This is a genomic window from Aggregatibacter segnis ATCC 33393 (assembly GCF_000185305.1).
GTDB lineage: Bacteria > Pseudomonadota > Gammaproteobacteria > Enterobacterales > Pasteurellaceae > Aggregatibacter > Aggregatibacter segnis.
In genome coordinates, this window is the sequence record NZ_GL622200.1 from 1104460 (window position 1) to 1157563 (window position 53104).

50 protein-coding genes and 1 tRNA gene (1 of these 51 cut by a window edge) are annotated in these 53104 nt (G+C 42.8%); 27 read left to right on the top strand and 24 right to left on the bottom strand.

Going from position 1 to position 53104, the window contains the following annotated elements; all coding sequences use genetic code 11:
• The 3 genes from metH to HMPREF9064_RS04305 all read left to right on the top strand — a co-directional run.
• Positions 1 to 725: the final stretch of a methionine synthase gene (gene metH, locus HMPREF9064_RS04315; protein ID WP_111704460.1), read on the top strand. Its footprint begins 2968 nt before the window's first position; only the last 725 of its 3693 coding nucleotides appear in the window; its start codon lies beyond the left edge, outside the window; it ends in the stop codon at positions 723 to 725.
• A 74-nt stretch (positions 726 to 799) separates the two neighbouring features.
• Positions 800 to 1159 (top strand): hypothetical protein, encoded by a 360-nt coding sequence (locus HMPREF9064_RS04310; protein ID WP_006718439.1) that lies wholly within the window; start codon positions 800 to 802, stop codon positions 1157 to 1159.
• Between the two features lie 82 nt (positions 1160 to 1241).
• Positions 1242 to 2066, top strand: a complete 825-nt coding sequence (locus HMPREF9064_RS04305) for a restriction endonuclease (RefSeq protein ID WP_006718441.1) — start codon at positions 1242 to 1244, stop codon at positions 2064 to 2066.
• Between the two features lie 222 nt (positions 2067 to 2288).
• On the opposite strand, the gene selD is transcribed toward HMPREF9064_RS04305, so the two are convergent.
• The 3 genes from selD to pntA form a co-directional block, all read right to left on the bottom strand.
• On the bottom strand, positions 2289 to 3329 hold the full coding sequence (gene selD / locus HMPREF9064_RS04300; RefSeq protein ID WP_111704468.1) for a selenide, water dikinase SelD: 1041 nt from the start codon (positions 3327 to 3329) through the stop codon (positions 2289 to 2291).
• A 185-nt stretch (positions 3330 to 3514) separates the two neighbouring features.
• On the bottom strand, positions 3515 to 4939 hold the full coding sequence (pntB, locus tag HMPREF9064_RS04295) for a Re/Si-specific NAD(P)(+) transhydrogenase subunit beta (protein WP_006718444.1): 1425 nt from the start codon (positions 4937 to 4939) through the stop codon (positions 3515 to 3517).
• A gap of 11 nt (positions 4940 to 4950) precedes the next feature.
• The gene (gene pntA, locus HMPREF9064_RS04290; RefSeq protein ID WP_006718446.1) at positions 4951 to 6486 is read right to left on the bottom strand and encodes a Re/Si-specific NAD(P)(+) transhydrogenase subunit alpha; all 1536 of its coding nucleotides are present in this window, start codon (positions 6484 to 6486) and stop codon (positions 4951 to 4953) included.
• Positions 6487 to 6785: 299 nt separating this feature from the next.
• On the opposite strand from pntA, the gene sfsA reads away from it, so the two are divergent.
• The 4 genes from sfsA to HMPREF9064_RS04270 all read left to right on the top strand — a co-directional run bounded on the left by sfsA (position 6786) and on the right by HMPREF9064_RS04270 (position 11483).
• On the top strand, positions 6786 to 7517 hold the full coding sequence (gene sfsA / locus HMPREF9064_RS04285; RefSeq protein WP_006718448.1) for a DNA/RNA nuclease SfsA: 732 nt from the start codon (positions 6786 to 6788) through the stop codon (positions 7515 to 7517).
• A gap of 235 nt (positions 7518 to 7752) precedes the next feature.
• The gene (gene tyrS / locus HMPREF9064_RS04280; RefSeq protein ID WP_006718449.1) at positions 7753 to 8940 is read left to right on the top strand and encodes a tyrosine--tRNA ligase; all 1188 of its coding nucleotides are present in this window, start codon (positions 7753 to 7755) and stop codon (positions 8938 to 8940) included.
• Positions 8941 to 9028: 88 nt separating this feature from the next.
• The gene (locus tag HMPREF9064_RS04275) at positions 9029 to 9955 is read left to right on the top strand and encodes an aminoimidazole riboside kinase (protein ID WP_006718451.1); all 927 of its coding nucleotides are present in this window, start codon (positions 9029 to 9031) and stop codon (positions 9953 to 9955) included.
• A gap of 73 nt (positions 9956 to 10028) precedes the next feature.
• Entirely contained in the window at positions 10029 to 11483 is a 1455-nt protein-coding gene (locus tag HMPREF9064_RS04270; RefSeq protein WP_006718453.1) for a glycoside hydrolase family 32 protein, read from the top strand.
• A gap of 55 nt (positions 11484 to 11538) precedes the next feature.
• On the opposite strand, the gene uvrD is transcribed toward HMPREF9064_RS04270, so the two are convergent.
• On the bottom strand, positions 11539 to 13713 hold the full coding sequence (gene uvrD / locus HMPREF9064_RS04265) for a DNA helicase II (protein WP_006718455.1): 2175 nt from the start codon (positions 13711 to 13713) through the stop codon (positions 11539 to 11541).
• A 112-nt stretch (positions 13714 to 13825) separates the two neighbouring features.
• Positions 13826 to 14650 (bottom strand): formate dehydrogenase accessory sulfurtransferase FdhD, encoded by an 825-nt coding sequence (gene fdhD, locus HMPREF9064_RS04260; protein WP_006718457.1) that lies wholly within the window; start codon positions 14648 to 14650, stop codon positions 13826 to 13828.
• A gap of 239 nt (positions 14651 to 14889) precedes the next feature.
• Here fdhD and fdnG point away from each other — a divergent pair, with 239 nt between their 5' ends.
• The 3 genes from fdnG to HMPREF9064_RS04240 are packed head-to-tail and all read left to right on the top strand — an operon-like array spanning position 14890 to position 19613.
• The gene (fdnG, locus tag HMPREF9064_RS04250; protein ID WP_155811788.1) at positions 14890 to 17973 is read left to right on the top strand and encodes a formate dehydrogenase-N subunit alpha; all 3084 of its coding nucleotides are present in this window, start codon (positions 14890 to 14892) and stop codon (positions 17971 to 17973) included.
• A gap of 1 nt (position 17974) precedes the next feature.
• Positions 17975 to 18907 (top strand): formate dehydrogenase subunit beta, encoded by a 933-nt coding sequence (fdxH, locus tag HMPREF9064_RS04245; RefSeq protein WP_006718461.1) that lies wholly within the window; start codon positions 17975 to 17977, stop codon positions 18905 to 18907.
• Positions 18900 to 19613: a formate dehydrogenase subunit gamma gene (locus HMPREF9064_RS04240; protein ID WP_006718463.1), complete on the top strand. Its 714-nt coding sequence runs from the start codon at positions 18900 to 18902 to the stop codon at positions 19611 to 19613. The genes fdxH and HMPREF9064_RS04240 overlap by 8 nt, the downstream gene beginning before the upstream one ends.
• Positions 19614 to 19729: 116 nt before the next feature.
• Here the strand turns inward: HMPREF9064_RS04240 and modC are convergent, their stop codons facing one another.
• The 3 genes from modC to modA form a co-directional block, all read right to left on the bottom strand.
• Positions 19730 to 20791 (bottom strand): molybdenum ABC transporter ATP-binding protein ModC, encoded by a 1062-nt coding sequence (gene modC / locus HMPREF9064_RS04235; RefSeq protein ID WP_006718465.1) that lies wholly within the window; start codon positions 20789 to 20791, stop codon positions 19730 to 19732.
• Entirely contained in the window at positions 20778 to 21506 is a 729-nt protein-coding gene (gene modB / locus HMPREF9064_RS04230; RefSeq protein WP_006718467.1) for a molybdate ABC transporter permease subunit, read from the bottom strand. The genes modC and modB overlap by 14 nt, the downstream gene beginning before the upstream one ends.
• Before the next feature lie 67 nt (positions 21507 to 21573).
• Complete coding sequence (gene modA, locus HMPREF9064_RS04225) at positions 21574 to 22338, bottom strand: molybdate ABC transporter substrate-binding protein (RefSeq protein WP_006718469.1); 765 nt, start codon at positions 22336 to 22338, stop codon at positions 21574 to 21576.
• 205 nt (positions 22339 to 22543) lie between these two features.
• Between modA and HMPREF9064_RS04220 the strand changes: the two genes are divergently transcribed.
• Complete coding sequence (locus HMPREF9064_RS04220) at positions 22544 to 23323, top strand: TOBE domain-containing protein (RefSeq protein ID WP_006718472.1); 780 nt, start codon at positions 22544 to 22546, stop codon at positions 23321 to 23323.
• 66 nt (positions 23324 to 23389) lie between these two features.
• On the opposite strand, the gene yfbR is transcribed toward HMPREF9064_RS04220, so the two are convergent.
• From yfbR to HMPREF9064_RS04190, 6 genes are all read right to left on the bottom strand, one after another.
• The gene (yfbR, locus tag HMPREF9064_RS04215; protein ID WP_032998154.1) at positions 23390 to 23986 is read right to left on the bottom strand and encodes a 5'-deoxynucleotidase; all 597 of its coding nucleotides are present in this window, start codon (positions 23984 to 23986) and stop codon (positions 23390 to 23392) included.
• Between the two features lie 11 nt (positions 23987 to 23997).
• Entirely contained in the window at positions 23998 to 25011 is a 1014-nt protein-coding gene (degS, locus tag HMPREF9064_RS04210) for an outer membrane-stress sensor serine endopeptidase DegS (RefSeq protein WP_006718476.1), read from the bottom strand.
• A 7-nt stretch (positions 25012 to 25018) separates the two neighbouring features.
• Positions 25019 to 26143 carry a bifunctional diaminohydroxyphosphoribosylaminopyrimidine deaminase/5-amino-6-(5-phosphoribosylamino)uracil reductase RibD gene (gene ribD, locus HMPREF9064_RS04205; protein WP_006718477.1) on the bottom strand — a complete coding sequence of 375 codons (1125 nt, stop codon included), beginning with the start codon at positions 26141 to 26143 and terminating at the stop codon, positions 25019 to 25021.
• On the bottom strand, positions 26143 to 26595 hold the full coding sequence (gene nrdR / locus HMPREF9064_RS04200) for a transcriptional regulator NrdR (RefSeq protein WP_006718479.1): 453 nt from the start codon (positions 26593 to 26595) through the stop codon (positions 26143 to 26145). The genes ribD and nrdR overlap by 1 nt, the downstream gene beginning before the upstream one ends.
• A gap of 133 nt (positions 26596 to 26728) precedes the next feature.
• Positions 26729 to 27817, bottom strand: a complete 1089-nt coding sequence (rlmM, locus tag HMPREF9064_RS04195) for a 23S rRNA (cytidine(2498)-2'-O)-methyltransferase RlmM (RefSeq protein ID WP_006718481.1) — start codon at positions 27815 to 27817, stop codon at positions 26729 to 26731.
• Positions 27810 to 28715, bottom strand: a complete 906-nt coding sequence (locus HMPREF9064_RS04190) for a transcriptional regulator GcvA (RefSeq protein ID WP_006718483.1) — start codon at positions 28713 to 28715, stop codon at positions 27810 to 27812. Before HMPREF9064_RS04190 ends, rlmM begins: the two co-directional genes overlap by 8 nt.
• Before the next feature lie 459 nt (positions 28716 to 29174).
• On the opposite strand from HMPREF9064_RS04190, the gene HMPREF9064_RS04185 reads away from it, so the two are divergent.
• On the top strand, positions 29175 to 30194 hold the full coding sequence (locus HMPREF9064_RS04185; protein ID WP_006718485.1) for a branched-chain amino acid aminotransferase: 1020 nt from the start codon (positions 29175 to 29177) through the stop codon (positions 30192 to 30194).
• A gap of 114 nt (positions 30195 to 30308) precedes the next feature.
• Here the strand turns inward: HMPREF9064_RS04185 and mdh are convergent, their stop codons facing one another.
• Complete coding sequence (gene mdh, locus HMPREF9064_RS04180) at positions 30309 to 31244, bottom strand: malate dehydrogenase (protein ID WP_006718486.1); 936 nt, start codon at positions 31242 to 31244, stop codon at positions 30309 to 30311.
• A gap of 255 nt (positions 31245 to 31499) precedes the next feature.
• Between mdh and argR the strand changes: the two genes are divergently transcribed.
• The 10 genes from argR (at position 31500) to HMPREF9064_RS04130 (ending at position 40771) form a co-directional block, all read left to right on the top strand.
• Positions 31500 to 31967 carry a transcriptional regulator ArgR gene (gene argR, locus HMPREF9064_RS04175; protein ID WP_006718490.1) on the top strand — a complete coding sequence of 156 codons (468 nt, stop codon included), beginning with the start codon at positions 31500 to 31502 and terminating at the stop codon, positions 31965 to 31967.
• A gap of 24 nt (positions 31968 to 31991) precedes the next feature.
• A complete protein-coding gene (locus tag HMPREF9064_RS04170; RefSeq protein WP_006718492.1) occupies positions 31992 to 32885 on the top strand; it encodes a TIGR01777 family oxidoreductase in 894 nt (297 codons plus the stop codon).
• A gap of 153 nt (positions 32886 to 33038) precedes the next feature.
• Positions 33039 to 33620 carry an electron transport complex subunit RsxA gene (gene rsxA / locus HMPREF9064_RS04165; RefSeq protein WP_006718494.1) on the top strand — a complete coding sequence of 194 codons (582 nt, stop codon included), beginning with the start codon at positions 33039 to 33041 and terminating at the stop codon, positions 33618 to 33620.
• The gene (gene rsxB / locus HMPREF9064_RS04160; protein ID WP_006718496.1) at positions 33620 to 34213 is read left to right on the top strand and encodes an electron transport complex subunit RsxB; all 594 of its coding nucleotides are present in this window, start codon (positions 33620 to 33622) and stop codon (positions 34211 to 34213) included. Before rsxA ends, rsxB begins: the two co-directional genes overlap by 1 nt.
• A complete protein-coding gene (gene rsxC / locus HMPREF9064_RS04155; RefSeq protein WP_006718499.1) occupies positions 34214 to 36319 on the top strand; it encodes an electron transport complex subunit RsxC in 2106 nt (701 codons plus the stop codon). It abuts the gene before it with no gap.
• A 9-nt stretch (positions 36320 to 36328) separates the two neighbouring features.
• Complete coding sequence (gene rsxD, locus HMPREF9064_RS04150) at positions 36329 to 37420, top strand: electron transport complex subunit RsxD (RefSeq protein ID WP_006718501.1); 1092 nt, start codon at positions 36329 to 36331, stop codon at positions 37418 to 37420.
• 10 nt (positions 37421 to 37430) lie between these two features.
• Positions 37431 to 38042 carry an electron transport complex subunit RsxG gene (rsxG, locus tag HMPREF9064_RS04145; protein ID WP_032997895.1) on the top strand — a complete coding sequence of 204 codons (612 nt, stop codon included), beginning with the start codon at positions 37431 to 37433 and terminating at the stop codon, positions 38040 to 38042.
• Entirely contained in the window at positions 38042 to 38749 is a 708-nt protein-coding gene (locus HMPREF9064_RS04140; protein WP_006718506.1) for an electron transport complex subunit E, read from the top strand. The genes rsxG and HMPREF9064_RS04140 overlap by 1 nt, the downstream gene beginning before the upstream one ends.
• Positions 38749 to 39384 (top strand): endonuclease III, encoded by a 636-nt coding sequence (nth, locus tag HMPREF9064_RS04135; protein ID WP_006718508.1) that lies wholly within the window; start codon positions 38749 to 38751, stop codon positions 39382 to 39384. Before HMPREF9064_RS04140 ends, nth begins: the two co-directional genes overlap by 1 nt.
• Positions 39385 to 39400: 16 nt before the next feature.
• On the top strand, positions 39401 to 40771 hold the full coding sequence (locus HMPREF9064_RS04130) for a sodium-dependent transporter (protein ID WP_032997896.1): 1371 nt from the start codon (positions 39401 to 39403) through the stop codon (positions 40769 to 40771).
• A 57-nt stretch (positions 40772 to 40828) separates the two neighbouring features.
• On the opposite strand, the gene HMPREF9064_RS04125 is transcribed toward HMPREF9064_RS04130, so the two are convergent.
• The 4 genes from HMPREF9064_RS04125 to HMPREF9064_RS04110 all read right to left on the bottom strand — a co-directional run bounded on the left by HMPREF9064_RS04125 (position 40829) and on the right by HMPREF9064_RS04110 (position 45329).
• Positions 40829 to 42772: an ABC transporter ATP-binding protein gene (locus HMPREF9064_RS04125; RefSeq protein ID WP_032997897.1), complete on the bottom strand. Its 1944-nt coding sequence runs from the start codon at positions 42770 to 42772 to the stop codon at positions 40829 to 40831.
• A 100-nt stretch (positions 42773 to 42872) separates the two neighbouring features.
• The gene (locus HMPREF9064_RS04120; RefSeq protein WP_006718514.1) at positions 42873 to 44225 is read right to left on the bottom strand and encodes an anti-phage deoxyguanosine triphosphatase; all 1353 of its coding nucleotides are present in this window, start codon (positions 44223 to 44225) and stop codon (positions 42873 to 42875) included.
• Position 44226: 1 nt separating this feature from the next.
• Positions 44227 to 44922: a CidB/LrgB family autolysis modulator gene (locus HMPREF9064_RS04115; RefSeq protein WP_006718516.1), complete on the bottom strand. Its 696-nt coding sequence runs from the start codon at positions 44920 to 44922 to the stop codon at positions 44227 to 44229.
• The gene (locus HMPREF9064_RS04110) at positions 44919 to 45329 is read right to left on the bottom strand and encodes a CidA/LrgA family protein (RefSeq protein WP_006718519.1); all 411 of its coding nucleotides are present in this window, start codon (positions 45327 to 45329) and stop codon (positions 44919 to 44921) included. The genes HMPREF9064_RS04115 and HMPREF9064_RS04110 overlap by 4 nt, the downstream gene beginning before the upstream one ends.
• A gap of 244 nt (positions 45330 to 45573) precedes the next feature.
• On the opposite strand from HMPREF9064_RS04110, the gene HMPREF9064_RS04105 reads away from it, so the two are divergent.
• The 4 genes from HMPREF9064_RS04105 (at position 45574) to HMPREF9064_RS04090 (ending at position 47831) form a co-directional block, all read left to right on the top strand.
• A tRNA-Leu gene (locus HMPREF9064_RS04105) sits at positions 45574 to 45659 on the top strand.
• A 113-nt stretch (positions 45660 to 45772) separates the two neighbouring features.
• The gene (locus tag HMPREF9064_RS04100) at positions 45773 to 46249 is read left to right on the top strand and encodes a thermonuclease family protein (RefSeq protein WP_006718521.1); all 477 of its coding nucleotides are present in this window, start codon (positions 45773 to 45775) and stop codon (positions 46247 to 46249) included.
• Positions 46250 to 46254: 5 nt separating this feature from the next.
• Entirely contained in the window at positions 46255 to 47454 is a 1200-nt protein-coding gene (locus HMPREF9064_RS04095) for an aminotransferase class V-fold PLP-dependent enzyme (protein WP_032997899.1), read from the top strand.
• On the top strand, positions 47451 to 47831 hold the full coding sequence (locus HMPREF9064_RS04090; protein WP_006718525.1) for a SufE family protein: 381 nt from the start codon (positions 47451 to 47453) through the stop codon (positions 47829 to 47831). The genes HMPREF9064_RS04095 and HMPREF9064_RS04090 overlap by 4 nt, the downstream gene beginning before the upstream one ends.
• A 38-nt stretch (positions 47832 to 47869) precedes the next feature.
• Here HMPREF9064_RS04090 and hldE read toward each other — a convergent pair whose 3' ends face one another.
• A complete protein-coding gene (gene hldE / locus HMPREF9064_RS04085; protein ID WP_006718527.1) occupies positions 47870 to 49300 on the bottom strand; it encodes a bifunctional D-glycero-beta-D-manno-heptose-7-phosphate kinase/D-glycero-beta-D-manno-heptose 1-phosphate adenylyltransferase HldE in 1431 nt (476 codons plus the stop codon).
• 117 nt (positions 49301 to 49417) lie between these two features.
• On the opposite strand from hldE, the gene HMPREF9064_RS04080 reads away from it, so the two are divergent.
• Positions 49418 to 50350, top strand: a complete 933-nt coding sequence (locus tag HMPREF9064_RS04080; protein WP_006718529.1) for a Kdo(2)-lipid IV(A) acyltransferase — start codon at positions 49418 to 49420, stop codon at positions 50348 to 50350.
• Positions 50351 to 50401: 51 nt separating this feature from the next.
• Here HMPREF9064_RS04080 and HMPREF9064_RS04075 read toward each other — a convergent pair whose 3' ends face one another.
• From HMPREF9064_RS04075 to HMPREF9064_RS04060, 4 genes are read right to left on the bottom strand one after another with little or no spacing between them, the layout of a single operon-like run.
• Positions 50402 to 50965, bottom strand: a complete 564-nt coding sequence (locus HMPREF9064_RS04075) for a TorD/DmsD family molecular chaperone (protein ID WP_006718531.1) — start codon at positions 50963 to 50965, stop codon at positions 50402 to 50404.
• The gene (locus HMPREF9064_RS04070) at positions 50965 to 51576 is read right to left on the bottom strand and encodes an NAD(P)H-dependent oxidoreductase (RefSeq protein WP_006718533.1); all 612 of its coding nucleotides are present in this window, start codon (positions 51574 to 51576) and stop codon (positions 50965 to 50967) included. Before HMPREF9064_RS04070 ends, HMPREF9064_RS04075 begins: the two co-directional genes overlap by 1 nt.
• 8 nt (positions 51577 to 51584) lie before the next feature.
• Positions 51585 to 52031 (bottom strand): NfeD family protein, encoded by a 447-nt coding sequence (locus tag HMPREF9064_RS04065; RefSeq protein ID WP_006718535.1) that lies wholly within the window; start codon positions 52029 to 52031, stop codon positions 51585 to 51587.
• Positions 52032 to 52050: 19 nt separating this feature from the next.
• A complete protein-coding gene (locus HMPREF9064_RS04060) occupies positions 52051 to 52977 on the bottom strand; it encodes an SPFH domain-containing protein (RefSeq protein WP_006718537.1) in 927 nt (308 codons plus the stop codon).
• Positions 52978 to 53104 lie beyond the last annotated feature (127 nt).

Below are 53104 nucleotides of genomic sequence, written 5' to 3' on the forward strand. Positions count from 1 at the left end.
CTTTCGAACAAAACCACAAACTTAACCCAAGTGGCGTGTTGGGTATTTTCCCTGCGGAACGTGTGGACGATGATGTGGTGTTATTCTCCGATGAAGACCGCACTCAATCTATCGGCACGGCTTACGGCTTACGCCAACAAACGGAACGTGGCAAAAACAGCAAAAGCCAATTTAACTTTGCCTTGAGCGACTTTATCGCTGATCGTGAAAGCGGCAAAAAAGACTGGATGGGGATGTTCGCCGTGTGCGCCGGCATTGAAGAAATGGAGCTAGTGGAAGGCTACAAAGCCGCCGGCGACGACTACAACGCCATCTTGCTACAAGCCGTCGGCGACCGCTTAGCCGAAGCGATGGCGGAATACTTGCACTTTGAGCTACGCACCCGCATTTGGGGCTACACGCAAGAGGAATTCGACAACCAAGGCTTAATCAATGAAAACTATGTCGGCATCCGCCCTGCGCCGGGTTATCCTAGCTGCCCGGAACATACCGAAAAAGCCCTGATCTGGGATTTATTGGAAGTGGAACAACGCATCGGCATGAAACTCACCGAAAGCTACGCCATGTGGCCTGCAGCCTCCGTCTGCGGTTGGTACTTCACCCACCCGGCAAGTAACTATTTCACCTTAGGCCGCATCGATGAAGACCAAGCTCAAGATTATGCCAAACGTAAAGGTTGGGATGAGAGAGAGATGATGAAGTGGTTGGGTGTGGCGATGAAGTAAGCCTAAAATTTACTTCTTAAGTGAATTATTAGCCTACTATAGGAATATTACTTGATCAAAAAAAGGAGAAAAAAATGTTTATTAACAACCAAGACAATCACAATATTAGAGATATTCGTATATTAAACCAAGAAGAGAAAGCCTTAGCAAAAGCTTTTATCCAAGGTGCTGTTTATGGATGGTTAAATTGCCACTCTAAAGGAGATGAATTTTCTGTTCGGATTTTATTTGGTGGTGATAATACAGACTGGGAAGGAACACCATTACAACCAATTTGGGATAACCATAAAGCAAATGGAAAAACAAATGATGAAGCTTATGAACAATCAGCTAAAGATGTAGGATGGCTGTTAAAATCTGTATTGGCTGGAGATAAGACACGTAAATTCAAGAAAATTGAAAGATTTACAAATACTTATTGCTGGATTGATTGAGTTCATTAATATTACTTGCTGAATTTATTCCCATTATCAATTCAAAAATTATAGTTATTTATTAATATGAGAAAACTGATAAATGAAAAATACTGGAAAAGAATATGAGTTATTTGTTAGAGATGTACAACAAATTTTATTAAATATTGAAGGTAGAGAAACTATAACCGTAGAACAAAATAAAGTTTTATATGATCGAATAGGTAACCCAAGACAATTTGATGTATATTGGGAGTTTAAAATTGGTGGGTATTTATACAAGACAGTTATTGAATGTAAAGATTATAGTTCCTCTATTTCTATTGAAAAAATAGATGCTTTTGTTAGTAAAATTTCTGACATCCCAGGTTTAAAAGGAATTTTCGCAACTAAAGTAGGATATCAGGAAGGTGCTCAAAATAAAGCAAAACATCATGGTATAGGTCTATTTATAATTAGAAAACCACAAAACAATGATTGGACTCTAGATGATGGAACTCCTTTAGTAAGAGAAATTCAAATTAAAGAAACCATTAAGTTACCTTGTAAAATAATTCAATTCATACCGATAACAACAAAACAGCTTCAAAACTCACATTTTAATGCAATGGAAGATGAGATTTTTATTATTGAAAATGATAAAAAAATTTCATTATATGATTTAAAAATGAACTTACCTACTGGATTAGACAAAATAGTTGAAGAAGATATATTCATTGAGAATGGTTTTCTAGAAATAAAAGGGAAGAAACTAAAAATCAAAGGGTATCGTATCCAATATCAATCATTCAAAGATCATGAACAACCACCTATAATTATTAACTCTCAAGACCATACAAAGGCTTATATTGAAGATCATATAGAAAAAACAAGAAAGTTATTAAAGAATGATGGGTCTATTGTACATTTGAGTAGTGAGAAAAAATAAAAATCGTTTTTATACCTTTGATAGGGGCACGCTTCCTAGCGTGTGCCTAATCTCACTAAAAACACTTCAAAAACTCACCGCACTTTAATTTCTACGGCACACGTTAGGAAACGCGCGCCAGCATAAATTTTCATGACTAAAAAAGTGCGGTCATTTCCTCAAACGTTTTTCATTTCAAAAAACACTTGGAAAAATGACCGCACTTTAATCAACAAATCAACGCTATTTCACCACAATAAATTCCGGTATAGCTTGTCGTTCAATGAGTTTGCCGACAGGATATAGCTCAACGCCGGCAGTTTCGGCGACAGCAAAAACCTCTTTTTCCGAATCTGGGTTAACGGCGATGAGCAAACCACCGGAGGTTTGCGGGTCGCATAGCACGGCTTTTTGTAAATCTGTCATCGGGGCGATTTTGTGTCCGTAGCTGTCGAAATTACGGTTCGTACCGCCCGGAATGCAGCCTTGCGCGATGTAATCATCAACGCCGTCTAGGGTTCTAATGTTGGCGAAATCCACTTCGGCATTGAGGTTGGAGCCTTCGCAGATTTCGGCTAAATGCCCTAACAAACCGAAACCGGTGACATCGGTCATGGCGGTAACGCCGTCAATGTTTGAAAGCTGACTGCCCAGTAAATTCATTTGGCACATCCATTTGGTCGCCAAACCTTTATGTTCTGCTTTTAATTTGCCTTGTTTTTCTGCCGTCGTTAATACGCCGATGCCCAATGGCTTGGTTAAATACAAGTTGCAACCGGCTTCAGCAGAGGCATTTCGTTTCACTTTTTCAGTGTCGATAATGCCGGTCACCGCCAAGCCGAAAATCGGTTCAGGCGAGTCAATAGAATGTCCGCCGGCAAGGGCAATGCCCGCTTCCTGACAAGCGAAACGACCGCCGTCAATAATGCGTTGCGCCACGCTTGCGGGCAATTTGTTAATCGGGAAGCCAAACACCGCAATCGCCATAATCGGCTTGCCGCCCATGGCGAAAATATCGCTCACAGCGTTGGTTGCCGCAATGCGTCCGAAATCAAAAGGATCATCGACAATCGGCATGAAAAAGTCCGTGGTACTGATAATCGACGTACCATTGCCTAAATCATACACCGCCGCGTCATCCTTGGTATCATTGCCGACAAGGAGATTCGGGTCAATAAACGGTGCCATTTCGGTATGCAAAATTTCCTCTAAAACCTTAGGCGATATTTTGCAGCCTCAACCGGCGCCGTGGCTATATTGCGTCAGCCGAATGTCGTTTGTTATGACACATTCATTCTGTTCCGCGTGCAAAGCCTGCTCTGTCATGCTTACTTCCTTTTTATTAAACGAATGGCGTAATTATAGCGTTATTGAACTAATGATTCATTAATTGAAATGCATTTCTCAGAAACAAAAATGCGGTGAAAATTCACCGCACTTTTATTTTTTAGTTTGTCATTCAAAGCAAATTACAATGCTTTTAAGATGTCATCCACACGTTCTTTCGCATCACCAAACAGCATTTGCGTGTTTTCTTTGAAGAACAATGGATTTTGTACGCCTGCGTAACCGGTATTCATAGAACGTTTGAATACCACTACATTAGCCGCTTTCCACACTTCCAATACCGGCATGCCGGCGATTGGGCTGTGCGGATCGTCCATCGCCGCAGGGTTGACGGTGTCGTTCGCGCCGATAACCAAGACGGTGTCGGTGTCAGCGAAATCATCGTTGATTTCATCCATTTCCAACACGATGTCGTAAGGTACTTTGGCTTCCGCCAATAACACGTTCATGTGGCCTGGCAAACGTCCGGCAACCGGATGGATACCGAAACGCACGTTCACGCCGCGTTCGCGTAATTTTTGAGTGATTTCCGCCACCGGATATTGCGCTTGTGCCACCGCCATGCCGTATCCCGGGGTGATGATCACAGAGCTGGAATTTTTCAATAATTCCGCCACTTCTTCCGCTGTGGTTTCGCGGTGTTCGCCTTGTTCCGTATCGGAAGACACTTGAACGTCATTACCGAAACCACCGGCGATAACGCTGATGAAAGAGCGATTCATGGCTTTACACATGATGTAAGACAAGATCGCACCGGAAGAACCTACAAGCGCACCGGTCACGATTAACAAGTCATTGCTAAGCATGAAACCTGCCGCAGCTGCTGCCCAACCGGAATAGGAGTTCAACATGGACACCACCACCGGCATGTCTGCACCACCGATAGAGGCCACTAAATGCCAACCGAATGCAAGGGCAATCACGGTCATGATTAATACCGGGAAGATATTTTCCGGTTCACTTAAGAACGCCACCATTAATAACGCGGAAACAATAAGCGCTGCCAAGTTTAATTTATGACGGTGTGGCAACATTAAGGCTTTGGAATTAATTTTTCCGCTTAATTTACCGAATGCCACCACAGAGCCGGTGAAGGTCACCGCACCGATGAAGATCCCCAAGAACACTTCCACGTTATGCACGCTGGCAAGTGCGGCTTGTTCTGCAAGGAATTTCGCTTGTTCTACGTCATTTAAACCGCTAGGCATGGTTGGGATATCATGCAAACCGTAGCTGTTATAGCCTACCAATACGGCAGCCAAACCCACGAAGCTGTGCAAGATTGCCACTAATTCCGGCATTTCCGTCATTTCAACTTTTAATGCACGCTGAATACCAATCGCCCCACCAATCACCATAGCAATGATGATCCATAATGTGCCTTCGGATTTTGGCCCGAAGATGGTGGCGATGAGGGCAATCCCCATCCCGATAATGCCATACCAGCACCCTGCTTTTGCCGTTTCATGTTTAGAAAGACCGGCTAAGCTCATAATGAAGAGCAACGCTGCCACAATATACGCAGCTTGTACAAAACCTTCTGACATGATTTTCTCCTTTAGCCTTTTCTAAACATGGAAAGCATACGTTGAGTGACGCGGAAGCCACCAAAAATGTTGATGCTTGCCACTAAAATCGCAATAAACGCCAACACACTAATGAAGAAATTACCTTGTGAGATTTGCAATAACGCCCCTACGATAATAATCCCTGAAATCGCATTGGTTACCGCCATCAATGGGGTGTGTAGCGCATGGCTCACATTCCAAACCACATAGTAACCCACGACACAAGCCAAGACGAACACGGTTAAGTGAGAAAGGAAAGCCGCTGGCGCAATAGACGTGAGCCATAAGAAAAGCACACCCACTGCCGCCATAATGCCGTATTTTTTACGCGGATCCGTTGGTTTTTCTTCCTCTTTTTTGACCGCACTTGCGGTTTTTGCTTGTTGTTGCGGTTGCGCAGACACTTGAATTGGTGGTGCCGGCCATGTGACTTCACCATCACGAATCACTGTCACGCCACGCAATACCACGTCGTCGAAATTGATGTCGATTTGACCGTCTTTGTTTTTGCAAAGCAATTTCAACAAGTTAACCAGGTTGGTACCGTAAAGTTGGGAAGATTGCGTTGGTAAACGGCTTGGTAAATCGGTGTAACCAATGATTTTCACTTGATTATCGGTGACCACCACTTCGCCGGCTTTACTCAATTCACAGTTACCGCCGGTCGCTGCGGCTAAATCCACAATCACGCTACCCGGCTTCATGGATTCCACCATTTCTTTGGTGATTAAGCGCGGTGCAGGTCTGCCCGGAATTAATGCGGTGGTAATGATAATGTCCACTTCTTTCGCTTGTTCTGCGTAAAGGGCAAGCGCGCGACGATTAAATTCCTCAGACATGACTTTAGCATAGCCATCGCCACTGCCGCCTTCTTCTTTAAAATCGATTTCAAGGAAGCTGGCGCCCATACTTTCTACTTGTTCTTTTACTTCCGGACGGGAGTCAAAAGCACGTACAATAGCACCTAGACTGTTTGCAGCCCCAATCGCGGCAAGACCGGCAACACCCGCACCAATCACCAACACTTTCGCCGGTGGCACTTTACCTGCTGCGGTAATTTGTCCGGTGAAGAAACTGCCAAATTCATGTGCGGCTTCCACCACGGCACGATAACCGGCAATATTTGCCATTGAACTTAATGCATCCAATGCTTGCGCACGAGAAATACGCGGCACGGCATCCATCGCCAACACATTGATTTTTTTCGCTGACAATTTTTCCATGAGCTGCGGATTTTGCGCAGGCCAGATGAAGCTGACTAAGGTTGCCCCTTCTTTAATTAAAGCGATTTCATCGTCGGTCGGCGCGTTGACTTTAAAAATAATGTCCGCTTGCCAAACCTGTGCGGCATCACCGACTTTCGCACCGGCAGCTACAAATGCCTGATCTTCAAAACTCGCTTTGAAACCCGCATCATGTTCAACAATCACATCGAAGCCAAGCTTCAAAATTTGCTGAACCGTTTTCGGCGTTGCCGCCACACGACTTTCATTATCAAGCAGTTCTCTAGGTACACCAATTAACATAATGATTCCCTTTGATAGATTAAGATGTAGGTAACAAATTTACCCGCCCGAAATGACACCTCTAGGCTGTCAAATTAGCCCTCACTCTATCATTGTTCCCCTAAAAACGAAAAAAAATTTTCGGCTTTTTATTCAATATGTGATCCCTATTACAATTTGTAGTAGCACATAAAAAAATTAGAAATCCCTCCCTCGCTTTGCTATCTTAGCGCGCGAATATTTTGGCTGCCGTTTCACATTCGGTCAGTTAAAAAACACTGAAAAACTTAACCGCACTTTGATGCTCAAGGTCAAACACAATGCAATTACCTCCTCTACAATCCGCCACCTTAATCCGTCGTTACAAACGTTTCTTAACCGATGTGCAACTGCCAAACGGCGATATCACCACGCTGCACTGCGCCAATACCGGTGCCATGATTGGCTGTGGTGCAGAAGGCGACATCGTTTGGTATTCCACCTCCGACAGTGCCACACGGAAATACCCAAGCTCATGGGAATTAACGCAATTAGCAAATGGCAATATGGTTTGCATTAACACCCACCGCTCTAATCAGCTCACCTTTGATGCCTTACAGAAAAAACAAATCCTTGAACTCGCCATGTATGATGAAATTCACCCGGAAGTGAAATACGGTGAGGAAAACAGCCGTATTGATTTCCTGCTAAAAGGTAAAGATCTGCCCGATTGTTATGTAGAAGTGAAATCCATCACGTATGTAGATAACGACAAAAAACTCGGCATGTTTCCCGATGCTGTCACGACACGCGGACAAAAACACTTGCGCGAATTGATCGCAATGAAAAAACAAGGCCATCGTGCCGTCATTTTCTTCTGTGGCTTACATGATGGTTTTGACCATTTCCAAATCGCGAAACATATTGATACCAAATACGATGCGCTTTTCCGGCAAGCTCTCAAAGAAGGTGTGGAAGCCTATGCGTATGCCGCTGAATTTGAAAAAACGCAGGGAATTCCAACCGCACTTCATCTCACAAAGGTCGTACCACTTAAGATAAACTCAATTTAAGCAAATTATTTGAGAATTATTTTCATTAAAGTGCTTGACATTATTTTTGAGAATAATTATCATTCAATTACCAAAACAAATTATAGATAATCACTCCAACTTCAACGCCTCATCCCCCACAAGAGGCGTTTTTTTTTCGCCTGAAATCCGGCCTTTTCCTTAAAAATAATTCAAATTTGTCGAATAACCTCTATAATGTAGCCTTTCGGTAAATTGAATAACATTAGGAAAAGACATGACTGATATGAATACCGTTCTCGCGGAACTAAAACGCGGCGTAGATGAAATTCTTTCTGAACAGGATTTAATTGAAAAACTTAAAGAAAATCGCCCATTGCGCGTGAAACTCGGCGCAGACCCAACCGCACCGGATATTCATTTAGGTCACACTGTGGTATTAAACAAATTACGTCAATTCCAACAATTAGGCCACGAAGTTTATTTCTTAATCGGTGACTTCACCGGCATGGTGGGCGATCCATCCGGTAAAAACACGACTCGTCCACCGCTTAGCCGCGAAGATGTGTTACGTAATGCGGAAACCTACAAACAACAAATTTACAAAATTCTCGATCCGCAAAAAACCCGCATCGTATTCAACTCTGAATGGTTGGGTAAATTAGGCACCGAAGGCATGATTCGTTTAGCAAGCAACTACACTGTTGCCCGAATGTTAGAACGTGATGATTTCAAAAAACGCTTCTCTAACAATCAACCGATTGCGATTCATGAATTTATTTACCCGCTCTTGCAAGGTCATGATTCTGTTGCGTTGGAAGCCGATGTTGAGTTAGGCGGAACCGACCAAAAATTCAATTTATTAGTGGGTCGCGAATTACAAAAATCTGCCGGTCAAAAACCACAAGTGGCGATTACCCTGCCGTTATTAGTGGGCTTGGATGGCGAGAAAAAAATGTCTAAATCCCTCGGCAACTATATCGGTGTCACCGAAGCACCAAGCGAAATGTTCGGCAAAATCATGTCCATTTCCGATGACTTAATGTGGGATTGGTATAACCTGCTTTCTTTCCGTCCATTAGCTGAAATCGCCCAATTAAAAGCAGATGTGGCAAATGGTAAAAATCCACGGGATGTAAAAATCTTATTAGCCAAAGAAATTATTGCCCGTTTCCATGATGACGCGGCGGCAGAGGCGGCTGAACAAGAATTTATCAACCGTTTCCAAAAAGGCGCGATGCCTGATGACATGCCTGAATTTACCTTTGAAAGTGAAATCGGCCTTGCCAACTTGTTAAAAGAAGCCGGCTTGGTCGCTTCAACTTCAGAAGCCAACCGCATGGTACAACAAGGTGGCGTGAAAATTGACGGTGAAAAAGTAGAAGACGCCAAACTTGTTATCAGCGCTTCGACTGCGGTTTACCAAGTAGGTAAACGTAAGTTCGCCAAAGTCACGGTGAAATAAAAACATCACAAAAACGAACCGCACTTATGTCATCATAAAGTGCGGTTATTTTTATCCGCGTTTTTAGGGCTAACACAAGGAGCAGAATATGCATCAAAAGATCTGGGTATTAGGTGACGCCGTAGTGGATTTAATCCCGGACGGAGAAAATCATTATTTGCGTTGTGCTGGCGGTGCACCGGCAAACGTGGCAGTAGGTATTGCCCGTTTAGGCGGTGAAAGTGCGTTTATCGGTCGCGTGGGCAAAGATCCATTGGGCGAATTTATGCTACAAACCCTGCAACAGGAAAACGTACAAACCAGCCACATGATTCTTGATCCGCAACAGCGTACCTCCACTGTCGTGGTCGGGTTAGATAACGGCGAACGGAGCTTTACCTTTATGGTGAATCCAAGTGCCGACCAATTTTTACAAGTGGCGGATTTACCGAATTTCCAAGCAAACGAATGGCTCCATTGTTGCTCCATTGCCTTAATTAACAATCCTTCCCGCGAAACCACCTTTGAAGCCATTCGCCGCATTAAAGCCGCGGGCGGATTCTTCTCTTTCGATCCGAATTTGCGCGAATCCCTGTGGGCAAGCTTTGAAGACATGAAAGAAACGGTGATGAAGGCGGTGGCATTCGCGGATGTGTTGAAGTTTTCAGAAGAAGAATTGACGCTCCTCACTGACACGCAAACCTTAGACGACGCATTTGAAAAAATCACCGCACTTTATCCGGAAAAATTGATTATCGTGACCTTGGGCAAAGACGGCGCACGCTATCATTTAGCCGGTAAAAAAGACATCGTTGCCGGCAAAGCCTTAAAACCGGTTGACACCACTGGCGCAGGTGATGCGTTCGTTGGTGGTCTTCTTTCCGCCCTTTCACAACATGTAAATTGGCAAGAAACCGCTGTGCTTGAGCAAATTCTCCGTCAAGCTAATGCCTGTGGCGCGTTAGCTACTACGGCAAAAGGTGCTATGTCTGCCCTGCCAAATAAAGCACAATTAGCGGAATTTTTGGCAAACTGATCCCATTGCTTCAATCCAATAGCACGCATCTTATGATGCGTGCCACCTGCCCCAACAGAGGGGGAGAAACCTTATGCCTATTTTCAACAATGGAAAATACAAAAGCATCCTTGCGGCAGCATCCGGTGAGCTTGCAGAAATTGCTCAAACCGTACAAAAAGACAAAGATTTTCGACCGCACTTTCATATTGCGCCACCAACAGGGCTGATGAACGATCCTAATGGTCTCATCTTTGATGGCGAGAAATATCACCTTTTTTATCAATGGTTTCCTTTTGATGCACTACACGGCATGAAACATTGGAAGCATTTAATCACCAAAGATTTCCAACATTATCAATCCGCTGACGATCTCATTCCTTGTGAGCTTTTTGAATCTCACGGCTGTTATTCGGGTGGCGCATTAAAAGTCGGTGATAAATTAGCCATGTTCTACACCGGCAACACCCGTCGCCCAAGTGACAATCAACGCGTGCCTTACCAAAATTTAGCGATTTTCGATCTTAATGGGAAATTGTTAAGCAAACGTCCGTTAATTGAAAATGCGCCTGAAGGCTATACGGAACACGTTCGTGACCCCAAACCTTATTTTGCCGAAAACGGAAAAATCCGTTTTATCTGCGGTGCACAACGGGAAAATCTCACCGGTACGGCGATTATTTTTGAAATGGACAATCTTGAGGATACACCGCGTTTACTCGGCGAACTTTCCTTGACTGCCTTTGATAATAACAAGGTGTTTATGTGGGAATGTCCTGATTTATTGAAACTCGGCGATAAAGATGTGTTTATTTGGTCGCCACAAGGCAAATCGCGTGAGCCTCATCAATTTCAAAATAACTACCACGCCGTGTATGCTGTTGGCAAACTAGACGGCTTAACCTTTCACGCCGAACACATCGCCGAACTGGATCAAGGCTTTGATTTCTACGCACCACAAACTTTTGCAGGTCTTAGCAAGACAGAAAATGCCATCCTGTTCGGTTGGATCGGATTGCCGGACTTAACCTATCCGACAGACAAATTCAAATGGCATTCGGCTTTAACGCTGCCGAGAGAATTACGCTTAGAAGGCAACAAAATCCACCAACGCCCTATCACCAAAACGTATAAAAATCTGACCGCACTTTCTACATTTCATCTTGATGGCAAAGCCGAAATTGTAGATTTAGATCGTGCTTATGTGAAATTTGAAGCGAATAATCAAGCCTTTGATTTAACCTTCTTCCAAAATGAACAAGGACAATCCTTACGTCTTTCTTATGAAAACGGATTAGTTTGTTTAGAGCGTAGCCAAAGTGAACAAACCGCGTTGATGGAAAAATTCGGTAGTAAACGTTTCTGCGAAATTGAGAAACTACAAACGGTGGAAATTTTCTTTGATCGTTCTATCGTAGAAATTTTTCTCAATCACGGTGAAAAAGCCATGACCTCTCGTTTTTTTATTCAAGCACGGAAAAATGTTGTGGAAAGCAATCAAAAATTAACGTTACAGATTGGTTACCCAAAAGCCATTCAGTATCGATAAAAAAAGTGCGGTGAAATTTCACCGCACTCTTTTTGCATTAATGACAAAACGAAACTTAAACTTTCTCCAACTTCGCCAAATGGGCGATCAGCCATTTAATTCCTTGATTCTGGAACGCAATTTGTAGGCGCAAATTATTGTCCGCCCCTTCTACATTAATCACCGTACCAAAACCGAATTTTTCATGTTTCACTTTTTGTCCCATTTTCCATTCGCTTTCGTTGGCAATCGGCGAAACACTGCCTACTTTAGATTGATTCAAGGCGCGTGTAACGGTGCCGCGTAAACGGATTTCCTGTAAACATTGTTGTGGCAATTCCGTGATAAAACGAGAAGGCAAATGACGTTCTTCTTTGCCATATAAACGACGACTTTCCGCGTAAGAAATGGTAAGTTTTTGTTTGGCTCGGGTAATCCCCACATAAGCCAAACGACGTTCTTCTTCCAAACGCCCCGCTTCTTCAAAGGAACGGAAACTTGGGAATAACCCTTCCTCTACGCCAATCATAAACACTCGAGGAAACTCCAAGCCTTTTGCTGAGTGCAAGGTCATCATTTCCACACAGGCTTGGTGCGGTGCCGCTTGCTCTTCGCCCGCTTCTAACGACGCGTGCGTCAAGAAAGCCGTAAGCTCTGTCATATCTTCCGCCTCTTCAGGCTTGATAAATTCGCGAGCGGCAGAGACCAATTCTTCCAAGTTTTCAATGCGTACCTCGCCTTTTTCGCCCTTTTCCTGTTTATACATTTCATACAAACCGGAATGCTTAATGACAAAATCTGTTTGTGCAAACAACGGCATCTCTTCCGTATCCCGTTGCAGAGAATTGATTAATTCCATAAAGCGAAGCAAAGCGGTCGCGGCACGGCCTGCCAGTTTATTTTCCTGCAATGCCAAATTGGTGGCTTGCCATAACGTGATTTGATGTTCGCGAGTCAGGTTACGCAAAGTGTCCAACGTGCGATCACCAATGCCCCGTGGTGGTGTATTAATAACGCGTTCAAAGGCGGCATCGTCTTGGCGATTAGCAATTAAGCGCAAATACGCCAAGGCATCCTTGATTTCCTGACGTTCGAAGAAGCGCATGCCACCATAAATACGATACGGAATTTGTGAACGAATCAACGCTTCTTCAATCACCCGTGATTGACTGTTACTGCGATATAAAATGGCACAATCGTTGAGTTTGCCGCCGTCTTCAATCCAAGTTTTAATTTGTGAGGCAACAAACAGCGCTTCATCCAATTCGTTAAAAGCCGCATAAATGCCTACAGGGTCGCCTTGATTTCCTTCCGACCATAAATTTTTCCCTAGTCGGTTGTTGTTATTAGAAATTAACTCATTAGCAGCCTGCAAAATATTCATGGTGGAACGGTAATTTTGTTCTAATCGAATGGTTTGTGCATTGGCAAACTCTTTCAAAAATAACTGAATATTTTCGATTTTTGCCCCGCGCCAGCCGTAAATAGATTGGTCGTCATCCCCTACAATCATCACTTTGCCGGTTTTGCCCGCCAATAAACGAATCCATTCATATTGAATTTTGTTAGTGTCTTGAAACTCATCCACCAAAATATGCTGAAAACGTTGTTGGTAACGTTGTAAAATCAGTGGTTTATGTAAAAACAATTCGTACGAGCGCAATAAAATTTCAGCAAAATCTACCAGTCCTGCACGATCGCAAGCATCTTGATAAATCTGATAAATTCGAATCCATTCTCGTTCTTGACGATCGTGATGATCATCAATTTGATTCGGGCGCAAGCCTTCGTCTTTTTTATTATTGATATACCAAGCAGCTTGTTTTGGCGGGAAACTTTTTTCGTCAAAATGATGTAATTTCATGAGGCGTTTGAGTAAACGCAATTGGTCTTCCGAATCTAAAATCTGGAAATCTTGCGGCAAATCCGCATCAAGATGATGAGCACGCAGAAGTCGATGAGCAATGCTGTGAAAGGTGCCGACCCACATACCAAACAAACGCTGATTGCCGTCGAACAAGACGGATTCAATACGATGACGCATTTCTGCCGCAGCTTTGTTGGTGAAAGTCACCGCCATAATGCTCCCTTCGGAGACACCTTCAACGCCAATCAGCCACGCAATTCGGTGCGTCAATACGCGGGTTTTACCACTCCCCGCGCCCGCCAACACCAAATAATTGCCCAATGGCGCACTCACCGCTTCCCGTTGTTTATCGTTTAAGCCATCTAATAATTCTGCGAAATCCATTATTTTCACTCACAAACACTGTTTTTTTGTACAGGCGAAATTATAACGATTTCGGTTGAAAACTCAATGAAAAGAGGAGAAACATCATACATACAGGGGAAACGAAAAAAGGTTAATCATCAATTGCTAAACGTTCTCTACCACTATAAACCGTCGCACGCCCAGGTCTGGCAAAACCAATTAACGTTAAGTTGTATTGTTCTGCCATTTCTACCGCCAAATCTGTTGAAGCTGAAATTGCGACTAACATTTCTATGCCTGCAGAGACTGTTTTTTGCACCATTTCATAACTGGCGCGGCTGGTCACAACAATAAAGCCTTGCGGTTTACTTGCTTTAGCATGCCACCCCAATAATTTATCTAATGCCACATGGCGCCCGACATCTTCACGAATGGCGAGTAATTTACCTTCCATGGAGAAAAATGCCGCCGCATGCGTGGAGCCTGTTTGTTTACCTAATTCCTGAGCGACCTGTAATTGCTGTAAGCAATCGTCTAGTTGTGCCACACGGAAGGTTAAAGTGCGGTCTAATTTTTTGACATTTTTATAAACCTGTTGAATCTGTTCCGCCCCACAAATGCCACAACCGGTTCGTCCGGTTAAGGTGCGTCGATGATCTTTCAGTGCGACAAAACAGCGCGTTGCCAACTCTATTCTTGCTTCAATGCCGTTACAGGCGTCTTCAATATCAATGCCATAAATATCACTCGGTTTATCAATAATCCCTTCCGATAAAGAAAACCCCATGGCGAAATCTTCCAAATCTCGTGGAGAACACATCATCACCGTGTGAGAAATATCGTTATACACCAGTGCCACAGGCGTTTCCGTGGCTAAAATTTCTTGTTTCTCAGAAATAGCAATCTTGTTATCGCCTTGTTGCTCATTTGTTAATTTTTTAATAAAGTGAATTAATTTTTTTTTGATCCAACTCAAAATTTTCTATCCTTATAGCCATTATTAATTATGGATTTCTGTACAAAAAATAGGTATTCTACCCGCCGCTACTAGTAAGGTAACTATATATTTTTATTGTTACATAACTACTCAGCATCGTTTTGTTAAATTTTAATACAAATTTAACAAAAACGACCATCAGATTATCTAGTTAAATACAAATTTAAAACTATCAAACTGAAAACAACAACAAATTTTGTTGATTGTGGGGAGTGTTTATGCAGATCTCAAGAAGAAAATTCTTCAAGGTCTGTGCCGGCGGTATGGCAGGAACATCGGTTGCGATGTTAGGCTTTGCTCCGGCTACGGCCTTAGCTGCGCCACGCGAATACAAACTATTGCGTGCGAAAGAATCGCGTCAAACCTGTACATACTGCTCGGTAAGTTGCGGTATGTTGATGTACAGTACAGGTACACCATCTAATACCATAAGTGGTCACACCGCGACAAATACCCGTTCTAAATTATTCCATATCGAAGGCGACCCGGATCATCCGATCAGCCGTGGTGCGTTATGCCCTAAAGGTGCCGGTGCCTTAGACTTCGTAAATAGCGAAAGCCGGACCTTATATCCGGAATATCGTGCACCGGGCTCTGATAAATGGGAGCGCATTTCTTGGCAAGACGCCATTAAACGCATTGCCCGCTTAATGAAAGATGACCGCGATGCCAACTTTGTTGAGAAAAATGCCGAAGGCAATATCGTCAACCGTTGGACAACCACGGGGATTATGACGGCATCGGCAATTAGTAATGAAGCTGCATTGCTAACCCATAAGTGGATTCGCATGTTAGGGATGCTTCCGGTATGTAACCAAGCGAATACTTGACACGGACCAACGGTAGCAAGTCTTGCTCCATCATTTGGTCGCGGTGCCATGACAAACAACTGGGTTGATATCAAAAACGCCAATCTTATTCTTGTTCAAGGCGGTAACCCTGCTGAAGCTCACCCTGTTGGCTTCCGTTGGGTCATTGAAGCGAAGAAAAACGGTGCGAAAATCATCGTTGTCGATCCGCGCTTTAACCGTACAGCTTCCGTAGCTGACCTTCACGCACCAATTCGTTCCGGTTCTGACATTGCATTCTTAATGGGTGTGATCCGTTACTTATTGGAAACCAATCAAATTCAACACGAATACGTTAAACACTATACCAATGCATCCTTCTTAGTGAATGAAGGCTATAAGTTCGAAGACGGTCTATTCTCCGGATTTGACGAAGCAAAAGGTAAGTATGATAAATCAACTTGGAACTACCAATTTGATGAAAATGGTCATGCTAAACGTGATATGACATTACAACACCCACGTTGTGTCATTAACGTATTAAAAGAACATGTTTCCCGCTATACCCCGGAAATGGTTGAAAAAGTTACCGGTGTAAAACAAAAAACCTTCTTACAAATCTGTGAAGAAATCGGTAAAACATCGGCACCAAATAAAACCATGACGCACTTATATGCGCTTGGCTTTACTGAACACACAATCGGTACGCAAAATATTCGCTCCATGGCGATGATCCAATTACTTTTAGGTAATATTGGTATGCCGGGTGGTGGTATTAACGCATTACGTGGTCACTCAAACGTACAAGGTACAACCGATATGGGCTTGTTACCAACAATGTTGCCAGGCTATATGCGTTTACCAAACGAAAAAGAAACCTCTTATGAACAATATATGAATGCGATTACGCCGAAAGATATCGTGCCTAATCAAGTCAACTATTATCGTAATACCTCAAAATTCTTCGTAAGTATGATGAAAACCTTCTACGGAGATAAAGCAACAAAAGAGAATGGCTGGGGCTTTGACTTCTTACCAAAAGTCGATCGCATCTATGACCCGATTACTCATGTCAAAATGATGCATGACGGTGAATTAAACGGCTGGATTTTACAAGGTTTCAACGTATTAAACTCATTACCGAACAAAAACAAAACTGTTGCGGGTATGAGTAAGTTGAAATACTTAGTCGTTATGGATCCATTGCAAACCGAAAGTTCTGAGTTCTGGAAAAACTTTGGTGAATCTAACAATGTAAATCCAGCAGAAATTCAAACTGAGGTATTCCGTTTACCTACAACCTGTTTCGCAGAGGAAGATGGTTCTATCGCTAACTCAGGTCGTTGGGCACAATGGCACCAAAAATCTTGCGATCAACCAGGCGAAGCCTTACCGGATGCAGAGATTTTATCTATGCTCCGTGAAGAAATGCATGAGCTTTACAAGAAAGAAGGTGGTCGTGGTATTGAATCTTTTGAAGCGATGACCTGGAATTATGCTCAACCACATTCACCAAGCTCAGTTGAACTAGCCAAAGAGCTTAATGGTTATGCACTTGAGGATCTTTATGATGCGAATAACAATCTCATCTATAAGAAAGGTCAATTATTAAATGGATTTGCTCACTTAAGAGATGACGGTACTACCACATCTGGAAACTGGCTCTATGTTGGTCAATGGACAGAAAAAGGTAACCAAATGGCAAATCGTGATAATTCTGACCCTTCAGGATTAGGTTGCACCGTAGGTTGGAGCTTTGCATGGCCGGCAAACCGTCGCGTGCTTTATAACCGTGCGTCTTTAGACATTAACGGTAATCCATGGGATAAACACCGTCAGTTGATCAAATGGAACGGCAAAAACTGGAACTGGTTTGATATTGCTGACTATGGCACACAACCACCAGGTTCTGATGCAGGTCCGTTTATCATGTCTGCTGAAGGTGTTGGTCGTTTATTCGCTGTTGATAAAGTCAATAGTGGACCGGTACCGGAGCATTATGAACCGATTGAAAGTCCAATTGATACGAACCCGTTACACCCAAGTGTTGTAACAGATCCAACGGTACGTATTTATAAAGAAGACCGTGAGTTTATCGGTTCAAATAAAGAGTATCCGTTTGTCGCAACAACTTATCGTTTAACCGAGCATTTCCACAGCTGGACGGCACAAGCGGCATTAAACATCATCGCGCAACCACAACAATTTGTGGAAATCGGTGAGGCACTTGCAGCAGAAAAAGGCATCCAAAAAGGCGATATGGTAAAAGTTACCTCTCGTCGTGGTTATATCAAAGCTGTTGCTGTGGTGACAAAACGTTTGAAAGCGTTAGAAATTGACGGAAGAACAGTACACCATGTAGGTATCCCAATTCACTGGAATATGAAAGTATTAAATGGTAAAGGTAACCGTGGTTTCTCCTCCAACACCTTAACGCCATCTTGGGGTGAATCAGTCACACAAACCCCGGAATACAAAACATTCCTAGTTAATATTGAGAAGGCGGAGGTATAACATGGCTGGAACTGCTCAAGGCGTTCAAACGCAAGACATTATCAAGATCTCCGCTACATCAGGCTTAACTGAGCCGCCACGTGCGCGTGATCACAAAGTTGAAGTGGCAAAACTCATTGATGTATCCACCTGTATTGGTTGTAAAGCCTGTCAGGTAGGTTGTTCGGAATGGAATGATATTCGTTCTGACGTGAATGCCCAATGTTTGGGGATTTATGACAACCCGGTTGACCTCAATGCAAAAGCATGGACGGTGATGCGCTTCAATGAAGTGGAAGAAAATGATCGTTTAGAATGGTTAATCCGTAAAGATGGTTGTATGCACTGTCAAGAACCGGGCTGTTTAAAAGCTTGTCCGGCACCGGGTGCGATCATCCAGTATGCGAACGGTATCGTGGATTTCCAATCTGACAAATGTATCGGTTGTGGTTACTGTATCGCAGGTTGTCCGTTCAACATTCCACGCATGAATCCGGAAGACAACCGTGTGTACAAATGTACCCTTTGTGTTGACCGTGTTTCTGTGGGTCAAGAACCTGCTTGTGTGAAAACCTGTCCGACCGGTGCAATTCGTTTCGGTTCCAAAGAAGAAATGAAAATCTACGCGGAACAACGTGTTGCAGATCTTAAAGCGCGCGGCTATGAAAATGCCGGCATTTACGATCCGGAAGGCGTCGGTGGTACGCATGTAATCTATGTATTACACCATGCAGATAAACCTGAATTGTATTCCGGTTTACCGAAAGATCCGCAAATCGACACAACCGTTACATTATGGAAAGACATCCTGAAACCGGTTGCTGCGGTTGCCATGGGTGGTCTTGCACTTGCTGAAATCGGTCACTACCTCACAGTAGGCCCGAATGAGGAAGAAGATGTTGAAGATCATCACGAAGAATTTGAAGATGTAGAGGGAGGCAAAAAAGATGAATAAAGGTAAATTTGAGATTACCAATGATACCCGTATCATTCGTCATAAACTCCCGGCGCGTCTAAGTCACTGGTTCTTGGTAATCAGTTTCTTCTTAACCATGTTTACCGGGGTAGCGTTCTTCTTCCCTGACTTTGCATGGTTAACGGAAATTCTTGGTACACCACAACTTGCCCGTGCGATTCACCCGTTCACCGGTATTTTAATGTTTATTGCCTTTGTGTTCTTATGTTCACTCTACTGGCACCATAACATTCCGGAGAAAAACGATATTCGTTGGGCGAAAGGAATGCTTGAAGTCTTAAAAGGTAACGAGCACGCTGTTGCTGATAACGGTAAATATAACTTGGGTCAAAAAATGTTGTTCTGGACATTAATCCTTGCCATGTTTACCTTAATGGGCTCCGGCATCATTATGTGGCGTCAATACTTCTCGCACCACTTCTCTATTCCGGTGTTGCGTATCGCCATCTTATTGCACTCTGTTTGTGCCTTTATGTTGTTCACCGGTATCCTAGTACACATGTACATGGCATTCTGGGTGAAAGGCTCCATTCGTGGTGTCGTTGAAGGCTGGGTAACCGTTCGCTGGGCGAAAAAACACCACCCGAAATGGTATCGCGAAGAAGTACTTCCTGAGTTAGAAAAAGACGTTGTACGGGAAGAGAAAGGCGAAAAGACCAAAGTCATCTTTAAGAAATTTAGCTAATCTTAAAGTGCGGTTAAAAAACGCAATAAATTTTGACCGCACTTCTTGTTGAAGCAAACCATTAAAGAAAAGAAAACAGCACCTTAAAGGTGCTGTTTTTGTATGTATAAATAAAATTACGCCGACATCACGGAAATCGTTTTAATTTGCGCATAAACCAATTGTCCCAGTTGTAACGCTAAATCATGGAAAGACCATTTACTGATACTTGCCCAAAGGTGTTTTCCGCCAATATCCAGTTTTAAATCTACTCGATTTTCCAGCTCTAAAATCTTAACAATCCGTCCATACAACGTGTTGCGAATACTAGATTGTTCTACTTTATTCAAACTAATCGACACATCAGAACTATGAATGCAAATTCGGACTTTCTCATTGATCTGCGCCTCAACTTGATTAATCCAAATGTTCTGATCGCCAATCGAAAGTGCGGTCATTTTATAAGATGGATTATGCATAAAAACAGGCAAAGAAAGCACCGCACTTTGTTCGTTTTCCTGTTTCCAAGGAAGAAACAGCGGACTTTCCCAAATACTTTCCAACACATCATAAGCTTCAACTTTGCCGTTAGTCAGCAATACAACCCGCTCGGCTAAACGCAACAATTCATCAAGACTGTGAGTCACATATAAAATCGGAATGTTAATTTCTTTTGATAGCCGTTCCAGATAATTCATCAATTCACGTTTACGCGGTAAATCCAACGCAGAAAGCGGTTCGTCCATTAATAAAATTTCCGGATCGGTTAACAAAGCACGTCCAATAGCCACACGCTGTTTTTCACCACCGGACAACGTTATCGGATAACGTTTTAACAAATGGCCGATACCTAGCAACTCAACAATATAGTTAAATTCATCTTTACTGGTATTTTTCATGCCATAACGCAAGTTGCCATTCACCGTATAATGAGGAAATAAACGGGCATCCTGAAAAACATAACCTATGTTGCGCTGATTGATCGGCACACACACATTTTCTGCCGAATTGAACAATTCACGATCATTTAACGAAATCACGCCTTCATCCGGATTAATCAATCCGCTGACAAGGTTAATGAGGGAAGATTTCCCCGAGCCGGACAATCCAAAAAGTGCGGTAACGCCTTGTGATGGAATATCTAAATGCGCTTCGAGGGATAAAGTGCCTAACTGTTTTTTTACATCAATGTGTAGCATCACTTTGTCCTAATCTTTTTTGCATACGTTTTGCCAACCATTCTGATAACAATAAAGAAATCAGCGATAAAATCACGGCAAAGACACATAACCGAGCCGCTTGTTCTTCTGCGCCTGGTGTTTGAATAAAGGAATACATAGCCAAGGGAATGGTTTGGGTTTCGCCGGCAATATTGGACACAAAGGTAATGGTGGCACCAAATTCCCCTAAAGAGCGGGCAAAACCAAGCACGATTCCGGCAAGAATGCCAGGTAAAGATAACGGTAACGTGATGGTTAAAAACACCCGCCACGCAGAAGCCCCCAGTGTTCTGGCGGCCTGTTCCAATTTTAAATCAATACTTTCAAGGGAAAGTCGAATAGCACGCACAACCAAAGGGAATGCCACCACCGCAGAAGCTAACACCGCCCCTTTCCAGCTAAATCCAAAGGTCAACCCGAACCATTGATGTAAATATTTACCGATAAAGCCATTGCGTCCCATGGCAACCAGTAAGAGATAACCAATGACAACCGGCGGCAACACCAAAGGCAAGTGAATAATCCCGCCCACAATGGATTTGCCATAAAAATCTTTTCGTGCCAAAAGCCATGCCACCCAAACGGCAACAGGCAAACTCCATACCATAGCACTGACGGAGACTTCTAAACTCAGGCGAATGGCATCGATTTCTAATGGGCTCAAGCCTAATAACACCAGAAACTCTGTAAGCAAAATTCAATTCCCTATATAAACAAAGCGTAGCACTATGGCTACGCTTAATGAGTCAAAGCGAGTCTGCTTATTTTACAGAGAAACCGTAATCCGCAAATACTTTTTTCGCTTCAGGCGATTGTAAGTATTTCAAGAATGCTTGCGTTTCCGCATTGTTGTGATCTTTTAAAATCGCAACAGGATAATCCGCCGGTTTGTAAGAATCTTGTGGGAACACGCCAATCGCTTTCACTTCTTTGCTCACTTTCGCATCGGTTGCGTACACAATACCTAAAGGTGCTTCACCACGTTCAACTAAGGCTAATGCCGCACGCACGTCTTTGGCACGAGCTAATTTGTCTTTGACTTGATCCCATAAGTTTAATTTGGTTAACGCTTCTTCCGCATATTGACCGGCAGGCACGTGCGCAGGGTCACCTACAGACAAATAAGCATCTTTTAATTGCTTAATCCATTCACCTTTTGCGATATCAACGTTTTGTAATTTGCTGTCTTTTTGTGAGATTAAAACCAGTTCATTACCCACTAATAATTTTTCGGTTTCTTTAACCGTTAACCCTTTTTCTGAAAGGTATTTCATCCATTTTGTGCTGGCTGAAATAAATAAATCCGCTGGTGCACCTTCTTCAATTTGTTTTGCTAAGGTTGAAGAGGAAGCAAAAGAAAAGACCACTTCTTCTTTTGGATTTACTTTTTTGTAATCTTCTGCCACTTGTTTTAATGAATCGGTCATGGAAGCAGCAGCAAACACAGTCACTTTCGCCTGTGCAGAAAGAGAGAATGCTAAACAAGCCGCCGCTAAACCGGCAGCGATTTTTGAATATTTAAACATAGTAAAAACTCCGTTTTGGTTGGTTAATAATTTATATATAGCGCAAATTATACAACGAAAATAAAGAAATAAAAGGCGTATAATCCATTATTTAAAAAACAAAATATACGCTAACCTTTCGGAGGTAGGGTTAAACATTCTTATTCTTTTAGAAATATAGTATGATGTGCCGCATATAGTCGTCAGCGCAATTTTGAGGAACACGATGAACGGAACAGAAATTTTACTCACCATCAAACTGAAAGAAACCCTTTTCGCCGATCCTAAACGCATCCGTTTATTACAAGAAATTGAAAAATGCGGTTCTATCAATCAAGCGGCTAAAAATGCCAATGTCAGTTATAAAAGCGCTTGGGATCACCTTGAAGCCATGAACAAAATTAGCCCCAAACCATTGCTAGAACGCAATATTGGTGGGCGAAATGGTGGCGGAACGGCATTAACCGTTTATGCACAACGTTTATTGAAACTCTATGATTTATTAGAACAAACCCAAGAAAAAGCCTTTGATATTCTGCATGATGAAAAAGTGCCGTTAAACAGTTTGCTCTCTGCTATGGCGCGTTTTTCTTTACAAACCAGTGCCAGAAACCAATTTTTCGGCAAAGTACAAGCATTAAGATTTGAAGATGTTCACTGTTTTGTTGACATTCTTTTAGAAGATTTTGACAAACCGCTGACTGTCTCTATCACTGAAAAAAGTGCGGTGCGTTTAAAACTTGAATCTGACAAAGAAGTAATGGTGATGTTTAAAGCACCATGGGTCAAAATTACCGCCAATCCGCAAGAAAATTTGCCAAATCAATTTAAAGCGACAGTCACCTCCATTATTGATAAAGGTGAAGCCGGTGAAGCGATTCTAGTGTTAGAAGGCTCAAACATCGAGTTCTGTGCAACGCTCACCAAAGATCAACATGTGGAAATCAATCAGTCCGTTTGGACTTCTGTTGATCCGGAACAAGTGATTATTGCGACGCTTTATTAATGTCAAAAGACAAAAAAAGTGCGGTGATTTTTCACCGCACTTTTGTAAGAAAAGCAATAAAAAAATTTACAATGTAATTTCATCAATGGATTTGCCGAAACTCGGTACAAACACCTGTAAAAAATAATCCATTTCGGGGCTTTGCCATTGATCCATCAATTTTTCTAACCGCACTTTTGCCGATTTAAATTCCTGATTGCCATTTTCCAGCTCAAATTTCACTTTAATATAAGCACAAATTAAATCCGCCTGCTTAACAATGTGCTTTTCTTCCTCTGCAAAACATTGATTATCCAAATAAGGTAAAAAATCAGTCTGCAATGCTTCCGGCAATAAACTCATTAAATGTAACTCAGCCGCCGTTTCAATTTGTTTATAGGCATGCGTTATCTCATCATTGAAATATTTAATGGGTGTAGGCAAATCACCGGTAAAAATTTCCGAGGTGTCGTGATACATCGCCATCACGGCAATACGATCTGCGTTGAGTTGGGCACCGTAAAAACGGTTTTTAATTAACGCCAACGCATGGGCAACAAATGCCACCTGCAAGCTGTGCTCCGCCAAATTTTCTCGTTCAATATTACGCATGAGCGACCAGCGCTGAATCAATCTTAAGCGATCCAAACAAGCGAAAAAATGACTGGTTTTAATTTGTTCCATGCCACAACCCATTAATTAAAGGTATATTCTTCGATAACTACAGGAATCTTATACACTTGACCCAAGCGGGAAATTTCAACCTGAACCTGTGTATTCGGACGCACATCCGCGATAAGTTTCATCATTTCTGCCGGAGAACGTGCCTCGACCTCATTGATTTTCAGAATGATATCGCCTGCCTGTAACCCTGCTTTTGCTGCCGGGCTATTCGGAATAATGCTGGTGATGAGCACACCTTGCGAAGATGCCCCTTGCCCATTGCTAAATAAAATATCTGTTTGTACACCGAAATAACCACGAATGACACGTCCATCACGAATAATTTTTTTCATGACGTCATTGGCTAAATCAATAGGAATCGCAAAATTTAAGCCTTCCGCGATTTCATTGGCGGTTTTGCCGATACTCAATGTGCTGATACCCAATAGCTCACCAGCAGAATTAATTAACGCCCCACCGGAATTACCTCGGTTAATGGATGCGTCAGTTTGGATAAAGTTTTGGCGGCCCAGTGCTTCACCAACCGCACTACGCCCTACCGCACTGACAATCCCTTGCGACACACTTTGTCCCAAATTGTATGGATTACCAATGGCTAACGCCACATCGCCCACATGCACAGGGCGATTGGGATTTTGTGGAATCGTGGATAAGTTATCCGCTTTGATTTTCAATACGGCTAAATCCGTTAACGCATCTGAACCAATTAATGCCGCATCAAAAATATTGCCATTTTGCAATGCCACCACAATTTGATCGGCATTTTGAATCACGTGTTTGTTGGTCAGAATGTAACCGTCTTTCGACATGATCACACCAGAACCGAGGTTATTCACTTGGAACTGAGAAGAAGAGGACGTAAAGGCTTGATTATAAACATTCACCACGGCAGGCGAGGCAATACGTACAGCATCCCGATAAGAAGCAACATCATGTTGAGAGTCAGTGATTTTAGGCATGACATACAAAATCACGGCAGCAGAAGCCAAGCCGATAATCGCCGAATGAAAAAGTTTCTTTAGCATCAGTTCCTCATTTTCTTATATAAATTAACTTGAGATCATCGCCGACAGGTTCGCAAGATTGCAGTTGCCATAAAGGCGCATCGGCAAGTTGCGTTAAATTAGGCAAATGGCATAAATCTCTGGCTTGATCGCCTAACAATTTTGGCGCCATGTAAATAATCAGTTCATCCACCAGATTTTCAGCAATTAATGCGCCTGCCAACGTCGCACCCGCTTCCACCCAAAGGGTGTTAATTTGACGCTTGCCTAACTCTGCCATCAATGACTGCAAGCGCGTTTCACCTTGGTTTCTGTCTAATTTTAAGTAATCCGTAAAGGGCGGAAAATCTGTCAGCGAATAATCCTCTTCGCCCACCAACCAAACCGGTGATTCCGTTGAAAACACCTTAAAATCCGACCGCACTTTATGGCTAGAATCCAAAATCACACGCACCGGTTGGCGTAGTTTTTCTTGTGCATAGCTGGCTTTTACGTCAAGCGGCAATTCTTCCCAACGCACATTTAAGCTGGGATCATCCGCCAGCACCGTTTGTGAAGTCGATAAGATCGCGGAAGCTTTGGCACGATATTGCTGCACATCCGCCCTTGCCTGCGCGCCGGTAATCCATTTGCTTTCGCCACTTGCCATGGCCGTTTTGCCATCAATACTCATGGCCAGTTTTAATTGCACGAAAGGTTTGCCGGTACGCATGCGTTTCAAAAAGCCTTTATTTAGCTGTTCGGCATTTTCTTCCAATAATCCCACCGCACTTTGAATGCCTGCATCGCTTAAAATCTGTAACCCTTTGCCCGCCACTTGTGGGTTCGGATCGCACATCGCCGCAATCACTTTACTCACGCCGGCTTCAACTAAGCCTTTCGCACAAGGCGGCGTACGCCCAAAATGAGAACAGGGTTCTAAGGTGACATAAGCGGTTGCACCACGTGCCTTTTCCCCAGCTTCACGTAATGCCATCACTTCTGCGTGTGGCTCACCGGCTTTCGCATGAAATCCTTTGCCGACAACCTCGCCGTCTTTCACCAAGACGCAACCCACGGAAGGATTTGGCGTTGTGGTGAATTCACCCTGTTTGGCTAAATCAAGCGCCAGTTGCATAAAAGCGGCATCTTGTGGGCTAAATGGTTCGTTCATCAATGATCCTTTAAGTTTTCGATTTCTTGGCTAAATTCGTTGATGTTATCAAAACTCAAATAGACGGAGGCAAAACGGATATACGCCACTTTATCTAAATTCTTTAATTCTTCCATCACTAACGTACCCACCAATTTACTTGGCACTTCACGCTCACCGGTCGCGCGCAATTTATGAATAATGCGGCTAATGGCTTTTTCCACATCGTCCGCACTCACGGGGCGTTTTTCCAAGGCGTGTTGAATACCTCGACGTAATTTATCTTCATTAAACGGCTCACGATTACCGTTATTTTTAATCACTTTCGGCACAATTAGTTCTGCCGTTTCAAAGGTCGTAAAACGTTCGTGGCACTGACCGCACTCTCTGCGGCGACGTACCTGAAAACCGTCAGAAACCAAACGACTGTCAATCACTTTGGTTTCTTCTGTCGAACAAAAAGGACAACGCATACTTGTCTCCCATCATAAATAGCGAAAAAAACAACCGCACTTTGGCGTAAATAGCGCGGTTATTTTACAAATTATTTGCACAAAATGCGGTATAAAAAACAAAAATTTTTAAGTTTTACTTCACGCTAATCGTTTATAGCAAACGCAAGTAAACCGTAATTTCTTCCCGATCGTGATACAGGTGTTTTGCCTGTAACTGGAATTTTAACCCTTGCTGCGACAATTTATCCGCAATAAATTGCAGACATTGTTGTACTTCCGCATAGCGTTTTTTCATCGGTAGCTTCAAATTAAAGATCATGCTATGACACCAACCGTTCAACAGCCATTTCACCATTAACTCGGCAATTCGGCTTGGCTGCTCTACCATGTCGCACACTAGCCAATCAATTTTACGTCGTTTCGGCGGCTGAAACTTAAAGCCATCTTCCGCACAATGCTCAATGCGCCCCGTATCATGCAGACTGGCTGCCATTTTGCCGTGATCGACGGCATATACAAATAAACCACGTTTCACTAACTGATATGTCCAACCGCCCGGGCAAGCACCGAGATCCACGGCATACATGGTTTCGTTAAGCAATTCCGCTTCTTTTTGGCGCGGAATAAAACTCAAAATCGCCTCTTCCAATTTTAATGTAGAGCGACTTGGTGCATCTGCCGGGAATTTTAGGCGTTGAATGCCCATTAAATGGGCGGAATGATTGTGATTGTAAGAGTAGCCCACATAACAAGTATTATTTTGTAAGAAAAAAACATGCAATGTCAGACCGCTCTTTAAGTTACTTTTTGCATTTAGCCAGCCTTGCTTTTTCAACGCTTGGCGCAGTGGCACAGTGAATTTACGGCAAAATCCAAGCAATTCCTTCGCTTCATTCGTATCGGCAGTTTCTACCCATAATTCATTGCTGTTTGTTAATGGGATGGTCTCCGCAATCTGTTGATATTGCTGAAGAATCGGTGTGATGCGATCCTGTTGTGGTAAATCCGTCAGCAAATCGGAAACCACGATCATTTGACGGGCAAAAATCAGCTGTTGAAAGGGCAATTCTCGTGCCAATAAATCGGCTTCGCCGGGCTGATAACATTCAAAAATTACATAGCCGCTGTTTTCGGTCACACGGGCGAAGCCAAAGACGCCTTTTTCTGCTGCTTTATCGGTGATTTCTGCCGCCAACTCGCGCTCAAATCCCATCCGACAATATAATGCCAACTTATTCATTTTCTTGTTTATTTTCTTCTTGATTAATGGTTTGAATAATCCAGGAACGGAACGCCACAATGCGCTCATCATTACTGTTATCTAAATGATTGACCACATAAAAGGATTTCGGATCCCGCAAATGGGTATCAAATACCGGTTGTAAATTGCCGTTGTCTAGCTCTTGTTGCGCTAAAATACGATTGGCAAGCACAATGCCTTGTTCATGAATTGCCGCTTGCAAGGCCATGAAGGTATGACTAAAGATTGGGCCTTGCTGAATATTCAATTCTTCCAATGCCAAATAATTTGCCATATGTTGCCAATTATCGCGGGCATGAATGTGCAACAAGGTATGATGTTTTAAATCCTGTGGCTGATGAATTGGTTTTTGTGCCAATAATTTCGGTGCAGCAAGCACCAGTAAATCCTCTTCCACCAAACGATCCACTTGTAAGTTATCCCAGTTGCCTTTGCCGTAATAAATCGCAATATCAATGTCTTGGCTAAGCAAGCCTTCATCTTGATCGACACCTTTTAAGCGTACTTCAATGTCGGGATATAATTTATTAAATTCGCTTAAACGTGGCACCAACCATTGAATACCAAAAGTTTGCGGCACACTGATGGTTAAATGTTTATCATTTTTTAAAGCGAATAATTTATCCGTCGCCTCCGCTAAACGGTGCAGAATTTTGGTGATGTCCGCATAGTAGGCTTTGCCAAAATCAGTTAACTCCAGCGCACGATTTTTACGTTTAAATAACGTAACGCCTAAGAAATCTTCCAAAATTTTTATTTGATGGCTAATCGCTGCTTGCGTCACAAATAATTCATCCGCCGCTTTCGTGAAACTTAAAAATCTCGCGGCTGACTCAAATGCTTTTAGCGAATTTAAAGGTGGCAAACGTTTATACATGTTATTTCCCAATGATTCATTTCTTAGAAAAAATTTAAATCAGATTACTTTTTTTTATCAATCTAATAAAAAAATCTCTTTTGCCCGTTATACTTATTCTACTTAAAATGAAACCATACTTAAGTCACAATTTCTTAACTGTTAAGATTTTCGAATTAAGTATGATGTTGTGTTTGCATATTGTTTGGTTTTTCCAAACCAAAGTAACGAAAGTTACTTTTTCTTTTCATTTCCTGTATTTTTGGCATTTTCGCCAGACACCGCTCCTAAAAGAGCGGTGTTTTTTATGGGCGATTTTAACATAGTTCTGCTGTTATTTCCTGCCCTATTCCTCTTCCACAAACGAGAGTCTTCCCACTTAAACTTTTCATTTGTTTTTACGACTAAAATATTTTCAATCCTGATGGAATGGTGTAGATTAAAAACGACTTAAATCTCAATCTATATTAAGGAAAAACCATGTCAGACTTACTTGATTGGAAAAATCTCGGATTCAGTTATATCAAAACAGATTATCGTTTTATCGCCCATTGGAAAGACGGCAAATGGGACAATGGTGAATTAACCACTGACAGCACATTGCATATTCACGAAGGTTCCACCGCGCTGCATTACGGACAACAATGTTTCGAGGGCTTAAAAGCCTACCGTTGCAAAGACGGTTCAATCAACCTTTTCCGTCCGGATCAAAATGCGAAACGTATGCAAAACACCTGCGATCGCCTGTTAATGCCACAAGTTCCGACAGAATTATTTATCCGCGCCTGTAAAGAAGTGGTCAAAGCCAACGAAAAATGGCTTGCGCCATATGGTAGCGGGGCCACACTTTATCTTCGTCCATTCGTTATCGGTGTCGGTGAAAACATCGGCGTACGCCCCGCACCGGAATACATTTTCTCCGTTTTCTGTTGCCCGGTAGGCGCCTATTTCAAAGGTGGTATGAAACCGTCTAATTTCTTGGTAACCGATTATGACCGCGCTGCACCACATGGTACCGGTGGCGTCAAAGTGGGCGGAAACTATGCTGCAAGTTTATTACCACATGAACTTGCCGCTGAACGCAAATTTGCTGATGCCATTTATCTTGATCCGAAAACCCATACCAAAATTGAAGAAGTGGGCGCGGCAAACTTTTTCGGTATCACACGCGATAACAAATTCATCACGCCACTTTCGCCATCCATTTTGCCAAGTATCACCAAATACTCACTGCTCTATTTAGCCAAAGAACGCTTAGGCATGGAAACCATTGAAGGTGATGTCTATATCAATGAATTAGACCAATTCGCCGAAGCGGGTGCTTGCGGCACAGCTGCGGTTATTTCACCTATCGGCGGCATTCAATATGGCGATGACTTCCACGTTTTCTATTCAGAAACTGACGTGGGTCCAATCACTAAACGCCTTTATGAAGAACTTACCGGCATCCAGTTCGGTGACGTAGAAGCACCGGAAGGTTGGATTGTAAAAGTAGATTAATTTCTGCTTTCCAAAGGATAAAAGTGCTGTCAAATTCGACCGCACTTTTTATTTACATCCGAAAAAAATCCCCATAACCTTAGGGCTACGGGGATTTTTTATTTTCCAGTTGAATTATGGATTAACAAATTTTTCGCCTAATTCAATATCTGCACGCAATGTCGGTAACATAGCGTCTAACGCTTGTTGCTCAAACGCGCTGAGTTTACCGATTGGCAGAATTTCTTCTACGCCTTCTTTACCGAAACGAATCGGTTGAGCAAAGAAGCGAGCATATTTGCCATCGCCTTCCACATAGCTACATTCAATCACCGTTTCGCCTTGTAATCCGCGTACTACCGCATTTGCAAAACGTGCCGCAGCTTGAGCCATGGATAAGGTTGCAGAACCGCCACCAGCTTTAGCATTCACCACTTCAGTACCGGCGTTTTGAATACGTTTAGTTAATGGTTCAATTTCTTCCTCTTTCCATTCAGCGTATGGCACTTGAGATAATAAAGGAAGAATGGTCACGCCGGAGTGTCCGCCAATCACCGGCACGGTTGTACGATAAACGTTTAAGCCTTTTAATTCGGCAACAAAGGTTTCTGAACGAACTACGTCCAATGTGGTCACGCCAAATAATTTACGTTTGTCATAAACACCGGCTTTTTTCAAGACTTCTGCTGCAATCGCAACGGTAGTATTTACCGGGTTGGTAATGATCCCAATGCATGCTTTCGGACAGGTCACAGCGACTTTTTCAATTAAGTTACGTACGATGCCTGCGTTAATGTTGAATAGATCTGAGCGATCCATTCCCGGTTTACGTGCTACACCGGCAGAAATCAGCACGACATCCGCGCCTTTTAATGCAGGTGTCGGATCTTCACCGGCAAAACCTTCCACTTTAACCGCGGTCGGAATGTGGCTGATATCCACAGCAACGCCCGGGGTTACCGGTGCAATATCATAAAGTGATAGCTCGGAACCTGCCGGCAACTGTAGTTTCAGCAATAATGCTAATGCTTGACCGATACCGCCTGCGGCACCTAAAACTGCAACTTTCATTTCATTCTCCTCATGTAGTAAGAAATGGGTAGTTAAAAATTTGTAAAAATTGTACGCCTACCAACGTTTAAATTCAAACAGACAAATTCAAATGTGCGATCTAACTCAAATTTTTTCTTTTTCCCCCGTAAAAAAGGTCATAAAAAACGCCTTAAATTTCCACCGCACTTTCACCTTATAAAGTAAATATTTATTTGCTAAAAACGCTATTTTTATGCAAAATTCAGCCACTTTAATCTGATAAGAGAAAGGTTCATGTTAAACGAAAATCCGGATAACCTGACAAAAGCATTCAAGGATCTATTGCGCCAAGAAAAATACGGTTCACAAAGTGAAATCGTCACCGAATTACATAAAATGGGATTTAGCTCGGTTAATCAATCGAAAGTCTCCCGTATGCTCAGTAAATTTGGGGCGGTTCGCACCCGTAATACCCGCATGGAAATGGTCTATTGCTTGCCAAGTGAGTTAAGCGTGCCAAATACGCGGAGTTCCTTAAAAGATTTAGTGTTAGACATTGATCATAACAACATGTTGATCGTCATTCGAACAACACCGGGCGCAGCACAACTTATCGCGCGTCTGCTGGATTCCGTGAGTAAAATGGAAGGCATTTTGGGCAATATTGCTGGGGATGACACCATTTTTGTGACACCAACCAAAGAAACTGACATCAATAACTTAATGTTGCGTATTCAAGACTTATTCGAAAATACCCTTTAAGTTCGACAAAAACAGAAAAACTGCATGAAAATTCTCATTACTGGAGCTACCGGTTTTATCGGAAGCGCGTTGATTCCTTCATTATTGGCGAAAAATCATCAAATTACCGCCTTGGTGCGCCATCCGGCAAAAGCCAAACAGCAACTCTCCTATCACATTGAATTCATTAATACATTAGATTACTTTCAGCATTTTAATCAGTTTGATGCGGTCATTAATTTAGCCGGAGAACCGATATTTTCTCGTCGATGGACAACCACACAAAAAGAGCGGTTAGAATCTAGCCGCATTTCATTAACAGAAAAACTGGCACACCTGATAAATCGTAGTGACGATCCGCCTCAATGTTTTATTTCCGGTTCCGCCACGGGTTATTACGGTGATTGGGGTGAACAACGGATTGATGAAAATACGCCAACGGCAGATCATTTTGCCGCTCGCTTATGTCAACAGTGGGAAGCCGCAGCCTTAAAAGCCAACACGCGAGTATGCCTCGTGCGCACGGGTATGGTGCTTGGTACAAAAGGTGGTGCATTGGCAAAAATGTTGCCGTTATATCGTTGTGGCTTAGGTGGAAAACTAGGTTCCGGCAAACAGTTCTGGGGTTGGATTGCCTTAGAGGATATGGTACGTGGCATTTTATTTTTATTGGAAAATACCGATTGCCGGGGCGCATTTAATTTCGTTGCACCACATGCCATACGTAACGCCGAATTTAATGTGTTATTAGGTGAAACCTTGCGCCGCCCTCACATGGCAACCGCACCGGCATTTATATTGAAACTGCTGCTCGGTGAACGTGCAGATTTATTACTCGACAGCCAAAATCTCATACCGCAACATTTGCTAGCTCAAGGGTTCCAGTTTGAGCATCCTGATCTTGCTCAATTCCTCCAGAAAGAAATCGTTGCTAAATAAAATCTCTCGAATTTTCCACCGCACTTTTCCAAAATACGCTTTTCGACGTATAAAAAAGTGCGGTGGTTTTTGCTAGAATTTCTCCCAATTTTTTATTGTTCTTAAGCCCATAAATGGCGATAATACACCGCTTATACGAACGAATTGAACGCTATGACACATTACATTCTACTGATCATCGGCACGGCATTGATTAATAACTTCGTGTTGGTGAAATTCCTTGGACTCTGCCCTTTTATGGGCGTCTCAAAAAAAATCGAAACCGCTATCGGCATGGGCTTGGCAACAACCTTTGTCCTGACAGTGGCGGCGCTTTGCTCCTATTTAGTGGATAATTATATTCTCGCGCCATTAAATGCGACTTTTTTACGCACACTCGTCTTTATTTTAGTGATCGCCGTGGTGGTGCAATTCACCGAAATGGTGATCAATAAAACCAGCCCAATGTTATATCGTTTATTAGGGATTTTCCTACCGCTCATTACCACCAACTGTGCTGTGCTTGGCGTGGCATTGTTAAACGTTAATCTTGCGCATAATTTAACGGAATCGGTGGCTTATGGCTTTGGTGCCTCTGCCGGTTTTGCCTTAGTTTTAGTCTTATTTGCCGCATTGCGTGAGCGTCTGGTTGCCGCTGATGTGCCGATGCCATTTCGCGGGGCGTCTATCGCCTTGATTACGGCAGGCTTAATGTCTCTCGCCTTCATGGGCTTTACCGGATTGGTGAAACTATAATGGCGACTTTCTATTATGTTCTCATTGCCATTGTTGTATTGGCGCTGATTTTCGGCGCCATTTTGGGCTTTGCGTCAGTAAAACTGAAAGTCGAAGCCGATCCTATTGTCGAAAAAATTGATGCGATTTTACCGCAAAGCCAATGCGGACAATGTGGCTATCCCGGTTGCAAACCCTACGCAGAAGCCATTGCCAATGGGGATATAATTACGAAATGTATTCCGGGCGGCAGACCAACTGTCATTAAAATTGCCGAACTCCTTGGTGTTGAACCACCGGAAACAGACGATTTAGCAGAAGATCCTACACCGAAAGTCGCCTTTATTGACGAGAATATGTGTATCGGCTGTACCAAATGTATTCAGGCTTGTCCAGTGGATGCCATTATCGGTAGCAATAAACTCATGCATACCATCATTCCTGATTTATGTACCGGTTGCGAGCTTTGTGTTGAGCCTTGCCCAACGAGCTGTATTTCCATGATTAAAGTCGAAAAAAATATTGATACTTGGGATTGGAAATTCGATCCTAATCTAGTAATTCCGATTGTTGATACCACATCGGCTGAAAAGAAAATCATTGTGGGGAAATAAATGGCGGATGTATTAACACGTTTCAACAGTGGCAAACTTTGGGAATTTGATGGTGGCATTCATCCACCGGATATGAAGTCCCAATCTAACGGCACGCCTATTCGCACGCTTCCTCTGCCCGATGATTTTTATGTCCCGCTAAAACAACACGCCGGGACAGCAGGAAACCTATTGGTAAAACCCGGTGATCGCGTACTCAAAGGACAACCACTGACACAAGGTGATGGCTGGCGCACCTTACCTATTCATGCACCAACCTCCGGTACAGTCATTGCTGTAGGCCCTTATGTCGCTGCGCACCCATCCGGATTGACAGAAACCTGCGTACATATTCAAGCAGACGGCTTGGATCAATGGCGACCACAAATGCCAATCGAGGATTTTTTCACCCAAACTCGGGAACAGCTGATTGAAAAAATTTATCAAGCAGGTATTGCCGGCTTGGGTGGCGCGGTATTCCCGACAGCCGCCAAAATTCACTCTGCTGAAAAACAGGTTAAACTGCTGATTATTAACGGCGCAGAATGTGAACCCTACATCACCTGCGATGATCGCTTAATGCGCGATTACGCCGGTGAAATCATCGAGGGCGTGCGTATTTTGCGTTATATTTTGCGCCCTGAAAAAGTCGTTATCGCCATAGAAGACAATAAACTTGAAGCCGTATCCGCCTTAGAACGTGCGTTACATGGCGCGAATGATATTGAAATCCGCGTCATTCCGACTAAATACCCTTCCGGCGCGGCAAAACAACTCATTCAAGTACTGACCGGCATGGAAGTACCAAGCGGACAACGCTCTTATAGCATTGGTGTACTCATGCAAAACGTGGGAACCGCCTTTGCCATTAAACGTGCCGTACTTGATGACGAGCCTTTAATTGAGCGCGTTGTCACCCTCACCGGCGATAAAATTCCTAATAAAGGCAATTATTGGGCACGCTTCGGTACCCCAATTTCTCATTTATTGCGCGAAACGGGCTACCAATATGACGACCGTTTCCCGGTCTTCATGGGCGGTCCAATGATGGGCGTCATTCTACCTGACTTAAATGCGCCGATGACCAAAGTGGCAAACTGCTTATTGGCACCGGATCATTTTGAATATGCGCCACCGGAACAGGAAAAAAGCTGTATCCGTTGTTCTGCCTGTTCCGACGCTTGCCCGGTAAAACTGATGCCGCAGCAACTCTATTGGTTTGCGCGAAGCGAAAATCACGAAAAATCGGAAGAATATTCTCTCAAAGACTGTATTGAATGTGGTGTGTGCGCCTATGTTTGCCCAAGCCACATTCCGCTTATTCAATATTTCCGCCAAGAAAAAGCCAAAATTTGGGAAATTAAACATAAAGCAAAATTAGCAGAAGAAGCGAAGATCCGTTTTGAACAACGCCAAGCCCGCCTAGAACGGGAAGAACAAGAGCGCAAAGCGCGTTCTCAACGAGCCGCTGCAGCACGCCGTGAAGAATTAGCACAGCAAAAAGGCGTCGATCCGGTCGCTGCTGCCTTAGAACGTTTAAAAGCGAAAAAAGCCGAGTCTGCAGAAAATGCGCAAATTGAGCAAAAAACCCTTATTGATGAAAAAGGCCATATTCAGCCTGACAATAGCGACATCATGGCACAACGCAAGGCACGCCGATTAGCTCGTCAAGCGGAAACCGTAGCATCTGCCGAATCGGCTACAGCTCAAAGTGCGGTTCCAATTTCAGATGAAAAATCAGCAGAAACGGATCCACGCAAAGCCACTATTGCGGCGGCTATCGCACGTTCTAAAGCGAAAAAAGCCGTTCAGCGAGGGGAACTCGTAACCTCTACCGAACCTGAAACAGCACAAAGTGCGGTTCAAATTTCAGATGAACATCCGGCAGAAACGGATCCGCGCAAGGCTGCGATTGCTGCCGCGCTCGCGCGTGCCAAAGCGAAAAAAGCGGCGCAGCAAGGGGAAACCGTAACCTCTGCCGAACCGGCAACAGACCAAAGTGCGGTTCAAATTTCAGATGAAAATCCAGCAGAAACGGATCCGCGCAAAGCTGCGATTGCTGCCGCACTCGCGCGTGCCAAAGCGAAAAAGGCCGCACAACAGGTACAACAAAATGAACAGGATTAAGGAATATACATGTTTAAGATGATCAGTTCACCCCACACCCATTCAGGTAAACTCACGGCGCGCGTGATGTTTTGGGTGATTCTCGCCATGATTCCGGCAATCATTTTGCAAATTTATTATTTTGGATTTGGCGTATTGATTCAATCAGCGTTAGCCATCGGACTGGCGTTATTGCTGGAATGGAGCGTCTCGCTATTACGCAAAAGACCGGCGCTGAGCGATATTTCTGATTTTAGCGTCATTTTAACCGCACTGATTCTTGCTGTGGCGATTCCGCCTTATGCGCCTTATTGGATTATTCTTATTGGCACATTTTGTGCGGTGATTTTGGGCAAGCACGTTTATGGTGGTTTGGGACAGAATCCGTTTAACCCTGCCATGGTGGGTTATGTGGTGCTGCTCGTATCGTTCCCATTACAAATGACCACTTGGATGCCGCCCATTGCGTTATTGGCGGAGCCGCCGACCTTTCATGATGCGGCATTGTTGATTTTCTCCGGACTGACTTCCGACGGTTTTAGTCTTCATCAATTAACGGCGTCCATTGACGGCATTACGCAAGCGACACCGTTAGATACCGTACGAACCTTTTATTCTTCTGCAAGTTCCTGCATAACCGATGCGATATGTTCCGAAGCGGCATTTTATGAATTGACTAACTTACCGATTTTCACGCAAAACGGTTGGGATTTTGCGCAAGGTTGGTGGCAAATTAACTTGGCCTTTTTACTAGGTGGCATCTTTTTAATACTGAAAAAGGTGATTCACTGGCAAATTCCGGTGGCGATGCTAGGAAGTTTTACGCTATTGAGCTTGCTCACCGAACTCTTCGGCAACGGTGCACACTTAACCGCACCGGCACAGTTATTCAGCGGTGCCATGATGTTCGGTGCATTTTTTATCGCCACCGATCCTGTTACCTCCTCTATTACGCCACGAGGCAAACTGGTATTTGGTGTTCTCGTGGGGAGCTTACTATATTTAATCCGTTTTTACGGCAATTACCCTGATGGTGTCGCATTCGCTATTTTACTCAGTAACATTTGTGTGCCATTAATTGACCACTACACCCGTCCGCGCGTTGCCGGCCATCGGAAATAAGGACTTCGCCATGCAAACCATTAAAGTTACTTCAAAATCCGCTATGTTGTTAGCGTTCGTGGCATTTTGTTGCACGGCAATGTCCAGTGGGGTTTATTTTTTAACTAAAGATAAAATCGCTCAAGCAATGCAAGAGCAACAACGCGCGTTGTTATTGCAAGTAATTCCACAGGATTATTTTACCAACGATTTAACACAAGATTGTTATGTTCCGAAAATCGATGCATTGCAAAATGTCGCTATTCAAAAAATCTGTACAGCCAAAAAAGACGGCAAAATCACCGCTTATGCCTTTGAAAGCGTGGCCCATGACGGTTACTCCGGTGATATTCGTATTTTAGTCGGCATGAAACCGGACGGCGAAGTGCTTGGTGTGCGAATTACAGAACATCATGAAACACCGGGGTTGGGCGATAAAATCGAAACGCGCATTTCCAATTGGATTTTGAGTTTTGATCATCAAGTCATCAGCCAAGAGAAAGCGGCAGAATGGGCGGTAAAAAAAGACGGTGGGAAATTCGATCAATTTGCCGGCGCCACAATTACGCCACGTGCCGTTGTCAACCAAGTAAAACGCGCGGCACTTGCCATGTTGGATAACTTGCCGAAAGAGAAAGAATAATGGATAAATTAAATGAGACCGTAGAAACCTCACAAGCAAATGACACTCAAAGTGCGGTTAATATTTCAGATAAAAATAACATTTGGAAAACAATCTTCATTCAAGGCATTTGGACCAACAACTCTACGGTGGTACAACTGCTTGGCTTGTGTCCATTATTGGCAGTCTCCAACTCCGTCACCAATGCTCTGGGTTTAGGTTTAGCCACTATGCTGGTGCTTACTTGTACCAACACGGTGGTATCCATTTTCCGTAAACACATTCCAAATGCAATTCGTATTCCGATTTATGTCATGATCATCGCCAGCACAGTAACGGTGGTGCAATTACTGATGAACGCTTATACTTACGAACTTTATCAATCGCTCGGCATTTTCATTCCGCTTATCGTCACCAACTGTATTGTAATCGGTCGTGCGGAGGCTTTCGCCTCTAAAAACAGCATAGCCCATTCTGCATGGGATGGTTTTTCTATGGGATTGGGCATGTTGCTTGGTTTAGTCGCCCTTGGTGCTATCCGTGAAATTATCGGCAACGGCACCCTGTTTGACGGCATTGAAAATCTGCTAGGCGATTGGGCGGCATTTATGCGAATTGAATTTTTCCATAGCGACAGTAATCTGCTACTTGCCATTCTTCCACCAGGAGCGTTTATTGGACTGGCATTGTTATTAGCCTTAAAAAACATCATAGACAGTAAAAAATAATGAATAAAGAAAAAAGAATTGAGATTCTAAAACGTCTGCGTGCCGCAAATCCGCACCCAACAACGGAACTGAATTTCAGCTCGCCCTTTGAATTATTAATTGCGGTGATTTTGTCGGCACAAGCCACCGATAAAGGGGTGAATAAAGCGACGGATAAGCTGTTTCCCGTTGCCAATACGCCACAAGCGATTTTGGCATTGGGCGTAGATGGCTTAAAGGAATACATTAAAACTATCGGCTTATTTAACAGCAAAGCAGAAAACATCATTAAAACCTGCCGTGACTTAATTGAAAAATATAACGGCGAAGTCCCGGAAGATCGCGAAGCCTTAGAAGCACTTGCGGGCGTAGGAAGAAAAACCGCGAATGTCGTTTTAAACACCGCATTCGGACACCCAACTATCGCCGTGGATACCCATATTTTTCGCGTATGTAACCGCACCGGCTTTGCTCCCGGCAAAGATGTGGTGAAAGTCGAAGAAAAATTGATTAAAGTCGTGCCCGCCGAATTTAAAGTGGACGTCCACCATTGGTTAATCTTGCACGGACGTTACACTTGCGTAGCACGTAAACCTCGCTGTGGTGCGTGCATGATTGAAGATTTATGTGAATATAAAAATAAAACAGAATATTAAAAATACAGGAAAACTTATGACAACAAAATCAGAAAGACAAACTTGGTCCAGTCGCTTAACTTATGTGCTTACCGTTGCCGGCGCAACCGTAGGCTTTGGTGCAACATGGCGCTTTCCTTATTTAGTGGGAGAACACGGCGGCGGTGCCTATGTCATGCTGTTCTGTTTAGCCATGATTTTAATTGGGATCCCGATGATTTTAGTGGAAAACGTGATTGGCCGTCGTTTACGTGTCAACTCCATTGATGCCTTCGGTGACAAAATCCACGATAAAGGTGAAGGCATTTCAAAATACTGGAAAATCATCGGCTACATGGGCTTACTCGGTGCATTCGGGATCATGGCTTATTACATGGTGCTTGGCGGCTGGGTAATTACCTATATCGTCAATCTCATCAGTGGTACTCTCGATATTTCTTCGCCGATCACCAAAGACGTAGCTAAAGATTTCTATGACTTACACATCAGTAACAGTCCGGTGGAAATCATCATGTTCACCGCACTTTTCGTATTGGTGAATTACATTATTTTGGCAAAAGGCATTATCGGTGGTATCGAGCGCTCAGTGAAATACTTAATGCCATTGCTGTTTATTTTCTTAATCGGCATGGTCATTCGCAACGTGACCTTACCGGGCGCCATGGAAGGGATTACGTTCTACCTCAAACCGGATTTCTCCAAAATCACCGCTGAATTATTTATTTTTGTATTAGGTCAAGTGTTCTTCGCTTTAAGCTTAGGTTTTGGTGTGTTAATCACCCTTTCTAGCTACTTAAATAAAGAAGAAAATTTAATCCAAACGGCGGTTATCACTGGTTTCACTAACACTATTATCGCCGTGTTAGCCGGCTTCATGATTTTTCCATCCTTGTTCACTTTCGGTATTGAACCAAACGCAGGCCCAACCTTAGTGTTCCAAAGCTTGCCGATTGTGTTCTCCCATTTATGGGCGGGTAAATTCTTTGCGATTATCTTCTTTGGCTTATTGCTTATCGCTGCGTTGACCACATCAATCACCATTTACGAAGTGATTATTACAGCCCTGCAAGAAAAACTCAGAATGCGTCGTAGCAAAGCCATTATCTTAACCCTCGGCGGGATTTTCCTTTTAGGTAACGTGCCGGCAATTCTCGGCGACAATCTGTGGAAAGACGTGACCTTCTTCGGTAAAAGCATTTTCGATGCCTTCGATTTCGTCAGCGGCAATATTCTGTTTATGTTAACCGCACTTGGTTGCGCGCTTTTCGTTGGTTTCGTCTTAAAAGATGAAGCGAAAAAAGAGCTGTCACCAACCCCAAATTCTACGTTTACCAACATTTGGTTTAACTATGTGAAATTTGTCGTGCCGTTTATTATTTTGGTAATTTTTATTAGTAATCTGATTTAACAAAAAAAGTGCGGTGAATTTTCACCGCACTTTTTTATTTCATCCCAAGCAATTTAGCTATTTCCCTTCCGCCACAGTTTTCTTTTCTTCCAATTCTTCCCAACGCATAAATGCCGTTTCCAGTTTGGCTTCGGCATCTGCCAACGCTTTCAGTTTGGCATCCGTCACATCGTGAGATTGTTGGAAGAAATTCGGGTCACCGATTTCGGTTTGAAGTGCGGTGATTTTTTCTTCTAAATCTTCCAACAGTTGAGGAAGTTGTTCCAGTTCACGCTGTTCTTTGTAAGAAAGTTTGACGGTTTTTGGTTTATTGGAAACCGGTTTATTTTCCACCGCACTTTCTTCTTTTTTCGGCTCAATTTTTTTCTGTTTTACAGCATCCTGTTCGGCTCTTTGAGCAAAATAATTGGCTTGTTGCTGTTTGGCATCGAAGAAGCCACCAACGTATTTGTTCAACACACCGTTACCTTCAAAGATGTAACATTCCGTGGCGGTGTTATCGATAAATTGACGGTCATGGCTGACGATGAGCAATGTGCCTTGGTAATCGGTGAGGATTTCTTCCAAAAGCTCTAACGTTTCTACGTCCAAGTCATTGGTCGGCTCATCAAGAATCAATAAATTATTCGGTTTTAATAATAATTTTGCCAATAACAAGCGATTACGTTCACCACCAGAAAGGGCTTTTACCGGCGTCATGGCGCGTTTTGGTGGGAACAAGAAATCTTGCAAATAGCCCAACACATGGCGTTTGATGCCATTGACTTCCACGTCCTGCTTACCATCGGCAACGTTATCCATCAGGGATTTTTCCGGATCAAGATCGGCACGATATTGATCAAAATAGGCAATGTCTAATTTGGTTCCGCAGCGAATGGAGCCGTTTGTCGGTTGAATTTCACCGAGCAGCAATTTGATAAAGGTGGTTTTACCACACCCGTTCGGGCCGACTAAAGCGATTTTGTCGCCGCGTAAAATGGTGGTGCTAAAATCTTTAAGTAATTGTTTGCCGTCAATGTCGTAACTAACGTTTTCCATTTCAAACACGATTTTGCCGGAGCGGCTGGACGTATCTAATTGCAATTTTGCGGTACCCATCACGTCACGACGTTGGCGTCGTTCTTCGCGCATGGCTTTTAACGCGCGCACGCGTCCTTCATTACGGGTGCGACGGGCTTTAATGCCTTGACGAATCCAGACCTCTTCTTGCGCTAAGCGTTTATCAAACAGCTCATTTTGCAAGGCTTCTACCCGCAAATTTTCTTCTTTCGCGGTAAGGTATAAATCGTAGTTGCCGGGGTAAGACACCAATTTGCCACGATCTAAATCCACAATGCGAGTCGCCATTTTGCGAATGAAAGAACGGTCGTGAGAAATAAACACAATGCTCCCGCCAAATTCCATCAAGAAATTTTCCAACCATTCGATGGCATCCACATCCAAGTGGTTAGTCGGTTCATCTAACAACAACACATCCGGGTTACACACCAAGGCGCGCGCCAAAGCGGCTTTGCGCAACCAACCACCGGATAAATCAGCAAGCTTAGTATTCGGATTTAATTCAAGTTTTTGTAACACTTCATTGATTTTATTTTCAAACTGCCAACCATTAGCATGTTCCAATTTCGCTTGAATTTGGGCAAGTTGGTTTAACGTCTGCTCGCTGTAATGCTGCTCTAGCTGCACGGAAATATGATGGTATTCCTTCAATAAATCCGCCAAATGCTCAATGCCTTCCGCTACATAATCAAACACATTGCCTTCTGCATGGCGCGGCGGATCCTGCTCTAAACGGGACACGACCAAGTCTTTTTCATACTGCACTTTGCCGTCATCCATAATGACATCACCGGCAATAATTTTAAGCAACGTAGATTTGCCTGCGCCATTGCGGCCGACTAAACAGACGCGTTCGTTAGGTTCGATATGTAACTCCGCATGATCCAATAAAGGGGCGTCGCTGAAAGAAAGATATCCGTTGGTTAAGCTGATAAGTGCCACAAAAAATCCTTTAAAAATAAAAAAATAGTCATGAAATGACTTATGCTTCGACAAGCTCAGCAAGCGTCATTTCATATTAATGATAAATAACGACCGCACTTTAAAGTTGCTGATACACCTTCAATGCGTACGCATCTGACATGCCGGCAATGTAATCGCAAATCACGCGTTTTTTACCGTTTTCTTCTGCATTCCGCCAGCGGTTGGCGGTGTTAGTTGGGAGTAATCGTTGCGGATCCGAATCAAAAATTTGGAACAGCTCCGTCAAAATACGCTGACCTTTGTATTCTACACGTTGAGTTTCCACGTTATTAATCACGTATTTCTGGACAAAATTTTTGAATACTTTCAATACACCCACCACTTCCGACGGTAATTCGGCGTTATAACGCAACAGCGGATCGCTAAACTCAGGTTGAATTTTCCAACGCACATTAGTGATGAAATAATTCACTAACGCACCGATAGCGTTTTTACGTAAGTAATGTTGATCGGAAAACAGTTTTGTACTGATATCGTCAATATGTTGTCGCATCCAATCTGATTGACAGTCTTTCAATGCATTCAAGGCCTCTTGCCATTGCTGCACATTGACGACGCCTACCACAATGGCATCCTCTAAATCATGTACGCCGTAAGCGATGTCATCCGCTAGCTCCATAATGCTACAGTCGAGGGATTTAAAACGAGTCTTTAAAATCTCTTGCGGATTTGACCGCTCTTTTTGGAGTGAACCGAATAACGCACGATCACTTTCAGAAAGCGGCTTGAGCAACCAGTTAAACATGTCAAGATCGTCACGGAATAATCCTTTCCCCGGTCGCCAGTCAGCGATTTTGACATAACGAGGATCGCTATACTGGGTTTCGGCTAATTGATCATATTGCGCGGAAGAGACATCCAAAATGGTCGGGTATTTCACAATGCCAAGAAGGGTACGACGGGTTAAATTCATGCCGGCATTAGGCGTGTAAGGTTCAAGCTTGGTGAGCAACCGAAAAGTCTGTGCATTTCCCTCAAAACCGCCATTATTGCGCATCATATAATTGAGTGCGACCTCGCCACCATGCCCAAAAGGCGGATGACCGATGTCGTGCGCAAAACACAAACTTTCGATTAAATCATTGGTGGGCAACAAAGGACTAAGTTGTTTTTGTAACTCGTTTTTATCCTGAGACAGTTGTTGTGCCAAAGTAGCAAAGGCTTCAGCAAATTTGAGTTGTGCCACAAGGCTGCTGCCGATTTGTGCCACTTCCAAAGAATGGGTTAAGCGAGTGCGGTAGAAATCATTTTCGCCCACCGCATGAATTTGTGTTTTTGCCTGTAAACAACGAAAAGCGGCAGAATGGAGAATACGTCCGCGATCACGACGAAACGGCGGACGGTGGTCTTTTTCCCGTGGTTTATCGTCAATAAAACGTTGCTGCCAACGGGGATTAATTTGATTTTTCATGCTATACCAATGCGTAGATCAATTTGAAGACAAAAGGTGCCAAAACTGAGCTAATGATACCGCACAATACTAAAGAAATGGAACTGTAACTCCCTGCTTTTGCATTATTTTCCATGCAACTGACCGTGCCTAACGCATGAGAAACAGCCCCAACGGATAAGCCGATCGCTTCTTGATTTTTTAAGCCGATTTTTTTTAAGAGTAAATAGCCGAAAATGGAGCCTTGCAAACCGGCAACGACGACTCCAACAGCTGCTACCGAAGGAATCCCGCCCAAATTTTCAGAGACTGCCATGGCAATCGGTGTAGTAATAGATTTCGGTAAAATAGTCGCCACAATATCCGGTTTCGCCCCCAGAAGTAATGCCAATACGGCGCCACTAAACATGGCTAGGAGAGATGCGGACACAGTGGTAATTAAAATAATCTGCCAGTGACGGCTGATTTGTCGAAGTTGCTCATATAACGGCACTGCTAATGCCACAATACTGACGCCCAATAAATTATTGAGCGGCGCATTGCCGGCCATATAGGTGTCATAAGGCAGATGAAATGCCAGCAAGACAGCCACTAACATTAGCACGGTTAACACAAAGCTATTTAATACCACCGATTTCCAACGTTGATTGATTTTCACCGCCAAAACAAAAGCAAGAATTGTCAATAATGTGTAAGCATAAACAAGATAAGACATCATTCCTCCTTCGCCCGTTTTTTCATGATTTTATGTTTGAGGTGTGTAAAGGATTTGAGGGAAAACAGATAGTCGGACAGTAAACCGATCACAACCAAGGTCACGCAAGTACTGACCATATTCGGCACTAATAATTCTTTCATTTGATCCATGAGCAAGCCGGAATATTTGACGATTCCCACACTGACCGGCACAAATAATAACGCCATATAACGAATTAAAAGACGGGAGGAAAACATCACCCATTCCACTTTGACGATACGTAACACCAAACAGGTAAACAGCAGCAATAATCCCCAAATACTCGATGGAATACCAATAGGTACGTAATGGGCGACTAAACCGCCAAGATAGAGCATAAGATAAAGAATGAGCAACGATCTTGCTAATTCAAACGCTTTCCGATACATAAACAAACTCAACTTTTTTTTAAACTTTAAAATAATTTTACTCCTATTTAGTTAGTAGGGGAATTTATTATTCAAAACGGGGAGTAAAGCCTGAAAAAGAAAAAAGTGCGGTGAAGATTTCACAGATAAAAAATCATCAAATGTGTTGAATTTTATACAGTTAAATAAAATTACAAAGTTTTTACTTGCAACTGAAATACAATCCCTTATAATACCGCTCGTTTTTACGAGACTTATCAGTGTTGCCTGGGTGGCGAAATTGGTAGACGCAGCGGATTCAAAATCCGCCGTTGAATAAACGTGTCGGTTCGAGTCCGACCCTAGGCACCAATGATAAGTTTCTGAAGAATAAAAGCTGCGGTAAAACGCAGCTTTTTTTGTAACTAAATCTTCCCTTCCGCTTAAAATTTACCGAGAAAAACGACCGCACTTTTAATGCGCTAATGATTATGCCACAAGGATTTTTCTGCATTCTACTGTTGCTACTCTCTTTTACACTTCAGGCAAAAACGCTCACCTGTCGTGTTGTAGGCATCACTGATGGCGACACCTTTAGCTGCCTAACCACAAATAACCAACAGATAAAAGTACGTTTAGCCGAAATTGACGCCCCTGAGCATAACCAACCTTTCGGTAAAAAATCTCGTCAACGACTTGCTTCACTCATTCACCAACGACATGTCAAACTGGCGGTTACAGGAGAAGATCGTTATCACCGCACGTTAGCCACGGTATATAATTCCCAAGGGCAAAATGTCAATTTAATCATGGTGCAACAAGGCATGGCCTGGGCATATAAACAATATGCGATGACCCCCATTTATGCCCAAGCCGAACAAATTGCCCGCAATAAACACCTTGGTCTTTGGCAGGATCGTTCTCCAATTGAACCGCACTTATGGCGTCATTCCAAAAGGTAAATTACATGAATTTTGACCCCATGACATTTCGTCAATATTTTCCTTATTTCACGCATAACGATGCGGTGGTGTATTTAGATAATGCCGCAACGACATTAAAACCACAATGTCTCATTGATGCCACGGTGGATTTTTACCAGTCCGCCGGTTCGGTGCATCGTAGTCAATATGATGAAAAACAGACCGCACTTTACGAGCAAGCTCGTACTCGTGTAAAACACCTCATTAATGCGGAAGATGAACAAGCGGTCATTTGGACATCAGGCACTACTCAAGGGATTAATACCGTTGCAAATGGCTTATTGCCACATCTAAAGACTGGCGATGAAATCATTATTAGTGAAGCGGATCATCACGCCAATTTCGTTACTTGGCATCAAATTGCCGAAAAAAGCGGGGCAAAACTTCATGTATTACCGATTGATGATAGTTGGTTAATTAACACCGAAACCTTGCTAAAACAATTAAATCCAAACACTAAACTGGTGGCGTTAAATTTTGCATCGAATGTCACCGGCACCCAACAACCTGTCATACAACTGATTCAGCATATTCGAGACAAGAGTTCTGCCTTCATTTTGTTAGATGCAGCGCAAGCAATTAGCCACGTTAAAATTGACTTAGCCGAATTGGATGTGGATTTTATTGCTTTTTCCGCCCATAAAATTTACGGGCCAACCGGACTTGGCGTGTTAAGCGGAAAATTATCCTCACTCAATTTGCTACAACCGCTACAATATGGCGGTAAAATGATCAGCAAAGTCAGCAAAGAGCAAATTACGTTTTCAGGATTGCCTTACCGTTTAGAAGCCGGTACACCCAATATTGCCGCCGTCATTGGTTTTAATGCAGTGTTAGCATGGCTAAGCCAATGGGATATTGCAGAAATGGAATCCTCCGCAGTACATTTAGCGGAAATCACTCGCCGACGCTTAAGCCATTATGAAAAATGTAAACTCTTTAATTCGCCACAACCAAGCTCGGTGGTCAGTTTCGTTTTTGAAGACATTAACGCTTCTGATTTAGCCACCTTACTCGCAGAACAACAGATTGCACTACGCGTTGGAGAACATTGTGCCCAGCCTTATTTGGCACGCTTAGGACAAACGGCTACGTTGCGTTTATCTTTTGCTCCATACAATGTAGCCTCAGAGGTCGAAACCTTCTTTAACGCATTAGATAAAAGTTTAGAATTATTAAGATGAATATTGAACAACAATTAGCTGAAACAAAACATTGGGAAGAACGCTATCGCTTGATTATTCAAGCTGGAAAAAATCTTCCTGAGCCAAATGAAGAAGAATTGGCAACGATGCACGGCATTCCGGGCTGTGAAGTGCAAGTCTGGTTTAAATTCACGGAAAAAACAGACCGCACTTTTCACTTTCAAGCCTACAGTGAAGCGCGGATTATGAACGGTTTATTATGGATTTTGTTACAGCGCATTGAAAATCAAACGCCTGAAGCTTTGCGCCAATTTGATCTAACCGCTTATTTCAATGCATTAGGCATTGCTCAACGGTTAAGTTCTACTCGATTAAATGGCTTGAAGCATATTGAAGAAATTTTGCATAACTTATAAATAAAAAAAGCGCGAATAAACCGCGCTTTTTGTTTGTGTTATTTTTCCAAATGCTTAATTTTCTTGATCACGTTCGATGTGGAAAAGCCATTCTCAAAATTCAGTACTTTCACATCGCCACCGTTTGCCCAGACTTCTTTACTACCGGCAATGTCTTCCGGTTTATAGTCGCCGCCTTTCACCAATAAATCAGGCAAGACTTCACCAATTAAACGTTGCGGCGTATCTTCATCAAAGGCAACCAGCCAATCCACAGAAGAAAGACCGGCAAGCACCGCCATTCTCGAGGCTAAATGATTAATCGGTCGTTCTTCCCCTTTTAAGCGTTTTACCGATTCATCCGTATTCACAGCAACAATTAAACGATCACCTAACTTACGGGCATTTTCTAAATAAGACACATGACCCGGATGCAAAATATCAAAACACCCGTTTGTCATCACAATTTTCTCGCCACGCTCTTTTGCCAATTTAACCGCTTGTTTCAATTCAGCTTCGGTCATCACACCAAAACCGGTTGTAGTTCGCCCATGAATCGCATTTTCCAACTCGACGGTTGAAACGGTTGATGTGCCCAATTTACCCACCACAATACCGGCGGCCACATTGGATAAATAACAGGCCTCTTCAAAACTACGGCCATCCGCTAACGCGATTGCAAGCACACTGATCACCGTATCGCCCGCCCCTGTCACATCAAAGACTTCTTTTGCCTCTGTCGGCAAATGAAATACCGGTTGATTTGGACGCAATAAGGTCATGCCTTTTTCAGAACGTGTCACCAAAAGTGCAGTGAGATTGATGTCTGAAATGAGTTTCAGCCCCTTGTCGATAATCTCTTGTTCGGAATGACATTTCCCCACGACCGCTTCAAATTCCGACATATTCGGCGTTAGCAAGGTTGCACCGCGATAACGTTCAAAATCAGTCCCTTTCGGATCGATCAATACCGGCACATTGGCATTGCGCGCAATTTGAATCATTTTTTGTACATCATTTAAGGTGCCTTTGCCGTAATCCGAAAGCACTAAAGCACCGTAATTTTTGACCGCACTTTCTAATTTTTGTAATAAATTTTCGCTTGTCACATTTTGAAAGCCTTCTTCAAAATCAAGACGTAAAAGCTGTTGATGACGGGATAAAATACGTAACTTGGTAATCGTTGGATGGGTAGATAATTGAACAAAGTTACAATCGATTTTTTGTTGTTGTAATAATGCCGTCAATGCTGCACCCGCCTCATCCTGACCGGTCAAACCAAGTAACTGTACCGGCACATTTAATGACGCAATGTTCATCGCCACGTTTGCTGCACCGCCCGCACGCTCTTCATTTTTCTGAACGCGTACCACCGGCACCGGCGCTTCCGGCGAAATTCGATTGGTCGTACCAAACCAATAGCGATCCAACATCACATCGCCTAATACCAAAACTTTTGCCTGATTAAATTGTGCAGAATATTGACCCATTTGATTTTCTCTTAACTTATTGAAATAAAAAATTTTGCTAATATTACCACAGGGGAAATGCTATTTCCTAAAAATTCCGTTAAACTAAAAACCAATTGAAGTCATCCTGTAATCCTTATGGCAAAATCAGTTCTTCCGACATTTAAAATTGAATTTCTCCATCCAAAACACTGGGGCTTTTGGCTCGCACTCGGTATTTTCCGCTTAATTCTACTTCTGCCTTACCCTATTTTATGCAAAATTGGCAATGGATTAGGTTGGCTGTTTGCTAAAACCGGTGTGGGCAAGCGACGCGCTAAGATCGCGAAGCGCAATCTGGAACTTTGCTTTCCTGACTGGTCTGAACAACAAATTCATCAGATTTTACACGCCAACTTACGCGCTACCGGAATGGCGATTATTGAAACCGGTATGGCGTGGTTTTGGTCTGATCGTCGTATAAAAAAATGGTCAAAAATTGAAGGGCTTGAGTATTTAAAAGATAATCTGGCAGACGGCATTATTTTCGTTGGCGTACATTTCTTAACGCTGGAATTGGGCGCTCGCATTGTTGGCATTCATCAATCGGGGATTGGGGTTTATCGCCCTAACGACAATCCATTATTTGATTGGCTTCAAACACAAGGGAGATTACGCTCCAATAAAGCGATGCTGGATCGTAAAGATCTCCGTGGCATGATTAAGGCGATACGAAATGGGGATATTATTTGGTATGCACCGGACCACGACTATGGTCGAAAAAATGCCGTTTTCGTGCCGTTCTTTGCGGTTCCTCACACTGCAACAACAACCGGCAGTTATTACTTATTAAAGTCTTCTCCAAACAGTAAAGTGATTCCTTTCGCGCCGCTTAGAAACGCAGATAATTCCGGCTATACGGTCACCATCTCTCCGCCGGTTGATTTTTCTGATCTACGTGATGAAGCTGAAATTGCGGCAAGAATGAACCAAGTGATTGAAACAGAAATTATGAAAGGCGTTGAACAGTATATGTGGCTCCATCGCCGCTTTAAGACACAACCGAATGAAGACAATCATTTATATAAATGACTAGATACAAAAAAGGTGAGCCGCAAGCTCACCTTTATTTTAAATGATTTTTTATAATGCTTCCGAATCTAACTCATCAGCCATCGCAGAGAGAATTTCACGCGTTAAATAAGCCAAAGAACGATAAAACGGCAGTGTAGCCTGTGTTTCAACTTTCACTAAAAACTTAGCTGCACAAGGCAGCAAAAAACGTTCAAATAACTCCTGTTGGGCACTTAAAGAATCCGCATTATCTTCCAACCAAGATGCGGTTAACAATAACATAGCGAAATGATCGATATTCTCAGCTTCAGGCAAACCACGAACTTGGCGAAAATCATGAAACTCTTCAACAGAAATGTCATACGCAGAAATTTCTGTTGCAACATTTCCGGATTCACCAAAAAGCTTTTGGTATTCTTTATCTAACAAGGTTAAATCAATTGTCATTTGTAATGAATCTAACGCCTTTTGGCTGTCATTATCTTCGTTTAATGCCCAAACTTGAGATAAATTACCTTGATTTAGCCAAGCAAATACACCGGATAAAATAGGATCTGTCGGCTGGCGATAAAATAAATTACCAAATAATCGACTAATCAAAGAAAAGTTATTTAATTGTAGGTTCTCTTGCATTATGCCTTATCCTCTTTCGCTAAAAGTGCGGTCAGATTTTCTTGCGTTTTTTGTGTCGCACGATTCAAAATATTCAAATAACCTGATTCATTTAATAAATGTATATCGCCAAAAATATCATGCTGAATATCCGTAATACCGCAGAAATTAAATAAACCATCAACCAAACAGGTTTGCAAAGCTTTATCAAAATTCAGACTTTGGTAACGCTCAAGATTATTTCCCATGGTGATAAAATGTTGCATTTTTTTATCGCTCAATAAACCTACCGAACAACCATTTTCAGTTTGATAGGCAAAGCCATAACTCAACACCCGATCCAAATAGCCTTTCAAAATTGCCGGAAATCCCATCCACCAAAGAGGATAGACCAACGTAATCAAATCAGCGGCTTTTATCAGATTTTGTTCAAATTTCACTTCTTCCGGTACAATGCCAGCTTGACAAGCACCTAATTCATCCCAAGACAAAATGGGATTAAAATTTAATGTGTAAAGATCTCGTACAATCGTTTCGACATTCATTTCATGAGATGCCTGAACAATACGTTCTACTAAAGCTCGATTAAAACTTTGTTGGTTAGGGTGAGCAAAAATAATTAAATGCTTCATTAACGTCCTTAAATCTTATTAACTTTTAATGTAATGCTATCCACAGCCGTTACTTCAACAATGTCATTCACCGCTAAATCACGTCCTTGTATTCGCCAAGTAGTATCGCCAAAAGCGCCTCTACCAATACCATTTTGACCAATTTCCAAAACTTTACCCTGCGCCCCTATCATTGCATGATCCCGTTGGTTAAGAACACTTTTTGATTGATCGATTTGATCTTTACCATGTTGATAACGCCACCAGATAATACTGAAAATACTGGCAATAACGGCGTACATTACCGCAAGAAAAGAAAGAGGTAGCGTAGGAATCAATTTTGTCATGCCTGCGATTACAATGGCAGATAATCCCCACCATAAAAGAAAAACACCCGGCACTAAAATTTCAGCAATAAGCAAGACAAAACCAAGAATAAGCCAATGCCAAACACCCCAGTCTGTTAACCATTCCATACCAACCTCTACTTTATGATTAATTTGTTTTTTTATCGGATTTTAATAACTCAGAAATTCCTGCAATTGAACCGATTAAATTACCCGCTTCTAAAGGCATTAAAACAACCTTACTGTTATCCGAACCACCAATTTCTTTCAATGCTTCAGTATATTTTTGTGCGATAAAGTAATTAATCGCTTTCGTATCACCATGAGCAATTGCGTCAGATACCATTTGCGTTGCTTTCGCTTCCGCTTCAGCTGCACGTTCACGGGCTTCAGCCTGTAAGAATGCCTCTTGTCTTTCCCCTTCGGCTTTCAGAATGCGCGATTGTTTTTCCCCTTCTGCTCGTAAAATCTCAGCTTGACGCACCCCTTCTGCTTCCAAAATATCTGCACGTTTATTACGTTCAGCTTTCATTTGAGCATTCATAGCAGCAATCAATTCATGTGGGGGACGAACATCGCGAATTTCAATACGGGTGACCTTAATTCCCCAAGGATTTGTCGCTTCATCCACAATAGACAGCAATCGGCTATTAATTGAATCACGTTGAGACAACATTTCATCCAATTCCATTGAACCTAATACAGTTCGAATATTTGTCATAGTAAGGTTGATGATAGCTTGCTCTAAATGATTTACTTCATAAGCAGCATTACGTGCGTCAATAACTTGAACGAAACATACCGCATCAATAGCTACGTTGGCGTTATCTTTTGAAATAACTTCTTGTGATGGAATATCTAAAACCTGTTCCATCATATTAATTTTACGACCTACACGATCAACGAATGGAACAACAAAATTTAAACCAGGCATTAAAGTACGGGTATAACGACCAAAACGTTCAATAGTCCAGTTATAGCCTTGCGGGACAATCTTAAGCGTAGAATAAAGCACCACACCAACAAGCACGACAAAAATAATAGCGGCGATTGGTAATCCATCTAAAAAATACATAATTTTCTCCTTAAAACATCAACAGTTACCCTTTAAAGAATAACAATTAGCACAAAATTTGTATATAACAATTCAGGTATGTTCTATTGTCTGCAGTTATACTAGCTTCTTTCTATTTTCCAATGCA

Bases quoted from the DNA above. Each gene is read 5' to 3' on its own strand.
- HMPREF9064_RS04310 (WP_006718439.1), top strand. From the start codon at position 800: ATGTTTATTAACAACCAAGACAATCACAATATTAGAGATATTCGTATA.
- HMPREF9064_RS04305 (WP_006718441.1), top strand. From the start codon at position 1,242: ATGAAAAATACTGGAAAAGAATATGAGTTATTTGTTAGAGATGTACAA.
- pntB (WP_006718444.1), bottom strand. From the start codon at position 4,939: ATGTCAGAAGGTTTTGTACAAGCTGCGTATATTGTGGCAGCGTTGCTC.
- pntA (WP_006718446.1), bottom strand. From the start codon at position 6,486: ATGTTAATTGGTGTACCTAGAGAACTGCTTGATAATGAAAGTCGTGTG.
- sfsA (WP_006718448.1), top strand. From the start codon at position 6,786: ATGCAATTACCTCCTCTACAATCCGCCACCTTAATCCGTCGTTACAAA.
- tyrS (WP_006718449.1), top strand. From the start codon at position 7,753: ATGACTGATATGAATACCGTTCTCGCGGAACTAAAACGCGGCGTAGAT.
- HMPREF9064_RS04275 (WP_006718451.1), top strand. From the start codon at position 9,029: ATGCATCAAAAGATCTGGGTATTAGGTGACGCCGTAGTGGATTTAATC.
- HMPREF9064_RS04270 (WP_006718453.1), top strand. From the start codon at position 10,029: ATGCCTATTTTCAACAATGGAAAATACAAAAGCATCCTTGCGGCAGCA.
- uvrD (WP_006718455.1), bottom strand. From the start codon at position 13,713: ATGGATTTCGCAGAATTATTAGATGGCTTAAACGATAAACAACGGGAA.
- fdxH (WP_006718461.1), top strand. From the start codon at position 17,975: ATGGCTGGAACTGCTCAAGGCGTTCAAACGCAAGACATTATCAAGATC.
- HMPREF9064_RS04240 (WP_006718463.1), top strand. From the start codon at position 18,900: ATGAATAAAGGTAAATTTGAGATTACCAATGATACCCGTATCATTCGT.
- modC (WP_006718465.1), bottom strand. From the start codon at position 20,791: ATGCTACACATTGATGTAAAAAAACAGTTAGGCACTTTATCCCTCGAA.
- modA (WP_006718469.1), bottom strand. From the start codon at position 22,338: ATGTTTAAATATTCAAAAATCGCTGCCGGTTTAGCGGCGGCTTGTTTA.
- HMPREF9064_RS04220 (WP_006718472.1), top strand. From the start codon at position 22,544: ATGAACGGAACAGAAATTTTACTCACCATCAAACTGAAAGAAACCCTT.
- yfbR (WP_032998154.1), bottom strand. From the start codon at position 23,986: ATGGAACAAATTAAAACCAGTCATTTTTTCGCTTGTTTGGATCGCTTA.
- degS (WP_006718476.1), bottom strand. From the start codon at position 25,011: ATGCTAAAGAAACTTTTTCATTCGGCGATTATCGGCTTGGCTTCTGCT.
- ribD (WP_006718477.1), bottom strand. From the start codon at position 26,143: ATGAACGAACCATTTAGCCCACAAGATGCCGCTTTTATGCAACTGGCG.
- nrdR (WP_006718479.1), bottom strand. From the start codon at position 26,595: ATGCGTTGTCCTTTTTGTTCGACAGAAGAAACCAAAGTGATTGACAGT.
- rlmM (WP_006718481.1), bottom strand. From the start codon at position 27,817: ATGAATAAGTTGGCATTATATTGTCGGATGGGATTTGAGCGCGAGTTG.
- HMPREF9064_RS04190 (WP_006718483.1), bottom strand. From the start codon at position 28,715: ATGTATAAACGTTTGCCACCTTTAAATTCGCTAAAAGCATTTGAGTCA.
- HMPREF9064_RS04185 (WP_006718485.1), top strand. From the start codon at position 29,175: ATGTCAGACTTACTTGATTGGAAAAATCTCGGATTCAGTTATATCAAA.
- mdh (WP_006718486.1), bottom strand. From the start codon at position 31,244: ATGAAAGTTGCAGTTTTAGGTGCCGCAGGCGGTATCGGTCAAGCATTA.
- argR (WP_006718490.1), top strand. From the start codon at position 31,500: ATGTTAAACGAAAATCCGGATAACCTGACAAAAGCATTCAAGGATCTA.
- HMPREF9064_RS04170 (WP_006718492.1), top strand. From the start codon at position 31,992: ATGAAAATTCTCATTACTGGAGCTACCGGTTTTATCGGAAGCGCGTTG.
- rsxA (WP_006718494.1), top strand. From the start codon at position 33,039: ATGACACATTACATTCTACTGATCATCGGCACGGCATTGATTAATAAC.
- rsxB (WP_006718496.1), top strand. From the start codon at position 33,620: ATGGCGACTTTCTATTATGTTCTCATTGCCATTGTTGTATTGGCGCTG.
- rsxC (WP_006718499.1), top strand. From the start codon at position 34,214: ATGGCGGATGTATTAACACGTTTCAACAGTGGCAAACTTTGGGAATTT.
- rsxD (WP_006718501.1), top strand. From the start codon at position 36,329: ATGTTTAAGATGATCAGTTCACCCCACACCCATTCAGGTAAACTCACG.
- rsxG (WP_032997895.1), top strand. From the start codon at position 37,431: ATGCAAACCATTAAAGTTACTTCAAAATCCGCTATGTTGTTAGCGTTC.
- HMPREF9064_RS04140 (WP_006718506.1), top strand. From the start codon at position 38,042: ATGGATAAATTAAATGAGACCGTAGAAACCTCACAAGCAAATGACACT.
- nth (WP_006718508.1), top strand. From the start codon at position 38,749: ATGAATAAAGAAAAAAGAATTGAGATTCTAAAACGTCTGCGTGCCGCA.
- HMPREF9064_RS04130 (WP_032997896.1), top strand. From the start codon at position 39,401: ATGACAACAAAATCAGAAAGACAAACTTGGTCCAGTCGCTTAACTTAT.
- HMPREF9064_RS04120 (WP_006718514.1), bottom strand. From the start codon at position 44,225: ATGAAAAATCAAATTAATCCCCGTTGGCAGCAACGTTTTATTGACGAT.
- HMPREF9064_RS04115 (WP_006718516.1), bottom strand. From the start codon at position 44,922: ATGATGTCTTATCTTGTTTATGCTTACACATTATTGACAATTCTTGCT.
- HMPREF9064_RS04110 (WP_006718519.1), bottom strand. From the start codon at position 45,329: ATGTATCGGAAAGCGTTTGAATTAGCAAGATCGTTGCTCATTCTTTAT.
- HMPREF9064_RS04100 (WP_006718521.1), top strand. From the start codon at position 45,773: ATGATTATGCCACAAGGATTTTTCTGCATTCTACTGTTGCTACTCTCT.
- HMPREF9064_RS04095 (WP_032997899.1), top strand. From the start codon at position 46,255: ATGAATTTTGACCCCATGACATTTCGTCAATATTTTCCTTATTTCACG.
- HMPREF9064_RS04090 (WP_006718525.1), top strand. From the start codon at position 47,451: ATGAATATTGAACAACAATTAGCTGAAACAAAACATTGGGAAGAACGC.
- hldE (WP_006718527.1), bottom strand. From the start codon at position 49,300: ATGGGTCAATATTCTGCACAATTTAATCAGGCAAAAGTTTTGGTATTA.
- HMPREF9064_RS04080 (WP_006718529.1), top strand. From the start codon at position 49,418: ATGGCAAAATCAGTTCTTCCGACATTTAAAATTGAATTTCTCCATCCA.
- HMPREF9064_RS04075 (WP_006718531.1), bottom strand. From the start codon at position 50,965: ATGCAAGAGAACCTACAATTAAATAACTTTTCTTTGATTAGTCGATTA.
- HMPREF9064_RS04070 (WP_006718533.1), bottom strand. From the start codon at position 51,576: ATGAAGCATTTAATTATTTTTGCTCACCCTAACCAACAAAGTTTTAAT.
- HMPREF9064_RS04065 (WP_006718535.1), bottom strand. From the start codon at position 52,031: ATGGAATGGTTAACAGACTGGGGTGTTTGGCATTGGCTTATTCTTGGT.
- HMPREF9064_RS04060 (WP_006718537.1), bottom strand. From the start codon at position 52,977: ATGTATTTTTTAGATGGATTACCAATCGCCGCTATTATTTTTGTCGTG.